Here is a 56421-nt window from a genome sequence, read left to right on the forward strand (position 1 = left end):
GATCGGTTCCCTCTCCCTTTGGGCGGTCCGACGTTTCGGGAGGGCTAGGGTGAGGGGCTTCTAGAAGGACACCTCCGCCGGCTGCGACAACCGCAGCACCGACAAGTCCCCCGTAATACGCTTGTAAGCCAGACGAATCGCTTCGATGCTGGCCCCATTCTTCGCACTGTTCTCATGCAGGATCACAATCACCTTGGTGCTCAAGCGCTCAGGTTCTTTCGCGCCCTTATCCCGCCACTGCCCATAAGCATCGAACACACTGAAACCATCAGGAAACCGCGACGTGACTTCCTGATCAAGAAACTCACGCCAGCGCGCCGTGCTCACCGCACCTTCCTTGCCATCAATTGAACCCACCGAAAAGTACAACTCGGTGCGAATCCACTGCGCCTGTGCCGGCCGCGAGGCATCGCCTTGCAGGGTCGAGCTGGCGGGATCATGGGTGTGAACGGACGCAGGAGGAGGGCTGGCACAACCGGCGACGGCCAGGAACAAGGCCGCCAGTAAGAGACGTTGAGGCATGGAACATCCTTATTGATCGTTAGGTGAACCGCTTGAGTATAAGGTTGCGGTTTACCGGCCAATAAAGACCTAAAAAGCAGGCTGATAGGCGCTTCGGGAATAACCCGCTTACGTCGTCGCCGGCGGTTTCGCCAAGGCAATTTCCGCCGCCCCCAAACGCTTGAGAATCTCGAACAGCAAATCACTTTTGGTGACCCCGACAATCCTCGGGCTGCCCACATACCCGGTCACCGTCAAGGTGATCCCGTCCGGCGACAATTTGCTGAAGCGCACAAACGGCGCCGGTTTATCGAGGATGGTTTCGTTCTCCCGATAGGTGTTGAGCAACAGGTCCTTGACCTCTTCGGGATCGATGTCCAGCGGGAACACCAATTCCAGTGACGCCACACCTTGCGCGCTGCCGCCCAGCGTGACGTTGCGCAGGTTCTGCGAGATCAGTTGCGAGTTGGGCACGATGACGATCGAGCGGTCGCTGAGCTGGATTTCCGTGGCGCGCACGTTGATGCGGCGGATGTCGCCTTCCACACCACTGATGCTGATCAAGTCGCCGACTTTCACCGGTCGTTCAGTCAACAGAATCAGGCCCGAGACGAAGTTCTTGACGATCTCCTGCAGACCAAAGCCGATACCCACCGACAGCGCACTGACGATCCACGCCAGATTGGTCCACTGCACGCCCAGTGACGACAGCGTCAGCAGAATCACGAACGCGTAACCGATGTTGGAAAACAGCGTGCTCAGCGAGGCGCACATGCCCGGGTCCATGTCGGTCTTGGGCAGAAACTCGTTGTCGAGCCAGCGGCGCAGGGCGCGGATCAGCCAGATGCCGATCATCAGCGCCAGGACGGCATTGAGCAGGTGGCCGGGAACGATGTTCAGCTTGCGCAGCCCGGCGCCGCCGAGGATCGCCATGATGTTGCTCGCCAGTTGCCCGAGCGTGGTGCCGATGCCGCCGACAAACAGGGCGATGACCGCCAGCAACAGCAGCGCTGCCCGACTGAAACCCGACAGCAGAATCTCGATCTGATCAAGTCGTCGATCGCCAATGCCGAGCAGCTGTTTGAGCGCCTTGCCGCTCGCATGTCGGGGTGAAAACACATGCTCACAGGCGTCCTTGACCAGTTGAATCAGCAGGTAGAAACCCGACAAGACAATGTACGCCCACACCAGCTCATAACTGATGAACCGCGCCAGCGATACGTAGCCTGCGAGCAGGGCAATCGCCGAGACAAACATCGAGACGCTGGCGAGGGTGTAAATCACCCCGGCAAACGTGCTGTTTGCCGCCGCCGCGTCATTGGCCGCGACCAGCGCCTTGCGCACTTTGCCGACGCGCAACAGCAGACTCGTCACGATTGCCAGCACAACGATGGAAATCACCCCGCGCCCGGCGATCACGATCTGGCTGCTCATGCCCGTGGCATTGCTGACCTGGACCAGCGTCACCAGCACCAGTAACGTGCAGGACAGAATGCGTGGGTAGGGTTTGAGCGCCAATGCCACTTGATCGGCAATCGCTGGCAGGCGCCACGAGGGATGCTCGGTCGACAGCAACGCACGGCTCAATCCGGTGAGCAGCACGCAGGCATAGACGACTTTTTCGAACTCTTCGGAGAAGGTTTCCAGCACCGGTGGCAAAGGTTGGTGGCGGGTGCAGGCATAGAACAGCAATTGCAAAGCAATCGCGGTGGTGGCGATGGTTGCCAGCGCCGAGGCGAACGCCAGCGCACTGCGACGCAGGCGTCCCTCGGGCATGCGGTAAATGCACACCCAGGTCAGACCCCGTTCGGCCAGTCTGCGGCCGAATGTCCAGATGATCAGCGCCAACGCCATCAACACACTGGTGTAGAAACGTTCCCCTGGTGCCCACACGGCGGCCCAGGTATCGCGCACCTGCGCGATGAAAAAACGTAAACGCTGACGGTCGTCGTCACTCGGGCTCACCAGCGGCGACCAGAAACTCGGGCTCAGCACGCTGTCAGTGCCCAGCGTCAGCTCACTTTCAAGCAGGGTGCGACGGATGCCGGCGATCTGCGTAATCAGATCTGCCGCGCTCTGCTTCAGCGCCGCCAGGCTCTTCAACGTGCCGTCGACCTTGCTCTTCTGCTCGGCCAGCGACGCCCGTTGCGCGACGATGTCTGCCTGCTCAGCTGCCAGATCGGCATCCGGCGCCGCCCCCAGCACCCCCAACTGCACCGCCAGTTGCGCCTGCTGCGGCAACAACGCCGCCGACAACCGATCGACATCCAAAATAAACGCCTGCACCCGATCCTGCGGGCCTTCGAGCTGGTTGTAGTTGTTCGCCGCAGAAATCTGTTGTTTGAGGCCATCGAGACGTTGTTGCAGCGCCTGCAGATCGCTTTGCGAAATCACCGGCAATGGCGCAGCCGCGGTGGTTACCGGCGCCGGCAAGTCGGCTGCCCATAGCGTCGGACTACCGCCAACCAGCAGCATGAATGCGAGAATAAACAACGACTTCAATGTGTTGCGCATGGGTGCGGCGGCTCGAATTGATCACACAGTCTATGAGGTTAGGTGATCAAGCCGATCGGGGAGGAAAAGTTTCGGGCAGAGCAGGGCAGGTGCGCAGCGCTTCCAGACGAAAAAAGCCCGACGGGTGAGGTCGGGCCTTTCTTCGGTGACTGCGCTGAAGCGCTGCATTCAGACGGCGCGGCGTTCGAGCAAACGGTCTGAACCGCCTTCGGCTACTGCGTCGCTGAACAGCGGGTCGGTTTCGGTGGCGGCGGCTACCGCGTCGCTGAACAGTGGGTCAGTCTGGGTCGCGGCGGCCACTGCATCGCTGAACAGCGGATCAGTCTGGGTCGCGGCGGCTACTGCGTCGCTGAACAGTGGATCAGTCTGGGTGGCAGGTTCAGCGGCAAAAGCATTCAGGGCAAAGAGCGAGAAAGCGATGCTGAGAACGGCTTGGCGTTTCATGAGTTTGTGCTCCGTGGGGTAGTGGTGAGGTCTGGAGCCGATCTTACGCCGCGAACCTGATAAGAGAACTTCATTGAATCAATGGTTGTTATTGATGCGATTAATGATAGGCGTTGACGTCGCATTCCAGAGAGGAATGCGGGGCATAAAATTAATGAATTTTTCTTATGTGACTTCTCGGCGTAGTTTCTTCTGAAACAGAAAGGAGTCTCGTCGTGCACCCAACATCAGTAGAAAAATTCGACACCTCCCGCGCCAGCGAATATGCCCGACAAAGCCGCATCGCCCTGGCCGGCTACGACGCCTGTCACGATCTGGCGGCCTGCATGTTGGCCGCCAGTCTCGGTTCGCGCCCGGCCAACATACTGGTGGTCGGCGCGGGCGGTACGGCACAGGAAATCATTGCGATGGCGGCGCTGGAACCGCAGTGGCGTTTCATCGCGGTCGATCCTTCCGCGCCGATGCTTGAAGCCGCCGTGCAGCATTTGGAGGCCAACGACTTGCTGCATCGGACGCAGGTTCATCTCGGGCATGTCGAGGACTTGCCGGCCGATGCGCAATTCGACGCGGCGACGCTGATCGGCGTGCTCCATCATCTGAACGGTGATGACCTCAAACGCCAGATCCTGCAATCGATTCAGGCGCGTCTCAAGCCGGGTGCGCCGCTGATTGTCGCGGGCAATCATTACGCCTATGCCAGTCAGCCGTTATTGCTGGAAGCGTGGGGGCAGCGCTGGCGCCAGCAGGGTGCGAGCGCGGAGGAGGTGAAGGCCAAGCTGGGCAAGATTTTGCAAGGCGCCGATCCGCCGCATTCCGAGGCGGCGGTTCAGGCGCTGTTGCATGAGGCGGGATTTGGCGAAGCGACGCGGTTCTTCAGCAGTTTGTTCTGGGGCGCGTGGCTGACGTGTAAACCTGTCTGAGCAGTCGCTGAACAAGGTCGCGCCTTATCAGGAAATGCTGGGACGAGGTGCCCCTTCTACATTCTCAGTCTTGCTTTCGAATGAACAGTGGCCGATCAGATCGCGAGATGGAGAGCGCGCTCAGCCATTCACTAGCTGACGACGATGACACTTGCGTGGTGGTAAATGATGACTCTCCTTCCTGCATACTGGGTACCGTAGAGGCTGACCATGTAGTCGGCGAAAAAGGTCGAGAGGGTCGCAAGATCCGGCGACTTCCACTCGCCGGTATTGGCGTCGATAAACAGGCACTCGCCGGCTTGTGCAACGTAGAAGGCAATAGCGTGTGTACCGCCGAGTCCAATGTAGTAGAAACCGTTCCCTGTGAGATGGGTGTGTAGCGCTTGCTCGAAGGCTGTGTAGTCGACATCACTCACCTTATTAACCTCCTGCAATCCGCCCGACATGTATCGATGGAGCATGCTGGCCGATTTGGTGAGGTTTGTGGCGGCTTTCACCGCTGCATCTGAAGCCTCGGCAACTTTTTCCGCAGTCGGCATCCTTTCAAACCAGCCCCTCTCGCTCTTTCCGTTGAAGACTGCGTCGAGCCGTTCGGCCTCGTCCATGAGGGTTCTGAACTGGGTTCTCGAGGTTTCGAATTCTTTGCCAACGGCGTTGAAGGCAGCCTGATATCTGACGAACTCCATATTCACTTTACCGTCAGTGTTGGTCGCGAGTTTGCGAAAGGCGACGATGTTCTGCTCGCCAAGTAATTGGGCGCCAATCCAGCGGCTGGCCATCCCGCGACAAACACCGCCGTCAATGGTCTCGTCGTCACTCTGATAGGTCGGCGTGATCATCTCGAGAGTCGGGTGTCTCGTCAGGAGGGCATCGGTGGTGGTTCGAGCATGATCGGGCATTGAGATCTCCTTGTCCTTCTAGCACGGTCTTCCTGACTCGGTAGAACTAAGATGGGGACCGCGCCGCCCGGACTTGAGGCCGATAGTTCCCAGCGGCAGTCCTGCTCTTTGCCAGGCGAGCCTTACATTCCCAGAGGCTTGGGTTGAACCGATGAGTTCGCTTGGCCGTGCGAGAGTGACCGTACTCCCAGCATAGCTGCCTTCTCACCTTTGAACATGCGCAGGAGCAGAAAGGCTGCCAGTATGGAGTGTCTTATCAATGACATTGTCGCAAATAGTGCTGGAAACCCTGGTCAGACTAAGGGTGCTTAAGCATCGGGGTCGGAGTGCCGATAGGTTAGAAGCAATACTGCGCTGACAATCTCAACCCGGAATCAAGGAACGACTGCATATGCAGGATATTTCCCACCTGAACAAAACAGCTACCCATAGCGAAGGAGAGAGCAAATCACTAACCCCGATAGCGACAGTCAGGGCACTTTGCCTGCTGGCAGTCATCGCTTTCCTCCTCATCGTCGTCGCCGGCTGCGCGGTTCAGTCAAGCACGCCTTATCCCACTCTGTTCGTCCTCGCTTTCGCGGTGTCGATGCTTCTCAGTTTCTACATTCTGATGAGTCTTATCGAGATTAAGCTGGCTCAAAAGCTGATGCACCTAAAGTCGAGCTTACTGATCTGGGCTGTCTTTTTAGGTGGACTAAGCGTTGTTGCCAAGATCGATGCTCAAGTCGAAATCAATCAAATGTTTCACGTTGACCCCTCTCTGCTACCGATGACATTGACCGCAGCGACATTCATGCATGCCGTGGCTAAACTCCAGTGGATTTTCTTTCTGATTTCCATTGTCTCCTTTGCAATGTTAGTGCGGTACTCCTATTTACGTCGAAAACGTATGCGAGCAGGCGGTTATATGCTCTGCCATCTATCAAACAGTCTGGTATTTTTTCTCGCTGGTATATTTGTAACCACTGTTCTGGCATCGGATGAGCGTCGTGGTGAAGTGTTATATCGCTTTGCACATGTTGCTGACTTCAGTAGCTACTCACCGTGCACTAATGTTCGTTCTGATGAATTTGACGTGCTTTATCTCGACAGCAGTAGAGCCAAAATACTCATAGCTCCCAAAATCATTGCCAGTGACGAAATAGAGCCTGCGATATACCCTTTACTTAAGTGGGTACAAATACCGCATACATTCAGAACGTTGATGTGTGAATACGGTGTTGGTGGAAGGAGTTGAATTGGGACTGTAATAGCAGCTTAGCGCGCCCACATGTTGGCTTGTCTCAGAGGAACCTTCTACTGCGGCATTCGGCTGAACTTGAAAACCATCTGAGATGGAACCTTCGTGCTTAATTGATCAGCGGCATCGGCCAGCGCTTCCGGAAAGGAATGGCTGGCTTTTCATGTTCCGTAACGGCGGAATTTTTGCCGTACGTTTCGCCTCGCTTTGGCTACGCGTCGTTGTTTTACTGTTTATACGTGAGTGTCTGTTTTTCCCCTGTGATGTTTCTAATACCGGACTTCGGTAACTCGAATGTTTGGAACTCGACACCCATTGAGTCGACGTGGTGCCGCTTTAAAAAGTAAAACATGTCGTTGGATTCTGCGATCTGGCAGCCTTCATATTTGTCAAGCTTTGCATAAATCACACGACGTAGGTCGCAGTTGGAAGCAAGACCCAGCGCCGCTGCCCGGCCAGTATTTGAGGGGACGCGTACCAAAAGATACCAAGTGGATATCAATAGAAACGTGAGCAAGCAGAGAATTCCAACAACGATGTACCCAATGCGATTTTCTGCGGCACGGTCACGAACGTTGGAAATCCATTTGGGGGCTACGAATTCACCAATGTCGCCTCGGGGTTGCTCAAAAAGCAGCATGAGCAGGGTGATGGTTCCAACCAGAGACATGGCAAACAATAGTGTGCCAAGAAAGGACCCGAATCCGGTTGCACCATAGGCCCAAAACTGCTGTGCACTGATGTTTACTCGCTCAATCGCTATGTCAAGGGTCAGATAAAATTTTTCCAAGTGTGCAAAACCGCTAAGAGTAAAAGCACCCACCATGCTGGCTATAAAGAGAACCGCGTCAATGCGGAGATATTTTCTGAGACGTCGAATATTTTCCTCTCGCTTCATAGGTGCGATCATTTTTTTCCTTCAAAAGTCGAGCTATCAGGCTCTGCGGGGATTAGTTAGGGTCAGTCAGTGAGAGATCTTTCAGGTCTTCGATTGAGGATTGAAAAAAGGCTCTAAAAGACAGTCTACTCACCCGAAGGACTGTTGCGACAATTCTCCAAGGCCTGTAGAACCTCTTCATTCGCACATTCGCGCGACATAACCAAGGACAGCTATGACTTTAAGTACGGAAATCGATAGGGCCATTTCACTTCAATATCAGGGGGCTTCGAGCTTCGGTGAGCTTGCTCAATTGAGGCGACTTTTCTCGCCCGCATTTGTGTCTGATTTGCAGCAAGCGCTCGCTGCAGACCAGGCCAAAGGTGCGGTAACGGTGACACTCGGCTGGATCGACAAAAGACCTTACGCAGATATGACCGTTTCAGGAACAAAAGACGCTCATCAAAAACCAATTACTCGACCTGTCGAGTTAGGCGACGCGGCGATTTTTGTGATGGAAGTTACCAGATTGAAGGATCAGAACATCAGGAGTCGTATCAGAGGTTTGATTGTTCAGGCCAAAGCTGCCCCGACGGCTTCTCTGCCAAAGGTCCCAGTAACAGCCCTCTCACCATCGCATCCCAATTGCTCTACCAATAAAGAACTCGCGTTGCTTTCCAACTGGCCGAAATTTGACTTGTATCTAGCAAACGGCCGACGTGGCCCAATATTGGACACTTTTACTCTGCCTAAATGTTCCAGTCCTCCCTCTTATGGTTGGTACGCCGCTGCTCCGGGAAGCCGAAGTTCGGGATGGGATACCAGTGGTTATTGGAGGTCGAGGTGGATGTGCGCACCCGCCGTTAAGGGTCACCTCTGCGATAGTACGCTGGGTGAGGTCATAGAGGCGTTATTCAAAAGGTCCAGTATTGATAAAGTTCCTGTCGGTGCGGATTGCACTATGACGTATAGTGTTTATCAAATCGGTGCACCTCCAATACTTCCGAATGTAACAGAATGGGATAGGCTCTGCGCCACCCTTGTACAACTAACTGCAAATAATCGACAAGCTACAGCTGGTCCGCCTGGCCTGTTTGTTTCTTTTCCCTATATGCCCGGGTTGACGGCAATGGTGGGTGCTGCGTTTCGCAAGTTGATTGGCTTTTTCAAAGAGACTCGTTTCCCGGTTATTATTATTGAGCGCGAGTGGTTGGGGTAATATTGAGTGGGTCTGGCTTTATCTGTTTTTATCGCTGTTTCTATGGAGAAAAATGTCATGAATGACAAGAAATTGGCTAGGATCTGCTGGAATAGCAACAACTGGCAAAAGCCCTCCGGGAAACTCGGGAAAGTAAAAAACAATAAATCGTACGAAACTGAAACAGGTTATGGTCACGAGGAGTGGCTACTGGATGTTGGGAAGTTGGTGGATGGTTACCACTATGCTTATATTCAGGCGGTCGGGCAGCACCATGCGAAATATCTGGGGTGTACCTACGATATCTCATTTTATACTATAGACGGGGTAACCAAGTTGCGCTGGTGGTTGGGCGAAATATTGAATGTCCAAGTGATCGAAAGCGAAGAGTCGCGAAAGGTCTACAACGTTTATAAAAGAAAGGGGTGGTTAAATGAAATGTACGCGCAGCTCGATGCGGTCGACGCTGACACAGCTCAATTCAAACGCATTTCCGCAGTAAATTTTTGCTGTATAAAATTTTTACCTGAAGATATCAAGCTTCTTGAGGAGCCTCTGCCTTTTTATTCTGGTAATCCGGCGGTGAAGTCTGATTATTACAATTTGAAGAACAGGATTTCGGTTCCAGAATTTGGCAGTTTCGGTGAGTTCATATTTGCCTCTGGTGGGATGGGTGTAAAGGACCGGACCTCTGCGGTTTATCGTGGAAAAATAACAGATATTGACCTAGTGCATAATCAAATTCAGAAGTGTCTGCATGAGCTGTTCGATGAACAGTATGGAAGTGTCAACGTTTCTGTCGAAAATCTGACAGGTTTTGGGACAAAGATTGACGTTGTTGTTCGGCTGGGCAAGTCGTTCGTGTTCTATGAAATAAAAACAGCCAATACTGCAAAGCAATGCATCAGAGAAGCGCTCTCACAACTCCTTGAGTATTCGTGCTACACAAACCGCAACCTTGCGAAGAGACTAGTAGTGGTGTCGCCGGCAAAACTGACCGATGAGGCGAATGCCTATCTGCAAAATATTCGCAAACTGTTCAACATTCCACTGTTCTATCAGAGCATTGATCTGGAAAATAAAACGTTAACCAAAGAAGCATGAATCGATCGATGAAGTGGCCGCGGACTAATGCTTCGACGAACTCGAATCGCTCATTGTTCTCGGCATTCTCAACCGGGTTCAACAACCGGGTTGGGCAGCTTGACCCTGCACGAAAATTTCTCGGCACTCAGTATTCCTGCACCCTCATTCTCGCCAAACTTGACCTGTTGAACGACGTTCCCCCCTGCACCAATCTGATCACCAAATCGTAGGTCGAGGAGGCCGCTGTCGCGGTGCTCGATCAACCGTTTGCGGCCAATGGCAATCTCGCCACTGCAGGTGACTGCGTGGCCTCGAAGTATCTGGCGGCCTGGTTTATCGCGGGCCTTGTCGATGGAGACGTCGCACGCAATGCGCTTTTTATTACGGCGCGCCGGTGGCGGTGAGAGATCTCTACATCGGGCGGGCGCTGGAGAACATTTCAACGTTCCTGTAAGACAGGGATCAGCTCTCGCTGGTATCGACAGATTCCGGAACCGCCTCTGCCTCCAATCTCGCCCGATCAGCCTTGCTGATGTATTTAGGCTTTTTCGGCGCCAGTTTGGCGCTGGCCTTTTTGGCCTTTTCCTTGAACAACTGCTTGAGTTTCTTTTGGCGATTCATGTGTTCTACCCGGTCTGCAAGTTTGAATATCGGTTAGCGAAGGGCGTAAACGTACGCATCAATGGACGAGCCACAAGATATGCACGTTGCCCTCGAAAAGGGGCGAATCCTGACGTAAGCCTCGGGCCAAGGCAATGCCAATTCCTCACATGGCGATAAAGTCACGTACAGCCTTGATGGTCGGCGCGGGGGCTTCTTCCATCAACCAATGTCCTGCCGCCGGAATCACCACCTCGGTGACGTTGTCCGCAGCATTGCGCATGACGATCGCTTCGTTGTTGCCGAAGGACTTTTAACCGCCCACGGCCGGCACCGGCATGCTCAAGTGTTTCTGCAGGACCGGAGCGTTGTCGAGGGCGTCCTGACGAATGCTGCGGAACTGCGCGAACGCCGCGTGCATGGCGCCGGGACGGGCGTAGAGCTTGGCGTAATGCTGGCGGGTGCCTTCATCGACTTTGGCCGGGTTGCCGGCGAACTCGTTCCACGCACGTGCATGGTGGCACCTTCGACCTTGATGTCCTGAATGTGGAAGGTCGGCGGGAAGGGACGACCTCGGCAAAAGCCTGGACACTCAGGGTCAAAAGGGCGAGGGCGGCCAGTAGCGGGCGGTTATGGCGAAGTCTCCAGGCGTGGGGGCGATGGAGAGAGCGTAGACGTATCGATCAGGGCCGGCGGAGTTTCATCCAGAAGCGAACGCCGCCTCGATAAACGCCCCCAGCGCCTGCTCTTCAAGAATCTCGATAGAGAAATGTCCGAAGCGTTTCGGCAGCCAGATGATGCGCGTTCCGGACGGCGATTGCAGGTTTTCGCGAGTCAGTGGTTGGCCGTTTTCGTCTTCCGGCTGAACACCGCTGGCGAGCAGTTCGTCGTAAGCCAACTCGATATCCGGGGTCGTGTAGCAATGGCGGTAAATCATGCCTTCGCCCACTGTATCCAACAGCTCCTTGAGATTCCCCGCCAGCGGCTGGACCAGCATGAAGCGTTCCTGACCGATCAATGCGACGGCATAGCGCACGTGCAGGCCCCCGCGATTCCAGATCTGCGTTGTGGAGATCCGCGCTTGCAGTATCTGCGCGTAGTAGGCGCAGGCTTGTTCAAGGTCTTTGACCAGTACGTCGATGTGGCTGAACTTCAAGTCCATGAAATAGCTCCTGTCGGGCGGTGTCGATGGGCTGGGTGTAATCGACGATCGGCCAGCCGGAATAAACTAAGCTGATGTGTAACGTCAAGATGACACAGGAGCATCCCCCCATGAAGGCGCGCCGCATGATCAAGTCACGTACATGGATTGCAACGATTTCTTCCTTGGCCCTGGTCTTCAGTTCGGCGATGGCATTGGCTGATCCCGGTAATGGAAAGGGCCAGGGCCAGGGCAATGGCAAGGGCAATTCGCAGAATGTGCAGGGCCACGGCAACCAGAAAGGTAACGGCAACAAGGGCAACAACGCTGGCGGTGACTGGAATGATGGACCAAGCATCAATCGCGGCAATGTGCTCGGGATTGTCGGAGGCTATCGCGACTACTGGAGCCCGGGCCCCTCGCTGCCACCGGGCATTCAAAAGAATCTTGCACGCGGCAAGCCATTGCCGCCCGGTATCGCGAAAAAGCTCGATGGACGTCTGCTCGGTCATTTGCCGCATTACGATGGCTACGAATGGCAGCAGGCGGGCACCGATCTGATCCTCGTCGCGCTGGCAACCGGCCTGATTTATGAGGTGCTGAACGGGGCATTTGATTAAGCGTTATCGCGCCGCTGATGTCGCCGCTGGCCAAGGTTGAAGTGTGGCTGCATTGCTGCAAGGCACGCAGCAATGATCTGCAAATGGAGGGTCTTGTTAGTCCGCTCATCGGTTATCAGACTGGAACCACTGACGTTGAAGCAGCTTCCAGATAAGGAGAGATAACGATGGTTTCTGTGATCCGGTTTGAGCAGTTTGGCAATCACGACGTACTGCAAATGCAGGCAACCGACAAGCAAGCGCCGGGGCACGGTGAGGTTTGGCTTGAGCAAGAAGCGGTAGGGGTCAACTTTCTTGATGTGACCCAACGCAAAGGCGCGGTCGCGGTTGCGTTGCCTTCCGGCTTGGGACTGGAAGGCGCGGGGCGGGTGGCCGCAGTGGGCACAGGTGTCAGTAACATCGTTGTAGGTGATCGAGTGGCTTACGCCACCGGGCCATTGGGGGCTTATGCCTCGGCGCGGCTTTTCCCGGCAGAGCGCCTGGTCAGAATTCCTGATGCCTTGTCTTGCGATGAGGCAGCGGCGGTGATGTTCAAGGGCATCACCGCGCAGTATTTATTGAAATCCACCTATCCCGTAGGGCCGGGCACCACCCTGTTGCTTTACGGGGTGGCGGGCGGTTTGGGGGCGATCATGGCGTCATGGGCAAGGCATTTGGGCGCGACGGTGATCGGTGTCGTGTCGAAGCAGGCCAGTGTCGAAAAGGCCCGGGCGTCGGGTTGTAACGAGGTGCTGGTGTTCGACGCCGAGACCCTGGCAGCGGACGTCGCACGACTCACCGATGGGCAGAAGGTCGATGTGGTGTATGACCCGATCGGGCGGGTGTCTTTTCAGGCGTCACTGGACAGCTTGCGCCCGCGTGGTTTGATGGTGTCGTTCGGCGCCTCATCCGGTGCGCCGGCAGCCGTGGAACTGGCGACACTCAACAGCAAGGGTTCGCTGTTTTTGACCCGTCCCTCACTGGCTGCGCACACTGCGACGGCTGCTGAGTATCAGGCGCGTGCGCAGGATGTTCTGGCCGCTGTCGCAGCCGGTATCATCCAGCCACATATCTGGGCGAGCTATCCATTGGCCGATGCCGCACTGGCGCATGCCGACCTGGAAACGGGCCGATCTTCTGGGGCGATCATTCTGAAACCATGAATCTTGATGTCTTGAGCAATCAACACGGCGATGAGATCGCTGCATTCCTGGCCGTCGCCTCGCAAGGTTCCTTTGTCGCGGCGGGTCGGCTGCTGCAACGCCATCCGACGATTATCTCCAAGCGCCTTGCCGCCATGGAGAAGCGTCTGGGCGTTCGCCTTGTCGAGCGCTCGACCCGTCAGGTCCGCATTACCGAGGCCGGCGCCCAATTGGAGCAGCGTCTGCGTTCGGCCGTCGAACTGATGAACGATGCGCAGCAGCAAGCGGCGCAGGGGGCCGGCGAACTTCGCGGCACGTTGCGCCTCGCGTTGCCGGCCGCCATGGGCCGACTCTGGCTGGGGCCGATGTTGCCGGAGTTTCTCAAAGCTCATCCGCAAGTTTCGATTATTGCCGACTACAGCGAGGGGTTGGTCGACATCATCGAGCAGGGGTTTGACGCCGCCATTCGTATCGGCGAGCTGGAGGATAATCGGCTGATCGCGACGAAGCTCAGCAACCACCGGCGGATTCTGTGCGCCTCGCCAGCCTATCTCCAGATGCATGGCGTGCCTGCAACACCTGAGGATTTGCTTCAACACAACTGTCTGCGCTTCAGCGGACTGGCGTCTTTTCCGCTGTGGCGCCTTCATCGTGGCCATGAGCTGCAAACCGTTAGCGTCAAAGGCAACCTGACGGCCAGCGACAGCGAGTCGCTGCTGGCCGCTGCACGGGCGGATGCCGGCATCTTGGGCGCGGGCGATTGGTTGATGAGTCGCGATATCGCCGCCGGAAAGCTGATTCATGTCCTGCCTGACTGGCAACTGGATAGCGCGGGAGGTGTGTATCTGGTCAGACCCTCGGCGCGGTTTCCGACGGCGGTGGTCGTCGCGTTCAAGCAATGGCTCGAAGCGATGTTCGCGCCCGCGCCACCGTGGGCTTTTTGATGGCTGGCAGTGGTCTGCAGATGGCGCGAGTGACAGCAGATTTGCCTGCAACACTGCGCGCCATCCACCTCGATCAAACGATTTTCAAAGCACTCAGCACGATCAGTGATTGCTCGGCAAAAGCCTGGGCCTGTTCGGTCAGTGCGGCGATGTTGGCTTCGGCGGTGGTCAGCGTTTTGCCGTCCTTGACCAGCACTTCGTTTTGTTCGGCAATGACGCTCCACGCCAGTTGTGCCCACTCTGCCGGGTGCTGTTTGCCCTGGCGGATTGCAATCAGGAACAGTTGCTGGAAGCGGCTGACCGTGACGCCACCCCCGGTGACCGGGCTGCTCAGCACTTGAATGTCGGCGTTGAACAGCGCGCGCTTGCACAGTTGCAGGTTGAACGCAGCGCAGCGTTCGTACACCCGCGCCTCGGCGGCTTCGCTCTGGCACGGGGCTACCGCGCCCATGCTGACCAGGATGGCGATGGCCTGTTCCAGATCGTCGTAGGCCATTGGCGACACCGCATCGAGCAACTGCTGCATCGTTTTGGCTTCATACATCTGGTCCGCGAGGGCATTGAGGAGCGGGCGGTAAATTTCCGCTTGCAGCGTCGCTGCGCCAGCGGGGCCGGTGACGCTGGAGGCTACGTTTTCTGTCGGCTGCATCAGCACAAATCGCGTATTGAGCATGCGCGAGCGGCGCTCGGTCGCGCTGAGTCGGTTGGCACCGCGCACGTACAGGTCGCGACGGAAAGCCTGGTTGACGAAGTAGTCACGCGCCTGCTCGCGCATCACCGGGTGTTCGATACCGTCGAGAAAGGCCAGGCCTTCGGCGCTCAGGTTGAGTGCGTCAACCGAATCCATCGGCACCGCCGTCGTGACGTAATCGAGCTTGGCCGGGGCCAGTGCATCAACCATGTCGGCGAAATACATGCAGTTCCAGTCGCGATTGAAATATTCATGGGCGACGTACTGACGGTCCTGGCCTTTGATGGTTTGCAGCCTGGCCCCCAAGTGCGGCGCGGCAATGGCGTATTTGGGGTTGGCCGCCAGCAGCGCTTCGGAAAACTGCAACGCGGCATCGATGCGCTGATCCGCTCGCGTCGAGTGACTGGCAAAGCGGTCGTGCAGGCTGAACAATTGGCGCAACGGCGCAGCAGGCGACCAGCCCGGGAATGCGTTGTAGCTGACGTAGAGATGACCACCCGGTTTGAGGTGGCGTCGGGCGAATTCGACAATCAGCTTCTGGTTGTCACGGCTGACCCAGGTCCAGATGCCATGCAGGCTGATGCTGTCGAATTGCGGCAAATCATGGCGCGCCAGCAGTTGCTCGAAGCTGTCGTCGTACAGCCGCGCACCGTTATTGCCAAGCGCCGCGAGTTCAATCGCATGGGCCGCCTGACCGGGGTGGAAGTCCGTACCGACGAAGCCGGCCGGGTTGGCCGTGGCGTGAATATTGATTGACACACCCTGACCAAAACCGAGTTCGCAGTGATAACCGTCGGGGTTGTCCAGACCGGCAAAGCCGCGCAACAACAGGCAGTAACGCTGGAATACCGGATTGATTTCCCGGCTATAGCTGTAGGTGTAGCCTTCGTCCGTGAAATAACCTTCGTTCCAGGCGTTGCTCATGGGTGCAGCCTCTTGAATCGTCATTGAAAGTGGCTTTATACGTGATGGACTCGCGCCATTAAAACCTCTCGGTGTCCACCAGGATGTTGTCGGCAGGATCGAACCATTCGATAGGGTCCATGTGGATATTTCGCAGGGCTACGGTTTGCCGGTGAGATACGTACAGCGGCTCGGCCCAATAATTGATCAGCATCGAGCGTCGGCGCGCGCCCGAAAGATTCCGGCTGCCGGCATGCAGCAGGTCGACATCGAACACCAGAATGTCGCCCGCACGGCCCGTGAGCTGGACGGATCGCGTCTCATCATGGACGTCAGCGGGCGGTGCTCCGGACACGGCAGCGAATGGCGCCAGTCCTGACCCCGGGGCACGGGCCAGCGATCCGACGGCAGTACACCCGCATCAAACGCCTGGCGCAGGTCGTCCAGCCACTCGGCGGGTATGGCGCGACGGAGCAGGGCAAAACCCTGCTGATGAAGCTGTTCACGGTTATTCATGATCGGACGTGTTCGCTCCTCACAAACGCAGGCCCATCTCCAGGGCGCGGGTCTCGAAGCCAAACTCGGCATACATGCGCACCGCGCGCTCGTTGAACGGCCAGACCGTCAGGCGCAAGTCTTGAGCATTTTGCTCGATAGCCCAGCCTTTCACCCGTTGAATCAGCGTGCGGCCAATGCCTTTGCCCCAAAACGGCTCGGCCACACAGACTGACCCGATGCGAACCACGTTCTGCGGCTGCATCAGCGGGCCGGAACTGGCGGACACGGTGGCCGTAATGAACGCCACGGGGCGCTCAGCGGCGCTGGCGATATAGACGATCTGGCCAGGCTTTTCGAATACCCCGGCCCAGTGCGGCAAGTCGCGGGCAAAATCTTCGGTCGCGGCGGCGTAGATATCGGGGTGGGCGGCGTGGTGTACCGAGTTGAGCAATTGGCCCAGCTCGCTCATTGCCAGCGCATCGGCGGCAGTGGCTGTGCGGTAGGTGATGATTTCTTCCATGATAAAAATTGCTCCTTGGGGGTGTTTATAAGTTCGCATCCTGCGGTAAACGGCGAAATAAAGCATCCGGGATCCTGCTGCATTTCAACGAAGCAGGGTGCACCTGGGTCGCTTTTTCAGGCCAATCTGTGCATTGAATGTTTCGGCGTTAAACGAATAATCGAGTGCTCGAATCTTTTGGAGTTGGGCACTGTATGGAAGCGTTACGCATTCAATCTGGCGACATTTATCGTTCATGGACGGCAGCCTCGGAGCGTCGCCCATGAGCCTGCATACCCGCACCAAACGCCTGACTGTACCGCAATTGGTGGCGATGAAAGGCCAACAGAAAATCGTCTCGCTCACGGCCTATTCCAGCGCGATTGCCAAACTGATCGACCCCATCGTCGACTTCATTCTGGTCGGTGATTCCACGGCCATGGTCGGTTACGGCCGCCCCTCGACACTGAGCATGCAGCTCGAAGAAATCATCGGTCACACGCGGGCGGTGGTCGATAGCACGCGCCTGGCCTGTGTGGTGGCCGACATGCCGTTCGGCAGTTATCAGGAATCCCATGAACAGGCCTTTCGCAATTGCGCTCAGGTGTTGGCGCGTACCGGTTGTCATGCGGTGAAGCTGGAAGCCAACAAAGCCTTGGCGCCGACGGTCGAGTTTCTGGTGGCGCGCGGGATTCCGGTCATGGCCCATGTCGGGTTGATGCCGCAGTTCGTCAATGTCATGGGCGGTTTCAAGGCCCAGGGCCTGACGGCTGAAACCGCTGCGGTGATTGCCGAAGACGCCCGCGCCAATCTCGACGCGGGCGCCTTCAGCCTGTTGCTCGAAGGTGTGGCGGAGGGTGTGGCGCGGCAGATTACGCTGGAGTCGAAAATGCCCACTATCGGCATCGGCGCTTCACCTGCCTGCGACGGGCAGGTGCTGGTCACCGAAGATGTACTCGGCCTGGGCGGTGAACATCTGCCGCGCTTCGTCAAACGCTACGCCGATGTCGGTGCGGTGATCAGCGAGGCTTGTGCGCAGTTTGCTGACGATGTGCGCCACGGCCGGTTTCCTGAAGCGCAGCATTGCTATGGACTGTAGACGCGGTTTTCTTCAGTGATCGCCAGCGCCAGTCGTTGCACCGCGTGGGCAATGTTCTTGTCCCAATCGAGGCTGTAGCTCAGGCGCAGGTGCTGGTTCCAGGCGCCTTGCTGGCTGAAGATTTCGCCGGGGGCGATGACGATCCGCTCGGCCAGCAGGCGCTCGAACACCCGTTGCATGTTGATCGGCCGCACAGCCTTGAGCCAGAAGCTCGCACCACCTTGCGGGGCGAGCACCTGCCAGTGGCCGCTACCGTACTCTTCCAGCAAGGTCTGCAGCTGCTGCATGCGCTTGACCAACAGAGCGCGCAACATAGTCAGGTGCTGGTCAATGCGCCTGGAGTTGTAGAGTCTGGCAATCGCTTTCTGCCGCATCGGCGAGAGGCGAAATCCGCGCTGCATAAACAATCGATGAAACTGCGCTGCATGCTGGCGACACAGCACGTAGCCGTACGGCGCTTCGCCGCCAATAATCTTGTCGAATGTCGAGAACACCAGCAGCTTGTGCGGATCGGCAAAGTCCCGATAACGCGTAGCTGACTTGGAGAAACTCAACTCGCCCCACGTGTCGTTTTCGAACAGCCAGATTGCCCGCTCGGCCAGCCAGCGACAGATCTGCTGTTTATCCTGCGCGGGCATCAACTGGCCTTGAGGAATATTCACCGTGGAGGAGAGCACCGCCAAGCGTATCGGTTCGCGCGTGAGTAACGCCTTCAATGCAGGCAGGTTGAAGCGGCCGTCATCGCCGAAGGGCATTTCGACAACGCGGATATTGGCCGCCTGCAACTGGCGCAGAATCGCCCACGAGCAGGGCGATTCCACCAGCGCCACGCTGCCGCCGAGGTTCAAGGCACTGAGCGACAACTCGAGCACACTGCGCAGGTCCGCGCCGATATACACCTGCTCGGCCTGCCAGTGGTTGTGAGTGGAACGAGTGTAGCGTTCAGCCAGGGCCGCGCGCAATTCCGGCTCGCCGAGGGGCTGATAGAGCGGCGCGTGCGAGCGCGGGTATTGGCGGGTCAGTTCGCGCTCCATCGTCAACAATGGGCCTTGCAGCGACAGCAGCATCGCCGGCGCATCGCTGCTCAGGGCCAGCATGCCGGGCTGACGGGCGCTGGCGAAGACGTGGTCCAGAAGATTGCCGGAGTTGGCCGTCACAGGTGCCGCCGATATTGACCGGGTGAAATAGCCGAACCTGGCTTTGGCGTGGATTCTGCCTTCGTCCTCGAGCAGTGCGTAGGCGTATTTGGTCGTCGATACTGAAACGCCGAGGCGCAACGCCAGTTGTCGCAGTGACGGCAATTTTTGCTCACCCATGCCACTGGCGGCCTCGATCAATCCGACGAGGTAGTGGTAGACCTCCTGATAGGCGAACGCGGTGTCCTTGGGGGGCGTCAATGCTGTTCTCCTTGATTGTCAGCTTAGGGAGCAAACGGAAGACTGCGCTAAAGCAGTCAACTGTCCGTCTGCGCCGCCGCCCAGTGCTTCATCTCTTCAGCAATGAAGTGATTGACCAGGTCGCTGTACATTTTCTCAATGGCATCTGCATTCAAACCTTCGTTTTCGGCCCAGTCGCGACGGGTTGCCAACATCGCCTGAAAACGCTCCTGTGCCCGCACTGAGGCCGCCGAGGTCTTGAACTTCGAGGCAGCGAGTACGTACTGAAAGCGCTTGCCCAGCAGTTTGATCACCGCTTGATCGAGTCGGTCGATTTCACTTCGAATATCTTGCATGTCCGCACAGTCGGCGGGTTGTAACGTGTTGATGACGTCCATGTGCGTCTGTGCCTCTCGAATTGTTGTTGATCGTGCGGCGGGTTTTCAGCGGGTAAGCGCAGCGTTTTTTGTCACTTTGCCGGAGTTCTGAAAAAAACGCTCTGGGCGGCACGGTGCAAGGGCCGCAGATGACTGGCGATCCAGCAGCTCTTCACTGGCGAGGCGCCCGACGATTGCCGCCAGCGTCACTCCGGGATGCATCGCGCAAACGTAAACTCCGCCAACACCGGGCAGGTAACCGACAACGGGGATGCCGTCAGCGGGCATGGGCCGGAACCCGACGACGGCGGTTTGCGGCGCAATGGACACCACCCCGTTAACTTCTTTGCGTATGGCTTCGGCGGTTCGCCAGGCGAGGTATGTCGGCGAGTTGTCCGGCGCCTCGCTCAGATAATCTTCAGCGGCCAGCAACGTGCCGTCGGCACTTTGCCGAATTTCCATTTCGGGGCTGGAGATGATGCCTTTGACGAGGCCCGGTTGGGTCTTGTAGCGGATGAAAATGGCGGGGGAGGCGTCGATGGGCAGGGAGACGTTGAGCATCTGCGTTAACTGTTGGGTGCCGGTCCCCGCAGCAAGCACGACAAGGTCGGCATCGATCGCGCCCGTTGTGGTTTCAACGCCGGTGACATCGGCGTTGCAGGTTGTGAAACCGGTCACGCGGGTTTGCGTGAGCAATTGCGCGCCCAGCGCCCGGGCGCCGGCAATCAGGGCGTGGGTGGTTTGCACGGCGTCGAGTGCGCCTTCTTCCGCGCGATACAACGCGCAGGGTGGGGGATTTTTCAGGTTGGGCTCGCGGGCAAGCACCTCGGCAGACGATAACAATGTCGCCGACGCCGGATACTCTGCTGATTCGTTGTACGACAAAGCCCCGGTCCAGCGAATCTGCAAATCCGGCAGCTCGGTTTCGAGTCGTCGGTATGCTTCTATGGCCATACCGCGCAACTGCGCAATCGGATCAGCGCCGGCGTGCGAGGCATTGATCCAGGCGAAAGAGTTTGCCGTGACGCCGCTCGCGATCTCGTCAGCCTCGATCAGCGTGACGTGCGCTCCTTTGCCAGACAGGTGATACGCGAGGGAGGCGCCGACGATGCCCGCACCGACCACCACAATTCGCCCACGTGCTTTATGATCCATTTCAACATTCCCTGTTGTCGATCGGCTGATCCTGCAGCAGGGAGACGCGGCGAGCAACCAGAAAAAAGCCCGGCCAAAGCCGGGCTCGTCCGCTGGCAACGGCTTAAGCAGGCATATCTCCGGCGGGCATTTGGAATGTCAGTCCGTGACGGATGCTCAGTCGCTATGGATCAAGGGTCAGATTACGACGCCGAATGCTGACTGACGTGTTTTGGCCCCGCTAACGCCCAGGCAATCAACCCGAACAACGGCACAAACACGATCAGCACGATCCACACACCTTTATTGCTCGCTTTCCCCTCGCTCTTGCGCACCCGATTGATGGCCCAGAGTTCAATCAGCAGAAGAACTGCCGCCAGTACGATCCACACGGTTTCGATTTGCATTGGCTACCTCCTGATGGTCTGTTCGTTAGGTGGCGTGGGGGGCGGCGGGTTCATTTATTTTTCTTCAGTGCGTTGAGCTGCCGCGCCAGTTGCAAGGCTACGCGGCCGCTGTTGAAAGTCGGAAGCAGGTGGGTGAAAGGGATTTCGATGATCCGGTTTTCGCGCACCGCGCGCAGTTGCGACAACACCGGGTCGTGGGTCAACAGATAGCGTTTGCGACGGGCGGGTGACCATTCGGCGTCGGCCAGCAGAATCACGTCCGGGTCGCTGGCCAGCAGGGTTTCGCTGTTGACGGTGACTCGATAGAGGTTGATGTCGGCAAAGACATTGCGTGCCCCGGCAGCGGCCAATAACGGGGTGACAAACCCCCGCCGACCTTCGCTGTCGAGGCCTTTGACTTCGTTGTCGAGATAGAACACCGACAGCGATTTACCCGCACCGGCCAGGGCTCGGGCACTGGCGAGGTCGGCGTCCATGGCCTCACTCAATTGCCGCGCCTGTGGCTGTTTGTGCAGCAGCCTGCCCAAGGTCAGCAAGTCATTGCGCACATGCGCGAAGTAATCCAGCGAATGCCCGTGGCAGGCCGACTCCAATAGATAAGAGCCGACGCCATTGCGCGCCAGACCCGAGCGTGAAGTCACACCGTCGCCGAATGCCGTGGCGAACCCGCCAATCACCAGATCAGGTTTCTGTGCGTAAAGCACTTCGCTGGCCGGGTATTGCCGCGCGATCACCGGCACACCGAAATACGCGGATGGCCGCTGACCGGCATCGGTGTCATCCAGATACGCCACGCCAACCAGCACTGGCCCGGCACCCAGCGCCAGGACGAGATCCGCCGCATGCTGATTGAGCGCGACGACGCGCGAAGGCGCAGCGGCGTTCCAGTCCTCGCCGCAATTACTGAAGCTGTCGGCGAGTGTCGGCATTGAACAGAGCAGGGCGCCAAGCGCTAACAGGATCGATTTCATCCCTGCGCCTTGACCAGCAAATCCGCGACCACTTCACCGCCCACCAGATGCCCCTCGACCAGCCGCTGCACCTCTTCATGGCTGTGCACGCCATACCAGCAACGTTCCGGGTACACCGTCACAATCGGCCCCAGATTGCACGGAAACTGGCAGTGCGTGCGCGTCAGGAGGACGCCGCCCGGCGTCTCGATGCGATCGTGCGCCAGCAAATGCCGGCGCAGGGTTTTCCATAACTGCAAGGCGCCGCGCTGGGTGCAGCGCGGGCCGGTGCAGAGGAACACATGGCGCGCATGCTCGGGCACATGCGACCAGTCCGGGTGCGTATCGACGCCGTCGACGGTTTTGATTTCACTCATCAGAAGCGGTACGTGTAGCGTACTTCGGAGGTGAACGGCCGGCCGAGGTTGTCGACGTTGCTCGAACGGCTGGTGACGTAGTCGCGGTCGAAGAGGTTTTCCACCAGCAGACTCACCCGGTGTTGGTGGGCGTTGTCGAGGTAGCGATAAGCGTCGGCGTCGACCACCGAATAATTGCCGTATTCGACTTGCTTCGAGCTTTTGATATCGCGGATGTAACGGATCGCACCGCCAACGCCCCACAGGCGATTTTCCGATTCATAACCCACCCGCGAACGGGCGAAGAAGCTCGGGATGTCGTTGATGGTTACACCGGTGCGCGACTCGGTGAGGTTGCGGGTCATGTCCGCTTGCAAACTCCACTGATCGTTGAGCGCCAGTTTCGCGTCCGCCTCGAAACCGCGCATCTGGATCGTGCCTTCACCGTTGACCCACTGAATGTCATCGAGGGTGATCAGGTCGTCGATCTTGCGTTTGAACAGGGTCACGCTGGCGCTGAATTCGCGATCCAGCAGCAGGCCCTTGTAGTCGACACCCAGCTCCGTATTGCGGCTTTTTTCCGGTTTCAGGTTGCGGTTGCCGATCTCGTCGCCCGGCTCGTTGACGAACAGTTGCTCGGCGTTCGGCAGTTTGTAGGCGCTGCCGTATTGACCGCGCACCGACCAGTTGTCGTTGAGGTCATACAGCGAAGTGAGCATACCAACTGTGGCACTGTCGCCGCCGTTCATGGCCTCGTGACGCACGCCAATACTCGGGTGCCAGTCGGGCAGGGCGTCGATCTGCGGGCGCAGTTGCGTGTAGAACGCATGGGCTTCGGCCTTATCGTTGTCGATGATCAGCACGTCGTCCTGGCCCTTGAACCACTGGTTTTCGCTGCCGAACACCAGCACATGGCCGCCGGGCAATTCAGCCTTGCCTTCGGCCTGCACACCCCAGTCGGTGAAGCCCCAATAGTCGTTGTGATTAATGACCTTGGTGCCGCCGCCATTGACGTTGTTGACCCGGGTGTAGCGCGTGTCCCAATCGTTGATATGGCCTTTGACGAAGTAGCTCAGGCGCTCGTTGAGGGTTTGCTCGAAGGTCGCCGTAGCGATTTGCTGCACGCGGTCGTTGGTGGTTTTGTGGTTGTCCACCGGGCGGGCGAAGTCGAGATTGGCGTCGGCGTATTGGTAGAACAGTTCCAGCCGCGCATCATCGCCAAATGACTGAATCGCCTTGCCGCCGAAGGTGGTGACTTCGTAGGCACGGTTCTTCCCAGAATCGTTTTTCATGTCGCGGTTGCGATACGGCTGATAGCCGTCGGAGACGTTGTGACTGACGTACGCCAGCAAACCCAGGTCGCCGAATCCGTTAGTGAAGATATTCTCGACCCGCGCATCCTCGGTGGTACCGCCAAAGCTGTCCACGCCCAGATTCACTTCGCCGACGGCTTTGCGCGATTGCGGGCTGCGGGTGACGATGTTGATCACGCCAGACACAGCCTGAGTACCGAACAACAGGCTTTGCCCGCCCTTGAGCACTTCGATGCGCTCGATCGCGTTGGCCGGCAGGGTATCGAGATAGAGGCCGCCGTACAGGCGATTGTTCAGGCGCACGCCGTCGAGCAGGATCAGCGTATCGTCGTTGCGCCCACCGAGCAGCGAATAAGTGCCGTAGTCGAAGGGACCGTTTTTCGGCGCCACGTACAGGCCGGGAATGAACATCTGCATGACGCGGCTGACATCGGCACTGGGGCCGGCGCGCTCGATCTGTTCGCGGCTGACGATCTCGACCTTGCTGCCGAACTTCGCCATGTCGGCGACCGTGGTCGACTCCACCGACGGTGCGGAAACGATTTGCTGATTGAGTTGCAGTGGCGCGTCATCCGCCAGCAACAGAGGACTGCAAAGGCAGCCGAACAAGAGGCTTGGAGCCGAGGTGTAGAAAGGTCGAATCATTGTCTTCTCGAAAAGGATCTTCGCAGAAGAGCATGCAAGAGAAGGCATCGCGCACAGCCAATACCGGCCCATGCCCGCCCACCGCAGGATTTTGCCAAACAGCAATTCAGGCCGGTCTCCGGGCTCGCGCGTATCGAGGCTTTCACCTTCCCATGGCCGTCTAACCACAGTGGTGTATCGAAAGCATCACGCGCATACCGTTGCGGGGGCAGCACCGGACTTGTTCGAAAAGAACGTACCGGTTTCCCGTTTCACCCCATGCACGGCGGCATGGGACACCTGAAACTGGGCGGCATCTGAACATTCGAATGACCGTTCGTCAACTTGCCGATACAGGTACTCGACTCGCGAATTACCAACTTTGGAAATAACTACTAAGGTCTATAGCGGTAATCACAACGCAATATCGCGCGGCGTCGACAGGCGTGAGGGATTCGCCACGTACGCTGAACAGGGAGGTTCTCATGCACGGTGCCAGCGGCCATCCTCACGGTGGGCACGCCCCGCATTTCATTCGCAGCGCTTTACTGGTCGCCATGGCCAACACCCTGATGCTCGCAGACGCTCAAGCTGCGTGCGGGCCTTTGGCGGCGGGTGCCTACAACGTCTCGCAAACCTGTTTGCCGGCGGCCGGCGTCGATGCGTCGATCAGCACGCAGTCGGGCACTACCATTACCACTACGGCGGGTTCCTCGTTGAACAGTCGTGGCAACAATGCCAACACCACGCTGACACTCACTGGCACTACGGTAAACAGCACACCCCCAACGGCCGCCAACGCAGTGTTTGCCAATGTCATCGGCGCGACCGGCAACGCCAGCCTCAGCGTCAATGGCGGGACCAACACGGTGAATGTCGGCGGCAGTGGCCTGGACGCGCTGGCGATCACCAATGCCAGCGCTGGCTCGTCGACGTTTTCGGTGAGTGCCGGCACCACGCTGAACATCCTCAATACCGTGGTCGGCAATGAACACGATGGCATCGACATCAACGCCAGCGGCGGCGGGGCGATCAACCTGAATCATCAGGGCAATGGCCAGATCACGTTGCTCGGCGGCAACGGCGTCTGGACCAAAGCCACGGGCAGTGGCGAGACCAACGTCAACGTCGGCAGTGGCGTGAGTATTCTGGTCAACAACGATGATGCACTCTCGGCCGGTCTTCCGATCATTGACGACACTTTGCCGACTGCCGGCATTGGTAACCACGCCGGCGTGCATACCCGTGCAGTCAATGGCAACACCACACTGATCAACGCGGCGAATGTGCAAAGCATCGGCATGAACGCCTTTGGCTTGTTCACCGAGGGCGGCACAGGCAATACCCGCCTGACCAACAGCGGCAACCTGAGTACCAGCGGCCTCAACGGTTTCGGCATTCGTTCGTTTTCCAGCGTTGGCAGCATCGCCATCGTCAACGACGGCGCCATCACCACCACGGGTGGCGGCGCCCACGGTATCTATGCCAATGACAATGTCGGCGGCAGCGGTTCGATCAGCATCGAGAACAATGCTGCCATCAACGTCGGCAGCACGGCCAATACCGCCGGTTCGCGGGCGATCTACGTGATCAAGCGCGGTACCGGTGATGTCGCGATCACGGGTAGCGGCAATATCAAAGTCCTCGGCGACATCAACACCACCCGGGCCTACGCGATCATTGTCAGCGCCGAAAACAACAATGTGCTGATTGATTACTCGGGCGATCTGTTCGCCAGCGGGTTTGGCGCGGGCGGTATACGGGTCGATTCGACCGGCGGCAATGTTCAGGTCAACTACCGTGGCGATCGCATCGAAACCCTGCACAGCAACGCCAACGGCATCTATGCCTCGACGCAGTCGCCGACGGGCACGGTCAACGTCAATTCCGGCGGCACGATCATCACCCACTCGAACGCTGGCTCGGGCGACGGCACGGGCATTGGTGCTTTTGGTATCCAGGCGCTGACGCTGGGCGGCGACGTGGGTGTCGTGTTCAACGGCCCGCTGATCGACGTCAACGGTCAGGGCGCGGCGATTCTGGCCGGCAATGCCTTCAACTCAGGCAGTGGGCTGGGCACATTGAGTGTCAGTAACAGCGGGGAGTTGATCGCGCGGGGCAATCAACAACGCGGTATCCGAACGTTGTCGGTCACTGGCGCGCAAAGTGTGGTCAACAGCGGCGCGATCCAGACCTTCGGTGCCAGCGACAGTCAGGGCATTCTCGCCCAGGCCTCGGGCGCCGCGAATTTGACCGTCAGCAACAGCGGCGCGATCACTACTCGAGGCGTTGGCTCGTCGGCCATAGACGCCTTGACCGAGGGCGGCAGCGTCAATGTCAGTAACAGCGCCACGCTTCAGGGTGGGTGGGCCGATAGCAGCGGCATCGCCCTTGGCGGTGCGAGCCAGACGTTGACCAACTCGGGTGCGATCACTGCGCTTAGCGATGTCGCCGTACGCGCCGATGCGACCACACCGGGCACGACGTTTGCGCTCAACAATACCGGGCAGATAACCGGCGTTATGAATGCCGTCAGCGCGGCCAGCACGGTGGCCAACAGCGGCACCTGGACACTGCGCAATTTCACCGCCAGTAGTGCCAGCGGCAGTCGCGATACCTGGGGCGTTGCCGTCAGTGATCTCGGCTCATCGGGCGCCAACAGCATCGACAACAGCGGTGTGATTCGTCTGGCGGCGCAACCGGCGACGGGCATCGTCAGCTTCAACGCCAGCGGCGCCTATCTGCCCTTGGGGCAAACGGCCAATACGCCGACGCTGGGTGGTGCTGTACAGGGCCAGTTGCTCGGTGTAAACCGATTCACCCATAGCGGCACGCTCGACCTTGCCGCCGGCAGCAACACGGTCGGCAATGTGTTGCTGGTCAGCGGGGCCAACACCGTCGGCACCGATGGCGGCGGGGTGTTCGTGTCCAATGGCGGCCGGCTGCTGCTTAACACCACGTTGAATGGTGGTGGCGCGAACAGCCTCTCGGACATGCTGGTTGTGGATTCGACAACCACCGCCAGCGGCGGCGCCACCGGCGTGATCGTGAGCAATGTCGGCGGCCAGGGCGATCTGACTCAGGGCAATGGTATTGCGGTGGTCGAACTGCTCAACAAGACCGAAGCCGCGAGCGACGCCAATGCCTTTCAACTGGCCCGGCGTGTTGTCGCCGGTCCGTACGAATATCGCCTGCAGCAAGGTGCCCAGGACGGTAGCGGCAAGGACACCTGGTATCTGCGCTCGGACGCGGTACCGCCGGACGGTCCTCCAGGCCCCGATCCTGATCCCGATCCCGATCCCGATCCGACGCCCGATCCTTCCCCGGTACCCAATTACCGTCCGGAAGTGTCGCTGTACGGTGCCGTGCCCGCGCTGGCCCTGGTTTACGGCCGGACAATGGTCGACACCCTTCACGAGCGGGTCGGCGAGGAACGCCTGAATCGCGGTGATCCATTGCCCAAGGAAGACGAATCGACGTTGGCGCCATCGATGGGCTGGGGCCGGGTGATCTACCGCAGCGGCAAACAGGATGGCGACCGCAAAAACGCCTTGGGCAACACACCCGAGTACAACTATGACCTGACGGCATTTCAGGTTGGCACCGACCTTTACCGCAAGGACCGGCCCGACGGCAGTCACGAGCAGGCCGGGCTGTCATTGTCCGCCGGCACCATCGACGCCGGCGTCAGCCACTACACCCGGCGCGCCGCCGGCGAAGACACCTTGCGTGCGTACGGCGTCGGCGCGTACTGGACGCACTTCGGCCCCTCCGGCTGGTATCTGGACGGGGTGTTGCAGGTCAACCGCTTTGACATCGAAGCCAAACCCAACGACATGGCCAAACTGAAAACCCGCGGTTGGGGCTACACCGCCTCGCTGGAAAACGGCTACCCGTTCGAGGTCGACAAAGACTGGTACATCGAGCCGCAATTGCAAGCGATCTACAGTTACGTCGATCTGGACAGCAGCGATGACGCCGGCGCGAAGATTCGCTTCAAGGACGTCGACTCACTGATTGGCCGCGCCGGCGTGCGTATCGCCAAGGACTGGGACACCGAGGGCGTCGACAACAGCGCACGGCGCACCAATGGCTGGATCCGTCCGAGCATCTGGCATGAGTTCAAAGGGCAACCGAAAACCGAGTTTTCCTCCGAGTCGGGGTACATTCCGTTCGAATCCGACATTCAGGGCACGTGGGGTGAAGTGAATGTCGGGGTGGATTACCAGGCCAATCAACGCACCACGTTTACCGCATCGGCCGGCTATCGTCAGGGGTTCGACGGTGACAGCCATGGGTATGACGCGATGCTGGGGTTCAAGATCAATTTCTAGGGCTTTTGTACACGCCGCAAACCCTACATTGGATGGCTTGCTGACGCTCGGCCCTATATCCTTCACGCCTGTTTGATGGAATGACTTAGGGAAGAATTGCATGCCGTTCAGGGTGATGGTGGTCGGTGGTTACGGAAATTTCGGCAGTATCGTCTGCCGGCACCTGGCGCTGATGCCGGAGATCGGCTTGGTACTCTCCGGCCGTGATCCGCGCAAATTGCAGCGCAAACTCGATGAGCTGGACAGTCAATCGGGCAACGTCTGCGAAGGCTGGTGCGGCGATGCCATGGGTGCGGAGTTCGAAGCCGCTTTGCGTGCGCTGAACATTCAGTTGGTCGTACACACCGGCGGGCCGTTTCAAGGGCAATCCTATGCCGTTGCGCAGAGTTGCATCGATGCCGGCGTGAACTATTGCGACCTGGCGGACTGCCGCACGTTCGTCAACGGCATCGACGTGCTTGATGCGCGGGCGAAGCAGGCGGGTGTGGCGATCCTCAGTGGTTGCAGCTCGGTGCCGACGTTGTCGTCAGCCATCATCGATGAGCAGCGCCTGCGATTTTCGCGCATTGACTCGATCGAGCATGGCATTTCCTCGTCGGCGAAAATGCCGGGGCTGTCGACCATCGAAGGCGTACTCGCTTACGCCGGCAAACCGATCAAACAACTGAAAAACGGCAAGGTCCACGAAGTCTCCGGCTGGCTGGACCTGACCTTGCGCAAAATGCCGCAGATGGGTACCCGATTGCTGGCCAACGTTGATGTCCCCGACATGGATATTTTTGCCAATCGTTATGGTGCGCAGACCTTGAGCTTCAAGGCGGGCGCCGGTCTCAAACTCGGCGGCATCGCCAACGGTCTGCTGGCTCAGGCGCTGAAAATCGGGCTGGTGCGCGACCATGCTTTGTGGGCTGCAAGATTGCATCGCCTGGGCACGCGGTTCGAGCGTTTCGGCGATGGCAAAAGTGCAATGTACATCGACGTGCAGGGCCTTGGCGTCGACGGCAAACCGTTGTCGATGACCGCGCAACTCACCGCCCTGAATGACAAAGGCCCCGAGATTCCCAGCTGCGCTGCCGTGGCACTGGCCACGAAAATGGCGCAAGGCTACGTGCCGTCCTCCGGTGCCCGGCCTTGCGTGGGCGAAATCAGCGTCGCCGAATACATGGCCGCGATCAACGACCCGGCCAACCTGAGCCTGGCCGTGCACTTCTCGGACGGGCAGCGCTGACATGCTCTATCTGTGCCTGAAGTACTTGCACATCATCGCCGCGATTTTCCTGTTCGGCTTCGGCATGGGTTCCTACCTCTACCTGATCGCCGCCAGCCGTACCGCCAACCCGCAGGTCATAGCGCACGTCGCGCGCATGGTTGTGCGTTTCGACACGTGGATCACCACACCGGCCGGTTTCGTGCAGATCATCACGGGGTATCTGTTGATGCGACTTTCGGGTTTGTCGATGAGTACCGACTGGGTGCTGACCTCGCTGATTATCTTCTTCTGCGTCGGCTCGCTGTGGCTGCCGGTGTTGCTTCTGCAGAAGCGCTTGTACGTAATGGCGTCGAGTGCGAGCGAGACGGGGGCCGACCTGGATGAGCAATACCAAGGCGTGTACCGCCAATGGTTATGGATGGGCGTGCTCGGTTTTGCCGGGATGTTTGTCATCGTGCTGATGATGGTGACGAAGATGACACCGCTGCAGTTGTTCAGTTTTCTGGCGTAGGTACAGTTGCTTTGAGAAAGCGCTGTTCATGATCTGGAGTTGGCAACAGGCAGGTATCGTACTTGCCGAACAGGCGATAGCGGTTCAGCGCAATGCGGTCGTAGGCCCAGTCGCGCAAGCCTCGCGGGCAGACGCGCAGCAGTCGCAATGGCTGCCAGCGGGCGGGTAATTGACTGATGACTTCGAGAAAAGCGTCGGAGCGTTCCCAGTAGTGGCGGTCGCGGATTACGGCCATGGTGTCGAACTGATCTATGGGCAGGCCGGCCCACGCCAGCAACGCTTGGCCCTCCGGCGATTGAACCGCTGCCAAACGTACGCGACGCTGATGATCGTGACGAATCAAGAAGCGCGCCCAGCCGTTGCAGAGTTTGCAGACGCCGTCGAACAGGACCACGGATTCGCCGGGGTTGAGGAGCGGGGCGGGGGTAGGGCGGGTTTTCGGAGTGGGCATGGGCTGGGTTCGGGAGAGGCTGGAGTGCTGCGATCATAGCCTCAGAAAGTACGATCTGCGAATGGCCAGTATTCGGCGAGAGCCGGGCGAGCGCCTGTGGACAAAGGACAGACCACGTTTAGAGGCGTGATCTGTCTCCTGTTGCCGTCACACCGCTCTTTCACCACCGCGCACTTCACCGACGCGATGCTTCACTCCCGCCCGCAGCGCATGCCGAAGCTTCAACGCCGGCCGTTCGACGCAGTAATACGAAACACCACTCAGCAAGAACGACAGCACCAACACCGTTGCAATCTTGTGCCAGTCGAATGAAGTAATCGGCGAGAGACCGTGCAGGAAGTAGAACACCACGAAGTGATTGAGGAATACGCCGTAGCTGATGTTGCCCAGGAATTCGTCAATCCGGTGAAACTTGAGCTTCGTCAGCAAGAACACTACGGGGATGCCCACGGCAATGCCTGCGGCCACTTCGGCGTTGAACGGTCGGCGTTCGATCCATCCCGCCATGATCGCTACAAAGATTAACGCCGCCGCCACAGCGGTACCACCAGCAATCGCTAAACCCTTCGCCTGTGGTTTGTAGAGATAGCTGCCGCACAGGAAGATGAACAGGACACCCGGCAACAAACGGTAGCCGTAAAAGTCGGTGTTGATGAGTCCAAGACACGCGGGGATGAAGACCGCGACGGACAAGGCGAAAGCCACACCGCGTGCTCGGTAGATGAGCAGGAACGGGATCACCAGGTAGAAGCACATCTCAAGGCCGAGCGACCACGCCGGTGGCAAAATCCAGATTCCGGATGCACCAAACATATAGAACCCGAGGGGCACGATGGCCAGGCTCGCGGCGATGTTTTTGACGGTTAATTCGGCCGCTTGCGGCGTACCGGGCAGCAGGAAGTAGATCACCGCACAAGAAACGACGAAGTAGAACAGGAACTGCGGATAAAGGCGCAAGGCCCGGTCCAGGTAGAACAGACCGACCTTTTCGGGCGCCTTGTAGTTGCGCTCGATCAGAGAAGTCATGACGAAACCGCTGATGAGCAGGAAGGAAATCACAGCAACCACACCCGGGTTGAACCCCATGAACATCTTGCCCAGATGCGAAACGGCGACCATAACGGCCAATAGCAGACGGTAGGCTCCCACGTGTATCCCCAAACGACCTTGTAGTTATGGCGGGTAAATTACGATGGTTTGTGGGTGGATTACAGGTTTTTCTCTGCGCTCGGGGCTAGGGAATTGCGGGAATTTCAGGATTTCGGAGAATGCGGGATTTATGCGAGTCATTCGCAGTGGGCGAGAGCGCTCGGCACGGAACCAAGCGCTCAGGGTAGGGCGGGGCACTTACTGCTCCACCCTGACGTTTCAGCCTTTGTTTGCGTTCAGCTTGCGCAGTTCTTCGTAGGTCGCCGACTGGACGAACCAGAAGCCGGAAATGATGCACCAGCACAGGGTGCCGGCCACGAAGATACCCAGCGCCGGGAGGAACCCGCTGGTGAAAATCGCGACGATAGCGACCAGCCAGATGAACGCCAGGGACAGATAGAGGACGGTGTTGTTGACGCTGATGACGAAGTCTTTCACAGGGGCATATTCCTTGCGGGATGTAGAAAAATTCCCCCTCTCCGGGGGGCGAACCCATGCTATCACATTGCCTTCATGGTTCAAGGAAGCGGAACTCATTGCCGTGTGGAATGGGGACAGATTTATTTATCAGGCAGACCGGGCGCTTCTGGCCGAAAGCAGACACCCGATGCAATCTTGATCCCTTTGTGACAGCAGCCACACCACAGCCACAAAGGGATTACCTATCAATCCACCGGCACAACATTATCCAGCGCTCGATTCACCGCCAATTCCCCCAGCATCACCACTTGCGCAATCCCCAGCGCAGTTTTGCGGTGGCCTGGGTCAAGGAGGGCGGCGAAGTTGCAGAGCATTTCGGTGGCTGAGCCGAGGGATTCGCTGGCGTTAACCAGCAAGGACTCGCTGTCGTAGTCGGAATTGGCCAGAAACATGGGCGCGTGTTTTTTGTCGCTGCCCATGATGCGTTGAGTCGGGGTGAGGTAGTAATCGAGTGCTCGTTCTGCTGCGTCGTTGAGTGTTCGGGAATCCGGGAATTTGTAGGGTGAGACTGGATCGGTTTCTGGTGGATTCGGCGTTGGTTTGAACATAGATGAAGCTCCATATGGGACTTAAGGAGCCATCACCCTCGCTACCAAACGAAAGGTGGTGGCCATACGAAGGTTGGTAGACCGGCCCATATGGAAAATCCGGCGCGCCCGAAGACGCCCTGCGCATGGCCACCATAAAACAAATGCTGAAAAAGCATCTGCGCACGGTGACGTTATGCGTCATATGGAAGCGGGCTACCAAACCCCATCACTGTTTTTCAGTGACCCAGGAACGATAAAACCCGCGCCCCAGACGCACAAGCCGGCGGATTCTGGCGTAGTCGTAGGCAACGGCGCAAGACGTTGTAGCCTTAAGCAGGTAACGCGACGTGTCTTTTAAACAGCCACGAAAAACTCCTAAACACGCATCATCAACACGCCGTTCAAAATGACATTCGTCGGTCCACCCTGCAGTTCACGCAAAGGCTTGGAACCCTCACGTCGGGGAGCGCATCAACACTAGGTTGCAACCCAAAAAGACGAGGAAGGATACCCATGTCAGTTCATCCGATTTTGTTTCTGGGCGGTTCCGGCGCCATCGGCCACCATTCTGCCAAAGCCATACGCGCCGCTCACCCCGAGGTCCCTTTACTGATCGGCGGCCGTGACCTGGCCAAGGCTCAACAAGCGGCAGAGGAAATGGGCGGGGCGCAGGGCGTGGTCATTGATCCTGCTGCCGAAGACTTGGGGTTGGGCGATCGCCCGGTCAGCGCCGTGGCGGTTTTCTACATGGATCATTCTCTTGCCGGGCTACGTTTTGCGCAGCAGCGCAAGATTCCGCACCTGAGCATTTCTTCTGGCGTGTTCGAAATTGCGCCGCAAATCGCCAGTTTCATCCATCGCCCTGACGCGGCGCCTATCGTGCTGGGTTACGAATGGATGGTGGGCGCGACGACCGTGGCGACATTGCACCTTGCCGAAGCGTTTGCCCGAGTGCGCGATATCCGTATTGATGCGCTGGTCGACGAAGAGGACGGTGGCGGGCCGACCGTGGCCAAGGATTTCGAACACCTGAACAAGATGCTGCCGGCCGCCCTGACCCGGCGCGACGGGGAGTACATCTGGCGCGAAGGGGAGGACAAGAACGTCAGCTTCCGCGCGCTGGACGGTACGCCGATGCAAGCCAGCGGTTTCTCGTCCATCGACGTCACTGGGCTGGCGGCCGCCACCGATGCGCCGAATGTGCAGTTCAATCTCGCCAGCGGGGTCAGTTCTTCGCGACGCGCGGGGCGGCCGATGTCGACTGAGATCCTTATCGAAATGGTTGGCGAGGATCGCCAGGGGCGACCGTTGCACACTCGGCATGCCCTCGTGCATCCGGCGGGCGCCGCCGCGCTCACGGGGTTGAGTATCGCGATGCTGCTGGAGCGACTGCTCGGCCTCGATGGTCGAGCGCCCACTACGGCAGGTCTTTACTTCCCTTATCAGTTGCTCGAGGCCGGTGCGTATCTGGAGCGTCTGAGCAAGGAGGGCGGTGAGTTGCTTGATCTGAAAGTGCCGTAAGGCAGGTTTCTTTCGGAAAAGCTGATCTTGCTCATTGAGCCGCTGGCGAGCCTTGATGCGCTCGCCAGTGCTCATTCGCCCTCACGGCGACTGCCAAGCCCCGCCATCCGCCACCGGCACTTCACCCAGATCATAAGGATTGATCCCCTCAAGGCAGCCGACATTGAAGCCGAATTCATGCGGATTGGTACTGCGTCGATGATGGGTGTAGATGCCGCAGTTACCGCAGAAAAAGTGCTCGGCCACTTGCTGGCCAAAGCTGTACTTCAACAGCGCAGACTGGCCACGGATCACTTTCAGGTCCGCCGCCGGCACTGCCGCAACGACTGCGCCACGGCGTTTGCAGAAGGAGCAGTCGCAGCGATGCGGCGCCGGCAGGCCGTCGGGCAGGTGGATTTCGAGAATGACGGCGCCGCAATGGCAGCTGGCTCGATGGTCACGGCGGATCAACGTATTGCCGATCTGTTTGAGCATGACTAAGCCTCCATCCAGTCCACCGTTGCCGTTTCGCGCCATTTGACCTCGGTGATGCCATACCGCTCGGCCTGGGGTTTAGAGATGACTTTCAACGGTGGCTTGCCGGGTTTGGGAATCGGCGCGATGCCGGCATCGCAACTCGCCCAATGCCATGCGTCAACATTGCGCATGGTTTTTGCGCGGATGACGAATGATTTTGGCTGGCCGTGAAGTTTGTATTCGATGACGAAGATGTCGACGTTGCTCATGCGTTCCTCCTTACGCTCATACGCAAATGAGTTTTGCCGTCGAAAAAAATTCAAAGGATTTTCGGGGTTTGTTTCAGGCTGCTGACAATTGTTTTGCTTTGAACGGTTGGAACCGGCGGAGGCCTAAAGATCAAGCCTTTGCCAAGCAGACAGAACAGGAAAAATCCCCTCGATTTCAACCCCGGAGGTACCCGGTGAACAAGACGATCAGTGCCGAGGATTTGAACATTCAGCTCAAACACAACGATGACGCTGCACTGTTCAAATGGCTGCTCGCCAGTTTCCTGATGGGCAAGCGGATACAGGCCGAAATCGCCGCCGAAGCCTATCGGGTGATCGCTGATAAACACGGGCGCGATACACCGCGCAAACTGGCCGCGTGTAGCCATCTTGAACTGGTCGCGATGCTCGGTGAGGCGCACTACGTGCGTTACGACGAGACCACCGCCGTACGGCTGCACGCCTTGGCACGCCGGTTGAACGACGAATACGCGGGCAAGGTCAGCCATATGGTCGAGGCCAGCGCTGATCGCCAGGCGTTTGAGAAACGGCTGGCAGAGTTCGACGGCATCGGTCCGAAAACCGTGGAAATCTTCATGCGCGAGGCAAGCGCTGTGATCAGCCTTTGATCGTGGGCCGTGACGAAAAGCGGTCACCGCCCAGATCGTGCAGAGCCTATTTGACTCGACGGCCAGAACGATTGATCGCCAACAGGCACAGCCCGACCAGCAGTGCGGCGCCTGCAACCAGCAGTGCCGAAGGTTGCATCGGCTGGCGCAAGCCTGATGCTGTATGCCGCTGCGATATCGCCAGTGGTCGGGTTTCAACGGTCGCTTCGTCAAACGTACGCAATGGTGAAACGGCTTCTGCCTGAAACGGCATTTCCTCGATGCTCAGACGCAGGCCATCTGACAGTTCCAGTGTCCGCGCGGTGATCGTGCCGACGATTCTGTCTGGATAAACCGGTTCGCCATTGGGGTCGAGTTGGTCATAGAAGAAGTTCTGCCCTTCGAGCCAGCCCACGGCCGTCTGCAACTCGGGGCCCAGGTAATACTTGCCGTCGAGGAAAAAGCCAGAAAACTGCGGCGCGCGCTCGACGCTTTCAATGCTGTAACGCTCACCCGCTTTCATACCGGTTTCAGGGGCAATCATGGTCAATCCCTCCGCTGTAGGTTCAGCGGTAGAGAACACGGAGCGACCGTCGTTCCATGTAAAGGAGGAAAGGTAGCCGTTGTCCCGAAATGAACCGGTAAACGGTGAAAACAACTTAGCCCGATGAAAACCGGACGAAGTTGCAGCGCTACAGGTTCATCGGGTGCCAGGGCTTTTCTAGGTCTGTCAGGCCCGAGGTGGCGTTTGAGGAGCGGCACCAAACGCTATCACCGGTGTGTGGCTCAGACAGTAGCGAGCAGCGGAAGACGCGCCAACATGTTTTTCAACGCCAGTGCATCCCACGGCAGGTGTTCGGCGATGCCGATGCCTACAACGTCAGCAATGCTGGCAATGTCTGCCAGCAGCCGCACCACATGGGCGATGGACATCTTGCCTTGGGCGACGCCGTCAAACGTTCCCGGTGGCGCTTCTGGATTGGCGAACAGCAGCGAGCGGAAACCGTTCGGATCCAGTACATCCAGATCCAAGTGAATGGCCAAGTGTTTCGCACCGGTAGAACGGAACCATTTCAGCACCGGTTCGCTGCTGTGGGCCAATTGCGCGGGGCTGGCATGTTGCAGTCCCGGGCGTTCAATCAGAGCGGTTTCCACAGGCATTGTTTCCATCATACCGGCATACATCACGTTTGCCGGTTTCAGCGGACATTTGACTGCAGCAGCAAAGTCCGCATCACCTTCGCCCAGCAGATTGCCCAGCACCATGGCGTGGGCATTGGCGAAGTCCGCAGGCGTTAACACGTCGGGGTGTGCATCGACCCAGAGCACGGCAAGGTCGCCGGCATAGCGCTCGTTGAGGTAGGCGAACGGTGCGAGATCCACCAGACAATCACCGCCGAGAATGACCATCCGATCCGGTGCATGCTCATCGATAATCGCCCGCGCACTGTGCAGTTGTTGCAACAACGCGCTACGCCCGCGGATCCCGCTCTCCATCGGTAATGGCTCGTCACTTGGCATTGCGACCGGCACCTCAGCCACCGGCCCGTGCGGATCGGGTGCCAGCCAGGCCAACAGTTGCGCGCCGAAATGATAAGGCGGGTTGTTGCCACCCTGCCATTGGGGGAAAAGCAGGCGCAGGGTTTTATCGTTCGAAGGGGTCATGCCGAGATTCCTGATGGGGGCGAGCAGACGGCTCAGAGGCGAAAAAGTACGGTGCCGGTGGCCTGGCGCGATTCGAGACGCGCTTAAGCCGTGTCATGGTGACGATGACCGCTATCGTGCGCTTTGCTGAACTGGCCAGACACTTCGCCTGACTGGCCAAGCGGTCATTGCTGTTTCGAAAAGACGCTGGGTGAAACGCCAAAAGCGCTTTTGAAGGCGCGGCTGAAGTGCGCCATGTTGGTGAAACCAAAGCAGAGTGCGACTTCGCTGACGCTGCGAGACGGGCCTTTCATCAGCGCCGTCCGGCAAGCCTGAAGACGTTGCTGCCACAGCCAGCGAGTGGCCGTTGTGCCCTCCATGGCGAACAGGCGGCTGAGTGCGCGCGGGGAGACATGAATGGCTTGTGCGATGGCCGCGAGGTCCAGCCCGGTGTCCTTAAGGTTGGCCAGCAAGAAGTCTTTGGCTTTCATCAGTTGCGCGTCATGACGGCTGGAATGGCCAAGATCCGCGAGGTCGAACGCGCCTTCGAAAGCTGTGGCCAGCACTTCCAGCAACGCGCCACTCAAGCGTTCGCCGGCACGGGTTTGCTGAGGGCCGGTATCGAGCACTTCAACCATCATGTTGCCGGCCAGTCTTGCCAGTGCCGAATGGCTGTCGAGCGTGCGACTGACCAGGGCTTCGGGTCTGGGCAAGTGCTGGATCAATCGTTCGCGGGGGATCGCAATGACGATCTGATCGTCTCCCTTGGGGAAACGGCACCGGTAGGGTTCGGCACTGTTGAACAGCACGATATCGCCGCGAGCCTGTACCGATCGTCGCCCGCGTTGCTCCAGTTCGGCTTCTGTGCTGAGGGTGAGGCAAAGAAAAAACTGCTCAACGCCTGAATCTGTCTGTCTGCTTTCGTATTCGATGGGCGCCGATGAGATGTGCGTCAGCAGAATATCGCCTAGCGTGTTAGCGCTGAGGCGACCATCGAATTGCGTGTCGGACAGCGTGCGCTGGGTGGTCAGGCCGTAGGTGGCGCACACTACCTCGCTCCAATAGTCGAGCCGCTCTTTGGCAAGCAAGGATCGAGGAGGGTAGAGAATGGCCATTGTCGTAGTAACTGACTCGCAGAGTGGGTTCGGCTAGCAAGGATGCTATCAGACCAGCAGGCTCAACGAACCCGAAAGCTATTCAGAGACTGCTCGCTGACTGATGGATATCTATATCGACCATCCGGTCTCCGCATGTCGATATCAGACACAACCATGGCGCACTCAGGCTACTGGATTGTCGGACAATCCCGGTAAGGTGACGCGTCTTCACGTCAAAATAACCCCATCCAGATCATGGGGTTAATAAGAACTGCGGCGGTTGAACGGGCTTCTTTCGGGAAGTTCAGCAGGCAACGATCGTGCTCGTTTGCCGGAGTCAACTCGCTTAAATGTCGATCAGCAGAGAACAAAAAAACCAATGATCAGCCCGAACTCAACGGATTCGAGTAGCCAATTGGCGCAGGGCTTCAAGCCTCGTCACGTCACCATGCTGTCCATCGCCGGGATTATCGGCGCCGGATTGTTCGTAGGCTCAGGACATGCCATTGCGGCGGCGGGGCCGGCGGTTCTGTTGGCTTATCTGTTCTCCGGTTTGCTCGTCGTGCTGGTCATGCGCATGCTCGGCGAGATGGCGGTGGCCAATCCCGACACCGGGTCGTTCTCGACCTATGCCGACCAGGCCATCGGGCGCTGGGCGGGCTTCACCATTGGCTGGCTGTACTGGTGGTTCTGGGTTCTGGTCATTCCTATCGAAGCGCTGGCGGCCGGGCATGTGCTTAACCAATGGTTTCCGCAGGTTGATGCCTGGCTGTTCGCGTTGGGCTCGATCATTGCGCTGGTGGTGACCAACCTGTTCAGCGTGTCCAAGTACGGTGAATTCGAATTCTGGTTCGCCATGGCCAAGGTCGTGGCGATCATCGGTTTCATCGGTGTCGGTTTTGCTGTGCTGATGGGCTGGATTCCCGACAGGGAAGTCAGCGGCTTGAGCGGGCTGATGGCCGAGCACGGCGGATTTGCGCCCAACGGCTTGTCAGCGGTGGTCGGCGCGTTCATCACCATCATGTTCAGCTTCATCGGAACCGAAGCGGTGACCATCGCCGCCGCCGAATCGAATGATCCGTCGCGCAACATTGCCAAGGCCACGCGCTCGGTGATCTGGCGTATTGGCGTGTTTTACCTGCTGTCGATCTTCGTGGTGATCTCCGTGGTGCCGTGGAATGATCCGTTGCTCGCTTCGGTCGGCTCTTATCAGCGCGCCCTGGAAATCATGAACATTCCTCACGCCAAGTTCATGGTCGACGTCGTCGTGCTGATTGCCGTGGCCAGTTGCATGAACTCCTCGATCTACATTGCCTCACGGATGTTGTACTCGCTGGGCCGGCGTGGCGATGCGCCGAAGATGCTCAAGGCGACATCCTCGGAAGGTGTACCGCGCGCAGCGGTCATCGCCAGCACCGTGATCGGTGCGTCAATTACCGTGTGGAGCTATTTCATGCCTGCCGGGCTGTTTCAATTCCTGCTGGCCAGCTCCGGGGCGATTGCCTTGCTGGTATACCTCGCGATCGCGGTGTCGCAGTTGCGCATGCGGCGGATACTGCGCCAGCGCAACGTCGAGCTGACTTTTCGCATGTGGCTGTTTCCGTGGCTGACGTGGCTGGTGATTGTGTTCATCTGCGCAGCGCTGGCGGTGATGATGATCACTCCTGAACATCGCACCGAAGTCACCACAACTATTGGCCTGGCGCTGGCGATTTCCTTTATTGGCCTGTTGACGTCGCGGCATCCTGCGCCGGCGGCGAGGGTTACGTCGGTGGGGTAGGCGGTTGCGCCGAACCTGATACTCCCTTCGCGAAAGCCGAAGGGAATGACAGACGCCTGCGTCTCAGACCGATTCTTATGAGGACATGATGTCATCGATCTCCGCCGTGGCCGACGGTGCGACGCAATCCGTCGGGTTTCTGCTGTTAGACAAATTCACCCTCATGTCGCTGGCGTCCGCCGTCGAGCCATTGCGCATGGCCAATCAACTGACCGGGCGAACGCTGTATCGCTGGCACACCTTCAGCGCCAATGGCGCGGCGGTCTGGGCCAGTGATGGCGTGCCAATCACCCCGGATGGCTCGTGGAGTAATCCCTCCGTGGCGGACACGGTCATCGTCTGCGGTGGTGTCGGCATCCAGAGCGCAATTACCCGCGAGCACACGACCTGGCTGCAAGCCTTGGCGCGGCAATCGAAACGCTTGGGCGGGGTCTGCACCGGCAGTTGGGCGCTGGCCAAGGCCGGGTTGCTCGACGGTTACGAGTGCAGCGTGCACTGGGAATTTCTGGCGGCCATGCAGGAAGCTTTCCCGCGCGTGAGCGTCAGCACCAGCCTCTTTACCCTCGATCGCAACCGTTTCACCAGCTCCGGCGGCACCGCGCCGCTGGACATGATGCTGCACCTGATTGCGCGCGATCATGGTCGTGAACTGGCCACCGCCATCTCCGAGATGTTTGTCTACGAGCGCATCCGCAACGAGCAGGATCATCAGCGCGTGCCGCTCAAGCATGTGGTCGGCACGCACCAGCCCAAGCTGCAAGAAGTCGTTGCGTTGATGGAAGCCAATCTTGAAGAGCCGATCGACCTGAACAACCTGGCCGAATACGTGGATCTGTCACGGCGGCAGTTGGAGCGGTTGTTTCAGAAGTACCTGCAATGCACGCCGTCGCGCTACTACTTGAGGTTGCGGCTTATTCGCGCGCGACAACTGCTCAAGCAAACCTCCTTGTCGATCGTTGAGCTGGCGTATGTCTGCGGTTTCGTCTCCACGCCGCATTTCTCCAAATGCTATCGCGAGCACTTTGGCGTACCTCCGAGCGACGAGCGATCAGGTTCTGAAATGAGCCGTAAATCGGCATCGCCACGGTCAGTGACCAAACCGCTGACGACGCTCGACCAAGCGCGCAATGAATCGACGTTTGCCAGTGTCCGAATGATGGAGCGTGCAGATCTGGCATCCACGGGATGATCGGTCGGTCTGCTTCGACAGTTGATCACTGCAGATTCCGCATACGTATAGTTCTTGCTCCATTGCGCGGTTGCCAATAAACCCTCCTGTCAAGGTCAATGAAGCCGGTGAGTCACCGGCACCAGGAGGGATCATGAACGCCACGCCAATTCCTGAAGGTTTCAACCCGTTTACCCGCAGCAGTCCGTTGCTTGATTTGCTGGGCCCGATCTACGCGCGAGGCAGTGGGCTGCAATTGGAACTGGGATTGTTGACTGACTCACGCCATGCCAATGGCCGTGGCACCTTGCATGGTGGTGTATTGGCGACATTGGCCGATGTCGGGATGGGTTATGCCATGGCGTTTTCCAGCGACCCTCCGCAGCCATTGATCACCGCGAGCATGACTCTGGATTATCTCGGCGCGGTAAAAATGAATGAGTGGCTGGAAGTGCGTTTGGAGCATTCGAAAAAGGGACGTCAACTGGCGTTTGCTGCCGTTAGTTTGCATGTTGGGGAGCGAACGGTTGCGCGGGCCAGTGCGGTGTTTGCGGTGCCGGTGAGTTGAAAGTGAGTATTCGTCAAAGCGTTGGTTACTGTGCCATTAACCCTTGCGCCACTGCATCTTTTGGCGCACCCGTTGAAACTCGTACGGTAAGCCAATCAGGGCCGTTTCTGATTGGGTTTCGGCCGCGTCGATAGAACTTTGGTCGGTGTCTGGCGTGATGGCATTTCGATGTCTTCCTGTGCATAATCGGACGCCGCTGCCAAAGCAGACTGAAGTGGAATCATGGGAAAGGGAGCACCTTCGTGCGCCTTTTCGACATCATATTGGCGATCTTGGAGATGGATCGGCCAGCCAGTTTCAGTCAGTCGCGAGCAGCTTTGAGATCGAAAGGAATCAGCATGACGCAGAGGGTGGTGCAAACGATTTCTCGTGCCTGGTCGCGCATGGGAGAGCTGAGTCGACTTCGGACTCCGTCCCAACGCAGTGAATACATCGTTGAAGGTTTCGCCGATGACCGGGTGATCGTATTGGTCGCCTCCAAGCGCCACGTCCTGCTCAGATCGGCGTTCGAAGCGGCGCTGAATTACCTTCACCAACACAGCCATGGGATTGAAAGTCCGTGCCTGATCAAGTCAAACAATGACCCGGCGCTATCCGGCCCGCTCTGTCGTGCCAGTAGAGTCACGTTGAGCGGGGCGTACGGCCCGCGAAACATCAATTACGTACTGCCAATTCTGCAAGCACTCGGCGTGGTCGATATTCGCACATCGACGCCTAATGCTGTCTGGCTCGTGACGCCTCTCGCAGCCAATGATCTTTCATTTTCGAACCCGGTACGACGAGTCGGGAAGGGTTTGCTCACTGCCAGGCAATTTGATTTTGCTCAGTATCTGAGCGGTTTATGGACAGGTGCAGCAGGTTCGTTTTCGCATCGCTACAAGGTCAGTAGGCACCATTCCTGGAAAGACTGGAGAGCTCGGCATGGCGCCAGCGATTGGTGGTGCCAGAGCTTAAGCCAAGCGAACCAGCACTATTGCTGGCGTGAAAAGGCTGCCCCGCATGATTTTGCGAGTATTGCAGCTGAGCTGCGCAAGAGTCTGGAGAACAATGATGAAGCCGCGGCGTTGGTCGCGTGCAAGGCGATCTTTGCCTGGGGTGGCGTTGCTCGAAAGGCGGACGATGCTTCTTTGCAGTGGGTCGAGTTGCAGGCGGCAGCCAAGACCTTGTGCCGTTCAATCCGCAGGGCCGTTAAGTTGCTTGACCGCGCATGTGCAGACCCGCTGGACGATTTCAACGGAAAAACACTGTTGATGAATTCAGCGATGACCAAGATCTATGCCGCAGCGGCGCCGGACAGCTTGATTATTTATGACGGTCGTGTGGGTGCGGCATTGGGGTTGTTGGCGCGCACTTGGCTTTTGGCAAATGCTGAGCGCACGGTTCCTACGGATTTGGCATTTCGCTGGGGCCCGAATACCAAGACCGCGAACCAGAAGGATGAAACGAGAAATCCTTCGCAAGACCTCTTCATTTTCACAAACCTCTATACCACCTCCAGCGACATTCCTGCACGCAACAGGGAGTGGGCTGAGCTTGTGCGGATGAGTAGCCGCTTGCTGTGGACTACGGGCAAAGTTCTCGACGCGCAGAGTTACACGGTGACATTAAGCATGTTGGAGCGTTCGTTGTTTATGTTGGGGTATGACGTTCGCTGATAGCACGCCGTGAGTTTTCAAGTTTCTGAGGCGTTGGTCATGATCCCTTCGTTATTTGATGCAGTGACAGCTGTTGTGAGTAAAGCATTGGCAGATTCAAGGACCGCAATCCGGGCCGCTAATTTTCAAGGAGATCAGATGTACGAGCAAAATATCGAACTGCTGCGCGAAGAATCCCTGCGTTTGCTTGAAGTGGAAATCGATCTGTTGCAACGAATGAAGGATGCAGACGGCGTAGTAGTCGATGAGCACAGTCATGAGCACCAGACGTTTACCCAGGCCAGCATCCAGAAAGATCTGCAAATGCTCCGGGGCGAAGCAGACAAGCTTCAGCGCCTGGAAATGGTGCTGGCCGTTGTCGGCACGATGAAGGCAGGTAAATCGACGACGATTAACGCCATTGTCGGCACTGAGGTGCTGCCAAATCGAAATCGTCCGATGACCGCTCTACCGACGCTCATTCGTCATACCCCCGGCCAGATCGAACCTGTTTTGCGTCTGGAAAACATCGGCCCGATCAACAGTGTCGTAGCTGAGTTGCATGAGTTGCTGCGTGACCCCGCCGGGCAGCAATTGCCCTACGAACTGATTGACGACAAGGATATGCAGTCCCTGCTGCGGCTAATTGACGAGAATCAGCGGTTTGACAACTGCTATCAGGGTCCTGAGGCCATTTTTTGGTTTCTCAGAAGCTTGAATGATCTAGTGCGCGTAGCGCTCGAGTTGGGCGTGGACTTCCCATTTGATAGCTATGACGAAATTCACGAAATCCCCGCTATTGAAGTCGAGTTTTCCCATTTGGCCGCAATGCCAGAAGGTTTGGGCCGTTTGACCTTGCTCGACACGCCCGGCCCGAATGAAGCCGGCCAGCAGCATCTTCGCAAAATGCTGGGCGAGCAACTGAAAAACGCCTCGGCTGTTTTAGCCGTTCTGGACTTCACTCAACTCAAGTCAGATGCTGACCAGCATGTGCGCCAGGAACTGGAGCGAATCGCAGATGTAGCTCAAGGGCGGATGTTTGCGCTCGTCAACAAGTTCGATGAGAAAGATCGCAACAGTGATGATGAGGCGCAGACCAAACGCCTTGTTGCTGATTCATTGATGGAGGGTCGACTACAGCATTCTCAGGTATTCCCCGTATCGTCAAAATTCGGCGATCTTGCCAACCGTGCACGACGCGAGTTGGCACTCAATGGCTGCTTGCCGACGATTGTCGGCGAGCAGAACGCCTGGGTGGAGGACTTCGGTAAAGCAGCGTTCGGCATGCTTTGGACGAGCATGGTGACAAATCCGGAGGCCGTGAAAACAGCGGCCAACGCACTCTGGAATGCCTCGTTGTTCGCGGCTCCTCTGGATCAGATCATTCGTAAAGCCCACGCCGGCGCTGCGACACTTGCCGTGGCTTCTGCTGCCGCCAAGCTCGCTGACATCGCGGCCAGATTGAACAACTTTCTCTCTGTTCGAGATGCTGCGCTGGGAAAGGGCGTAGAAGAATTGAGCGAGCAGATCAATTCTTTGCGCAATGACATCGACCGTATCACCGGTCTGGAAGCCAAGACGCGAAAGGATGCCGAACGCGCCTTGCAAGCTATTGATGGAAAAATGAATAAGGTCTTTTCTGAAATTCGTGCCGCCATCAGCGCTCAGATTCAAGAGGGATTCAAAGCGGGCAAGGAAACCGAAGAGCAACAACCTCAGGAGCGCAAAAGAGAGTCTCTGACCGGACTGCTCTCGATGCTGACGGGTGCGGGTAGCCAACGGAGGCTGGAGAGACGACGTACGACTTACGGCTATGAGTTTAATGAAGACACGCCTGTCATCAAACTCAGCAATCGGGAAAAAGCTCAAGAGATTACGCAGGGTATCGAGAATGGAGTCCGGGAGATAATCACGCTCAATGAAAGGCGTTTAGTCGCAGAGACTGAGCTCATTTTGCGAGATTTTCATGTTTTGTTCGAGCAAGGCATTTCAACTCAGGCCAGTGAGATTATCAGCCAACTCAACCAGCGTTTGAACCGCAGCGGCTTTTTCATTGCAATCAAACTACCACCCATGCCAGCGCTTTCAATGCGACCTTCCAGTGGTGAAGTGTTGGGTGAGGTCATCGAAAACAAGCAGCGCAGTGTTCGTCGGCGGCGTCGAGCCGGTGGGTTGTGGGGGGGCATTTGCAGTTTCTTCGAGACAGATGACTGGGGGTGGGAAACCTATTCGTCGAGAGAGGAATATTTTGAAATCGACGTGAATAAGGTGAAGGCCTCTATCGAAAAGTCTGTCGCCGATGTGTTCGCTGGTTTGGCGAGTGCCACGGTCGAGACCATCGCCAAGCCACTGGAGGCCAGTGTTGACAACTTCTTTGATGAACTCAGGCTCACCGTCGAGTCCATCCGCAGCGACCTGAATCAAAGTATTCGCGACAAACAGTCCGATCAAGGGCAGCAGCAAAGACTGGGTGAACTGCTGGCAGGCTTCAAACGCCATGTGCCTGGTATTCAAAAGGACAGTGATGCGCTCAAACGTGACATCCCTTCCGCGGGCGTTGAGGTGGCGGCATGAGTGAGCAGACCCCGATTTCACCCGGCTCGGATATCTGCCAGACACTGACGTGTCTGCCCGAAAAATTCGTGGTGGATTTTGCCAACGGCATTGATGTCGCGCGGGAACGCCAACGTTACATGGCCAAGCGGGATGGGTTTTTCACTCGCCTTTTCGACGGCTTTACCGGTCAGGGTGATCGCAATCAGGCTGAGATCAACGCAAGCCTTACTGATGGCGTGGAAGGTGCGTTGAACTGGTTGAAGGATTTGAGCGAGTCGTTGGCCAAAAGCAATCATGCGATTGTTCAAGTCAACACCCGGGTCAACGCCCTCAAACATGATGTCGCCACCCTCGTCGATTTTTCGATAGAGAGCCGCCAGGCTATTAATTCGCTTTCGCAACGTCTGGACGAGCGTTGTGATGAGCTGGATCGCAATGTCGCAAGGATTGACCGGTTACAGCAGGCACACCTGCATCTGGACGATGTCTTCGGCAAGTGGGGAGCAGGGCGGTTCAATATGTTCACGCTGTCCGGGCGCTGCTATGCAGCACTTGAAGAACTGCGGTGGGGGGCGTTTGGCGACTATTGCCAGACAGTGTCCGGGCCCGAACGACAGAAACAGCTTGAGCGTCTGGCCAATCAGGCAATCATTCAGATGAACAAGGATGCAGGAATTAGTCAGGGCGAGCGTATAGCGACTCGCGCCCGGTGGCTGGCTCGTCCTGTTGGAAGTGTTGTTTCTGCTGACGGCGAAGATGCTATTCGCTATCTGGGGGACTGGACGGACCCATATTTCACACCTTTCGCATTTGCGGCCTCGCAGACCCCGGAAGAGTTGCCTGTGCATTTGCCAAGGATCATTGCAGCGCCAAGGGTGACAGAAGCCATGATCAGTGAGCTGTTTCTGGAGGCTTCATGATGACTGCTCCCTTGAAAGTCGGGTTGGTACTTTCCGGTGGTGGGGCCAAAGGGGCCTATCAGGTCGGTGTGCTCAGAGCCTTGCGCGAACTCGGCACCCGCATTGATGCAGTTTCAGGCGCCAGCATTGGCGCTCTCAACGGCGGCGTTCTGGCTTCTTCTCCATCGCTGGATGTTGCTATCGAGCGCCTTGAGGCTGTCTGGGAAAGATTGGCCAATGACTCCCCGTTGAGCATGAAGGCGCCTGGATATCTGGCGCTGTTGGCTGCGGCGGGCCTGCGGATTCAGGGGGCAGGGGCTGTGCTCGGGCTTGTTCACGCCGTGAAGAAAATAGCGGGCGCCTTTGAGTTCGAGTTGCCGAGCTGGCTTGATGGGCTCGACGAAGGCTTGCTGGACGACCAACCGTTGAAGCAACTGATGGATGAGTTTCTCGACAGCAAGCAGCTAGCGACAGGGATCCCACTCTATGTCTCGTTGTATCGCAGCAACGGCGGTCTGCAGGACTTGGCGTCAGCATTCATGGCTGAGCTGGGGCTGAGCAATACACCGGATTCGGAATTCGTGCATATACAGTCGCTCGAGGAAGACCGGCGCAAACAGGTGTTGCTGGCTTCTGCTGCGATCCCGCTATTGTTCGCCTCCCGCAAACACGGTGAAAAACGTTACTCGGACGGCGGCCAAGGTGGCTGGCAGACGATGCAGGGTAATACGCCAATCACCCCATTGCTGGAGGCTGGATGCAATCTGGTAATCGTCACTCACTTGAGTGATGGATCGCCATGGAGCCGTCAACGATTTCCGGATGCAACCATTTTGGAAATTCGTCCCCAACAAAGCCTTAACCGAGCTACGGGCCTTATGAGCGGCGCTCAGGACTTGCTCGGTTTTGATGTCGACAAGATCCCCACCTGGATCGAGCAGGGTTATCAGGACACGCTGCATTGTGTTGGACGGGTCATGAAGGCTCAGCAAAGCCGCGACGAATTGCGTGTCGCGCAAGCCGCTCTTGCAGGCATCGCAAGTGAGTCCGCAAGTGCCGACGCAACACTGGCCGATGCGATGGCACGATTATCCAGGCAGCCCTGACAAGGAGTCAGAAGTGGCAAATGTAAAAATTGAATGGGATTGGCTGCATTGGAATTGTGGTCAGACGTGGGGAACTGATGTCTGGCCGGAATTGCAACGCAGAGGGGTTAAACAGCAAGACCTTGAACGATGCGTCTATGTGATCAGGCTCAACGGTCTGTTCGCCATCCAGTACCCGCTAGGCGTTTCTCCCACGGTCTATATCGGCGAAGGAAACTTTGAACAACGTATCACTCAGCACAAAAACTGGCTGATGGAACTCGCGGATTTGCAAGGCGAGTATGAGTTTCTCATCGGCTATTGTTTCCCTCGCGCGCGGAACGCCTCGAAAGTTTATTCCGATTTCGAGGCGATGCTGATCCACGAATTTCGAGACATTTACGGCGCGGCTCCGCTGCGCAACAGGCAAATGGAATTTCAGAAATCAAACCACGTGTTTGAGCCAATGAATGAAATCCGCAGCGCGATCATGATTGGTCAAGGCATGCGTTTTCATTGGGCGGTGCAGCCGATGAAAAGCTCGCCTATGTATGATGTTTACCAGCGGACTATTCTGGAAGAGTTGAGGGTTTGACCCTGTCTTTAGCGGGGTAAAGCGAGAAGTCGTTGGTTAAATAAAATTTCAAGTCATTTGTTGTTGGCTAATTTGTTAGGGGTTTCCATGGATTTAGCTCCAGCTACAACCAAAACATCTATCGTGCTGCTGGGTGTTGCAATAATTGCGTTCGGCATAATTGTTTTAATGCAGGTGCTCACCGGATATCCGCCGTTCAAGGATCAATATTTTTTTCAGCTATTTGGAATCGAGGGACGAAACTGGTTTGTGGGCGGGAGAGAGGCTGTCCACTTTTTTGGATTTATTGGTTGTGTCTTATTCGGATGGTCCTATGTTTACTCGATGACATTCAAGGGGATGCTGAAGGTTCATTTTTTTATTCTCCCCGTTTTGCTGATGTTTTTGCTCGCATTAACAAAGTTTGTTGAACTGAATATTCCCTACTATTTTTTTGCAATCTTTGCTCTGATAGGTGCAGTCATATCTGTTTTAATGACAGTCTGGATGAACAGTTCCAAGCGCAGCGTTAAATACCCAAAGATGATCATTGTTCCGACGCTAGTTGGTCTCTCAATCTCTTGGATATGTGAGTTTTTTTGGGAGCCAACCATTCGCGCTTGTGGATGGCAACAAAGTGAGGGCATCACCTGGGCGCTACTGGTAGGGGAGAATAGCCCTTGTGTCTGGACACACCTTCGATTCCAGTGGGCTCAGATCATCATCGATTTTGCTGCGATCGTTATAGGCTTGGTGATTGCGCTTATTATTTATAAGTGTCTGGCGCATCAAAAGCGATGACGCCATCTGATTGGAGTTCGCGATATATGTGCTGTGCAGAGGGCAGAGGGCGCGGCTACGATGATGAAGAGTATAAACCGTGGTGTCGCCTGCGTTTCTAAAACCTCTTGCCAGTCATGTAGACGAGCCGATTCAAGCCACTACCGGCATAAGGATCTCAGCGACTGCGGATCGAATGACACATTGGCCATACTTCGAGTGTCAGCGACTAATTGCCATTGCCCAGCAGTGCCGTCGATTTCGCGCAGGGCCCATTGCCCGGGGCCGGACCAGGACAGTTCTATGTACGGCCCTTCAAGCACTTCGTTTGCGATTAACATGTCTACTTCGTCGGCAGGTCCCGGGAGCATGCCACCGACAGCAATGGGCACGCGCTGACGCAAAAGGCTGTTGAGCATGCTCAGCAACTCGACACGTGATGTGTAATGCACTCTGTGCTCCCCGACTTCGGTGTGGGCAAACACCAGGCTTCCGGTATCGGCGTCCACGGAACTGATCAGCGTGAGATGCGTCGGTGGCCGGCCTGAGCCTTTTGAATACCTCAAGCCTGATCCATCGCCGCCGCGACGCCCTGATCCTCCCCCAGAAACCCACCACTCTGATGCTGCCAGAGCCGCGCATAAATGCCGTTCCTGCTCAGCAATTCAGCGTGCGTCCCTTGCTCGATAATCCGCCCCTCATCCATGACAATCAGTCGATCCATCGCCGCAATCGTCGACAACCGATGCGCAATAGCGATGACGGTCTTACCCTGCATCATTTCATCAAGACTTTCCTGAATGGCCACTTCGACTTCCGAGTCCAGCGCACTGGTGGCTTCGTCGAGCAGCAGGATCGGCGCGTTCTTCAGCATCACTCGCGCAATGGCGATGCGTTGACGCTGACCGCCGGAGAGTTTGATGCCGCGTTCGCCGACCAGAGTGTCGTAACCGCTGTGGCCTTGCTTGTCGCTGAGTTGGCTGATGAAACCGTCGGCCTGCGCGTTGGCGGCGGCGCGGCGGATATCTTCGTCGCTGGCGTCGGGGCGGCCGTAGGCGATGTTGTCGCGAATCGAGCGGTGCAGCAGCGACGTGTCCTGGGTGACCATGCCGATCGCGCTACGCAGACTGTCTTGGCTCACCTTCGCGATGTTTTGCCCGTCGATGCGAATCTCGCCGCTGTCGACATCATAGAAACGCAGCAGCAGATTGATCAGCGTCGATTTGCCCGCACCGGAGCGGCCGACCAAGCCAATTTTTTCGCCGGGCCGGATGTTCAGGCTCAAGTTGTCGAGGACCTGACGTTCGCCGTTGTAGTTGAAATTGACCTTGTCGAACGTCACTGTACCGCCCGCCGGCACCAGCACGCTGGCGTTCGGCGCGTCCTGCACTTTGGGGCCGCGGGTGAGGGTGGCCATGCCGTCCTGGACGGTGCCGATGTTTTCGAACAGCGATGTCATCTGCCACATGATCCAGTGCGACATGCCGTTGATGCGCAGCGCCATGGCGGTAATCGCCGCCACCGCACCGGTGCCGACCTGACCCAGATGCCAGAGCCACAGCGCGTAGCCGCCGGCACCCAGAATCAGCCCGACCACCAGCGCCTGATTGACGATTTCGAACTGGCTGACCAGACGCATCTGGCGGAAACCGGTGAGCTTGAAATCCTCCATGGCGGCGCGTGCAAAGTGCGCTTCACGCTTGGAGTGCGAGAACAGTTTCACCGTGGTGATGTTGGTGTAGGCGTCGGCAATCCGCCCGGTCATCGATGATCGCGCATCGGCCTGTTCCTGGCCGACTTTCCCCAAGCGCGGCACAAAATAAACCATGGCCAGCCCGAATAACGCGAGCCAGGCAATGAACGGCAGCATCAGTTTCAAGGCAAAACCGCCAGCGAGGGCGATGATCGCAATGAAGTAAACGCCGATGCCCGGTGCGATTTCGATCAGGGTGAACAAGACTTCGCGCACCGCCAATGCGGTCTGCATGACCTTGGTCGTGACCCGCCCGGAAAATTCATCGGAGAAGAACGAAAGGCTTTGCCGCAGCATCAGCCGATGAAAGTCCCAGCGCAGCCGCAACGGCAGATTGATCGCCAGAATCTGGTGCTGGACCATGGTGCGCAACGCCACCAGGCCGATGCTGATGAACAACACAATGCCGATGCCCCAGAGCACGCGACTTTCTTGCGCGTTGACGCCGCCACCGGCCTGCCACGTCGAGAGCAAATCGACGACTTGCCCGAGAAAGGAAAACAGCCAGGCTTCGTAGATCGACACACCGGCACTGAGCAGCGCCAGCGCAAGGATATAACCGCGTGCGCCGCGCGTGCAGGCCCACAGGAACCGCATCAGGCCGACGGGCGGAGGCGGTGCTTCGTCGGGAGGAAATGGGTCGAGCCGTTGTTCAAACACGCGCAGCATTGTGGTCTCCGAAATGATCAGGGTCTGGGGATTCTGCCATTGAATGGCGGCTTTGAGGGTTTGCACGTCAATGGCTTGTCCCCATTGGGCGCTGGATTCCCGAGTATCGCCCGGGATTCCGGGTGCATGCCGGTCAGCTAAGCTGACAGCTCAGACGCCTTGAGCAATGCAAGATGCAGCGAATACACCGGGTTTCCTGTTGGGAGTCGATGGGCAAAGGAAATGTTTAATTTCTTTTTGACGTTTCTGTTCGTGCTCATTCCCACGGCGTCGCTGTCACTCGACAGTTACCTTCGTTACCGGGTGGCCAAGAGCAAACCGGTGAGCAAGGCGTGGAGGGCTTGCAATCATGTTCTTTCAATCATGCTGATCATGCAGTTGCTTGGTTTGGCGCTGTACTTCTTTTACATCGCTTGAATCTGGCGGGTTTCGATAGAGGGATCGATGTGGTGAGTTTCGCTTGCGCACTGTTGGTGATAGGCCTGGGGCTGATTTTGTATGTGTCAGATATATTCGGCTATTCAAAGTCCGTTAAGGCAGAGCGGTCTCGGCTGATGTCCGCTCAGATGCTTACAAGGGAGCAGAGAGACAAGCGCCGGTATTATCAGTGGGCAGGCGCCGCGAGAGTTGTGGGTTGGATTGCGATAGCCGTGGGGCTTTTGCTTTTGATCTTCCGGTAACGCGGAACAGTGTGGGACAGCGTTTCAGCATCTGGCCGGGCTGCCAGTTTTCAACCTCGCAGCGCGCCAGCCTCAACGCGCGCCAAAATCCACTTTCGACTGTACGCCAGCACGCCCTCGGCGATGGCTGTGGGAAAGTGGATAAACCCGTGAGGCGAGGAGGGCAGCGTGTACATTTCGACCGGGGCCGCTTGCGCCCAGCGCTTGGCGATCTCGAGAGTGTCATCGCGCAGCGGATCGAGTTCACCGGCAAACAGCAACGCGGGCGGGAAGCCGCTGAAATCGCCGTACAGCGGAGACAGCGGTGGCTGGCGGCGCTGCTCGTCAGTCAACTCGGGCGTAAGCAGACGTAGCGCCTCGACCATGCCCGGGCCGTCCAGCACCAACGTGTCTGCGGGGGCGGTGCGTACGCTGGGCGTGCCGGTCAGGTCGTAGACGCCGTAATACAGCAGTGCGCCGCTGATTCTCTGCAGCAGATCGGGCCATTGTTTCAGCGCCAACAGTGTCGCCGCCGCCAGATGGCCGCCCGCCGATTCACCGACTACCACGACGGGCAGGCCGGCGAACTCAGCCTCTTGTAACAACCAACGAGTGGCGTTGAGGCAATCCTCCAGCAAGCCTTCGATGGGCGTGGACACGGCCAGTCGATAATCCACCGAGACCACGGTTACTTGGCAGCTGTCGACGATGGCCGCGTTGAAGTTGTCGTCCATCTGCGCATTGCCGATCACCCAGCCGCCACCGTGAAAGTCCAACACCACGCCTTTCGCCGGGCCTTTGGGGCGAATGATCCGCACCGGCACGTTATCAATCAGCTTGCGCTCAGCCGACAGACCAAACTTGCGCAACACGCCGGAACCGCCGATCTGGCTGACGCGCAACAGCGCCTGAATCAAACGCGGCGTCAGGCGATTGCGGATCTTGAAACGTGGCAGCCAGGCCAGCTTCCTGTTGAAGGCGCGCACCTCATCCAACTCGCGTTCGCCCTGCGGCCACGGTGTTGCAGTACCCCAATTGGCATTGTTCATCAGCGGTTCTTGATCAGGATGGAAAAATTCAACGCCGCCGCCACACACAGCCACGCCAGATACGGAAACAGGATCAAGCCAGTGATCAGGTCCAGTTGTATTGCCAGCACCACCATCGCCGCGACCACCAGCCACAACACGGTGAGAATCACCATCGCCGCCAGCACCTGATGCGCACCGAAGAACACCGGCGTCCACAGCGTGTTCAGCGCAATCTGCGCCGCCCATAGCGCCAGCACGGTCTGGCTACCGGGAATCAGGCTCAAGCGGTAACCGGCCCAGGCCAGCAGCAGATAGATAATCGTCCAGGCCACGGGGAACGCCCAATTGGGCGGGGTGAAACCGGGTTTGTTCAGTCCTTCGTACCACGGCCCCGGTTTGAACATCACGCCGGTGGTTGCCGCTGCTGCGCAGGCCAGAAGAAAAATGAAGAAGGTCATCGCCTGTCCTTGGCTGAAATCAGCCGGTTGGGGGTTTAAGAAAGGGACGCCTCGGCAAGGAAAAAGTTTGCCATGAAATCCGGATTGGCCAGAGAGGCGATTCAATTTGAACTAAAAACTGACCACTGCGTCAGGATAATCAGTGCCTTTTCCAACTGACGTGGATGACATCATGTACACCTATCACATCGAATATCTGTTCAACGGCGAGCCGCGGACTTTTCTGCTTGAACTCAAGGAACAGCAGTTGTCCGAGCACGAAGCCGCGATGCATCTGCTGGAACTGCACTTGGGCGACGCTGAAAACGGCCTGATGATGCCCACTGCAGACTCTACACCCGAGCAGATCCTCGAACAGGCCGAGCGGGTAGGGATTACGGACATCAAGGTCGTCAGCCAGACCAACTGAAGGGTGAGGCAAACGTTGGCAACGGTGGGGATCCATTGCATGCTGCGCGCACACTTCACTGTACGCCCGGAGGACACGCCGTGCCGACCTTGAGCCGCGCTGATCTTGCTTACGTTCTACAAATCCTCGAGCAAGACACGATTCACGACTTGAGCCTTATTTCTCAGGCCGTGCAGATGAATCCTCGCGACCTGTTGAATCAAGTCGCGATTGCCATGGCCGATCAGTTCCTTAGCGGTGCACGCGACTTTCACGCATGCGACGAGGTGATGAATCTGTTGTTCGGCGATATCGTGAACCTCGGCATGGATGCCGAAATGCCCGAGCCGGCTTTTTCCATCTACCTCGCGTTTGATTCTGGAGAGCATTGGCACACCGGTGATAACAAGGAGGTCGTACCGTGGGAAAAATGGACGCGACCTGAGCTCGTGCAGATTCTTGATCAGCTGACTGGTGGCTTGTCCGGAGGTCGTCGATAGTTACACGCTTTCTAACGCTGGATGGTCGACAAGCACGTTTCCCCGGTTTTGATAGAACCGCAAAAACTCATCCGCCGGCATCGCTTTGCCAAACAGCCAGCCCTGACCAAAATGCACGCCGTGATCGCGCAGGTAATCGCGCTGGGCTTCGGTCTCGATGCCTTCGGCGACTATCTGCAGGCGCAGGCTCTTGGCCATTTCGATGATGTGGCCGGTCACGGTGCCGGTCGCGGCATCCTGATCGATATTGTCGACAAACGACTTGTCGATCTTCAGCACGTCCAGCGGCAGTTGCTGCAAATGCTGCAGGCTGGAAAACCCGGTGCCGAAATCATCGATGGCCGCCAGATAACCCAGCTCACGGGCATGGTTGACCGTGGCCCGCGCGGCGTCGATCTCGACGAATCCGCGCTCGGTGGCCTCCAGCCAGATTTGATGCTGCTGCACGTTGGCCCGGTCCAGCGCGGCCTCCAGTTTCGCCAGAAAGCGCCCGCTGCTGACGTCCTTCGCCGCCAGATTGATCGCCACGTGCAAGCTGCGCTCCTTGACCAGCAACGGGCCGAGGTCACGCATCACATTGTCGATGACCTGATCGGTGATCGGCAGAATCAAACCGCTGTGCTCGGCCAGCGGAATAAACGCATCGGGGCACACCCGCGAGCCATCCGGATGCTGCCAGCGCACCAGTGCCTCGGCGCCAACGCAGGCGCCGTCGTCCAAGCGAATAATCGGTTGATAGTGAACAACGAACTCGCGATTGCGCACCGCCAGTTGCAGTTCCGCCAGCGGTGACAGACGTTGCCGGGTGCGGCGCACGATCAGCAACACCAGCACCCCGGCGAGCAAACCACCGATGGGCAATAGCAGTAACTCCCGGCGGATCAAGCCTTGCATCAGCTCATGGCGCGACAGCGCGGCGATGACGACCCAGTCGCCGCTGTGCACGAGGGTGTAGAGATAGCCGTCGGCAAGGCCCGAATGCGGGCCGGAATGCACGCGAGCAAGAAAGTGTTCCGCGCCCGGTCGCGAGGCACTGACCAATTGTCCGGCAGCAGTGCCGACCGTCAGGTGCAAATCCTCATCAAGCATCACCTGCAAAAACTGCTCGGGATCGACCAGCACGTTGAACGCCGCATACTGCAGCGCCATCATCGGCTTGGCCGCAACGATGCGCGACTGCACACCGAGCGACACACGCACGCCATCCGCGGTGGTGAAGTCTTCACGCCACGGCGCCGCATGCTGCCCGACCAGGCCCCATGACCCGCAGGCGTAAATCTCTTCTTCGACATAGCCGATAGACTTCACCGAGAGGGTGTTGATGGTC

55 protein-coding genes, 2 pseudogenes and 1 riboswitch (1 of these 58 only partly in view) are annotated in these 56421 nt (G+C 57.7%); of the genes and pseudogenes, 26 read left to right on the plus strand and 31 right to left on the minus strand.

Annotated elements, in window-relative coordinates:
- Nucleotides 1-60: 60 nt before the first annotated feature.
- From PMI23_RS23475 to PMI23_RS23485, 3 genes are all read right to left on the minus strand, one after another.
- Nucleotides 61-522, minus strand: coding sequence for a DUF3574 domain-containing protein (locus PMI23_RS23475; RefSeq protein ID WP_007916094.1), 462 nt, complete (start codon nucleotides 520-522; stop codon nucleotides 61-63).
- 108 nt (nucleotides 523-630) lie between these two features.
- Nucleotides 631-3015 (minus strand): DUF3772 domain-containing protein, encoded by a 2385-nt coding sequence (locus PMI23_RS23480; protein ID WP_007916096.1) that lies wholly within the window; start codon nucleotides 3013-3015, stop codon nucleotides 631-633.
- Nucleotides 3016-3183: 168 nt separating this feature from the next.
- Nucleotides 3184-3459, minus strand: a complete 276-nt coding sequence (locus PMI23_RS23485) for a hypothetical protein (protein ID WP_007916098.1) — start codon at nucleotides 3457-3459, stop codon at nucleotides 3184-3186.
- 215 nt (nucleotides 3460-3674) lie between these two features.
- Here PMI23_RS23485 and PMI23_RS23490 point away from each other — a divergent pair, with 215 nt between their 5' ends.
- Nucleotides 3675-4379, plus strand: coding sequence for a class I SAM-dependent methyltransferase (locus tag PMI23_RS23490; protein ID WP_007916100.1), 705 nt, complete (start codon nucleotides 3675-3677; stop codon nucleotides 4377-4379).
- 131 nt (nucleotides 4380-4510) lie between these two features.
- On the opposite strand, the gene PMI23_RS23495 is transcribed toward PMI23_RS23490, so the two are convergent.
- Nucleotides 4511-5278, minus strand: a complete 768-nt coding sequence (locus PMI23_RS23495; RefSeq protein ID WP_007916102.1) for a YopT-type cysteine protease domain-containing protein — start codon at nucleotides 5276-5278, stop codon at nucleotides 4511-4513.
- 391 nt (nucleotides 5279-5669) lie between these two features.
- Between PMI23_RS23495 and PMI23_RS23500 the strand changes: the two genes are divergently transcribed.
- Nucleotides 5670-6515, plus strand: a complete 846-nt coding sequence (locus PMI23_RS23500; RefSeq protein ID WP_007916103.1) for a hypothetical protein — start codon at nucleotides 5670-5672, stop codon at nucleotides 6513-6515.
- Between the two features lie 229 nt (nucleotides 6516-6744).
- On the opposite strand, the gene PMI23_RS23505 is transcribed toward PMI23_RS23500, so the two are convergent.
- A complete protein-coding gene (locus PMI23_RS23505) occupies nucleotides 6745-7428 on the minus strand; it encodes a hypothetical protein (protein ID WP_007916104.1) in 684 nt (227 codons plus the stop codon).
- A 202-nt stretch (nucleotides 7429-7630) separates the two neighbouring features.
- Between PMI23_RS23505 and PMI23_RS23510 the strand changes: the two genes are divergently transcribed.
- The 3 genes from PMI23_RS23510 to PMI23_RS30080 all read left to right on the plus strand — a co-directional run bounded on the left by PMI23_RS23510 (nucleotide 7631) and on the right by PMI23_RS30080 (nucleotide 10083).
- A complete protein-coding gene (locus tag PMI23_RS23510; RefSeq protein WP_007916105.1) occupies nucleotides 7631-8614 on the plus strand; it encodes a hypothetical protein in 984 nt (327 codons plus the stop codon).
- Nucleotides 8615-8671: 57 nt separating this feature from the next.
- On the plus strand, nucleotides 8672-9697 hold the full coding sequence (locus PMI23_RS23515; RefSeq protein ID WP_007916106.1) for a hypothetical protein: 1026 nt from the start codon (nucleotides 8672-8674) through the stop codon (nucleotides 9695-9697).
- 233 nt (nucleotides 9698-9930) lie between these two features.
- The gene (locus PMI23_RS30080; protein WP_238539560.1) at nucleotides 9931-10083 is read left to right on the plus strand and encodes a hypothetical protein; all 153 of its coding nucleotides are present in this window, start codon (nucleotides 9931-9933) and stop codon (nucleotides 10081-10083) included.
- Between the two features lie 58 nt (nucleotides 10084-10141).
- Here PMI23_RS30080 and PMI23_RS29515 read toward each other — a convergent pair whose 3' ends face one another.
- From PMI23_RS29515 to PMI23_RS23525, 3 genes and pseudogenes are all read right to left on the minus strand, one after another.
- Complete coding sequence (locus PMI23_RS29515) at nucleotides 10142-10300, minus strand: DUF2986 domain-containing protein (protein WP_007916107.1); 159 nt, start codon at nucleotides 10298-10300, stop codon at nucleotides 10142-10144.
- Nucleotides 10301-10445: 145 nt separating this feature from the next.
- Nucleotides 10446-10790: pseudogene (locus PMI23_RS30210) on the minus strand (alpha/beta fold hydrolase); the annotation flags it as partial.
- A gap of 189 nt (nucleotides 10791-10979) precedes the next feature.
- Nucleotides 10980-11441, minus strand: a complete 462-nt coding sequence (locus PMI23_RS23525) for a VOC family protein (protein ID WP_007916108.1) — start codon at nucleotides 11439-11441, stop codon at nucleotides 10980-10982.
- Between the two features lie 125 nt (nucleotides 11442-11566).
- Here PMI23_RS23525 and PMI23_RS23530 point away from each other — a divergent pair, with 125 nt between their 5' ends.
- The 3 genes from PMI23_RS23530 (at nucleotide 11567) to PMI23_RS23540 (ending at nucleotide 14105) form a co-directional block, all read left to right on the plus strand.
- Nucleotides 11567-12040 carry an anti-virulence regulator CigR family protein gene (locus tag PMI23_RS23530; RefSeq protein ID WP_042705023.1) on the plus strand — a complete coding sequence of 158 codons (474 nt, stop codon included), beginning with the start codon at nucleotides 11567-11569 and terminating at the stop codon, nucleotides 12038-12040.
- Nucleotides 12041-12207: 167 nt separating this feature from the next.
- Nucleotides 12208-13182, plus strand: coding sequence for a quinone oxidoreductase family protein (locus tag PMI23_RS23535; protein WP_007916110.1), 975 nt, complete (start codon nucleotides 12208-12210; stop codon nucleotides 13180-13182).
- Nucleotides 13179-14105 carry a LysR family transcriptional regulator gene (locus PMI23_RS23540; RefSeq protein WP_007916112.1) on the plus strand — a complete coding sequence of 309 codons (927 nt, stop codon included), beginning with the start codon at nucleotides 13179-13181 and terminating at the stop codon, nucleotides 14103-14105. The genes PMI23_RS23535 and PMI23_RS23540 overlap by 4 nt, the downstream gene beginning before the upstream one ends.
- A 73-nt stretch (nucleotides 14106-14178) precedes the next feature.
- Here PMI23_RS23540 and PMI23_RS23545 read toward each other — a convergent pair whose 3' ends face one another.
- The 3 genes and pseudogenes from PMI23_RS23545 to PMI23_RS23555 form a co-directional block, all read right to left on the minus strand.
- Nucleotides 14179-15720, minus strand: a complete 1542-nt coding sequence (locus PMI23_RS23545) for a class I SAM-dependent methyltransferase (RefSeq protein WP_007916114.1) — start codon at nucleotides 15718-15720, stop codon at nucleotides 14179-14181.
- Nucleotides 15721-15778: 58 nt separating this feature from the next.
- Nucleotides 15779-16215 (minus strand): annotated as a pseudogene (locus PMI23_RS29520) (phytanoyl-CoA dioxygenase family protein).
- A gap of 19 nt (nucleotides 16216-16234) precedes the next feature.
- Entirely contained in the window at nucleotides 16235-16717 is a 483-nt protein-coding gene (locus tag PMI23_RS23555; RefSeq protein ID WP_042705020.1) for a GNAT family N-acetyltransferase, read from the minus strand.
- 262 nt (nucleotides 16718-16979) lie between these two features.
- Here PMI23_RS23555 and panB point away from each other — a divergent pair, with 262 nt between their 5' ends.
- Nucleotides 16980-17795 carry a 3-methyl-2-oxobutanoate hydroxymethyltransferase gene (gene panB / locus PMI23_RS23560; protein WP_007916118.1) on the plus strand — a complete coding sequence of 272 codons (816 nt, stop codon included), beginning with the start codon at nucleotides 16980-16982 and terminating at the stop codon, nucleotides 17793-17795.
- Here panB and PMI23_RS23565 read toward each other — a convergent pair.
- From PMI23_RS23565 to PMI23_RS23595, 7 genes are all read right to left on the minus strand, one after another.
- Nucleotides 17783-19192, minus strand: coding sequence for an aminotransferase-like domain-containing protein (locus PMI23_RS23565; protein ID WP_007916120.1), 1410 nt, complete (start codon nucleotides 19190-19192; stop codon nucleotides 17783-17785). The genes panB and PMI23_RS23565 overlap by 13 nt on opposite strands.
- A gap of 56 nt (nucleotides 19193-19248) precedes the next feature.
- Complete coding sequence (locus PMI23_RS23570) at nucleotides 19249-19569, minus strand: isochorismate lyase (protein ID WP_007916125.1); 321 nt, start codon at nucleotides 19567-19569, stop codon at nucleotides 19249-19251.
- Nucleotides 19570-19614: 45 nt separating this feature from the next.
- Nucleotides 19615-20703: an NAD(P)/FAD-dependent oxidoreductase gene (locus PMI23_RS23575; RefSeq protein WP_007916126.1), complete on the minus strand. Its 1089-nt coding sequence runs from the start codon at nucleotides 20701-20703 to the stop codon at nucleotides 19615-19617.
- Between the two features lie 182 nt (nucleotides 20704-20885).
- Nucleotides 20886-21089 (minus strand): PLD nuclease N-terminal domain-containing protein, encoded by a 204-nt coding sequence (locus PMI23_RS23580; protein WP_007916127.1) that lies wholly within the window; start codon nucleotides 21087-21089, stop codon nucleotides 20886-20888.
- Nucleotides 21090-21139: 50 nt separating this feature from the next.
- Nucleotides 21140-22060 (minus strand): ABC transporter substrate-binding protein, encoded by a 921-nt coding sequence (locus tag PMI23_RS23585; RefSeq protein ID WP_007916128.1) that lies wholly within the window; start codon nucleotides 22058-22060, stop codon nucleotides 21140-21142.
- Entirely contained in the window at nucleotides 22057-22416 is a 360-nt protein-coding gene (locus tag PMI23_RS23590; RefSeq protein WP_007916129.1) for a (2Fe-2S) ferredoxin domain-containing protein, read from the minus strand. The genes PMI23_RS23585 and PMI23_RS23590 overlap by 4 nt, the downstream gene beginning before the upstream one ends.
- A complete protein-coding gene (locus PMI23_RS23595; protein ID WP_007916130.1) occupies nucleotides 22416-24353 on the minus strand; it encodes a TonB-dependent receptor plug domain-containing protein in 1938 nt (645 codons plus the stop codon). The genes PMI23_RS23590 and PMI23_RS23595 overlap by 1 nt, the downstream gene beginning before the upstream one ends.
- Before the next feature lie 92 nt (nucleotides 24354-24445).
- Nucleotides 24446-24651, minus strand: a riboswitch (cobalamin riboswitch).
- A 166-nt stretch (nucleotides 24652-24817) separates the two neighbouring features.
- Here PMI23_RS23595 and PMI23_RS23600 point away from each other — a divergent pair.
- The 3 genes from PMI23_RS23600 (at nucleotide 24818) to PMI23_RS23610 (ending at nucleotide 30387) form a co-directional block, all read left to right on the plus strand.
- On the plus strand, nucleotides 24818-28666 hold the full coding sequence (locus tag PMI23_RS23600; RefSeq protein WP_007916134.1) for an autotransporter outer membrane beta-barrel domain-containing protein: 3849 nt from the start codon (nucleotides 24818-24820) through the stop codon (nucleotides 28664-28666).
- A 100-nt stretch (nucleotides 28667-28766) separates the two neighbouring features.
- Complete coding sequence (locus PMI23_RS23605) at nucleotides 28767-29894, plus strand: saccharopine dehydrogenase family protein (RefSeq protein ID WP_007916135.1); 1128 nt, start codon at nucleotides 28767-28769, stop codon at nucleotides 29892-29894.
- Between the two features lies 1 nt (nucleotide 29895).
- On the plus strand, nucleotides 29896-30387 hold the full coding sequence (locus PMI23_RS23610) for a DUF2269 family protein (RefSeq protein WP_007916136.1): 492 nt from the start codon (nucleotides 29896-29898) through the stop codon (nucleotides 30385-30387).
- Here the strand turns inward: PMI23_RS23610 and PMI23_RS23615 are convergent.
- From PMI23_RS23615 to PMI23_RS23630, 4 genes are all read right to left on the minus strand, one after another.
- A complete protein-coding gene (locus PMI23_RS23615) occupies nucleotides 30371-30838 on the minus strand; it encodes a thiol-disulfide oxidoreductase DCC family protein (protein ID WP_007916137.1) in 468 nt (155 codons plus the stop codon). The two genes, PMI23_RS23610 and PMI23_RS23615, sit on opposite strands and share 17 nt — an antisense overlap.
- Before the next feature lie 147 nt (nucleotides 30839-30985).
- Nucleotides 30986-31987: an acyltransferase family protein gene (locus PMI23_RS23620; protein ID WP_007916143.1), complete on the minus strand. Its 1002-nt coding sequence runs from the start codon at nucleotides 31985-31987 to the stop codon at nucleotides 30986-30988.
- Between the two features lie 219 nt (nucleotides 31988-32206).
- Nucleotides 32207-32425 (minus strand): hypothetical protein, encoded by a 219-nt coding sequence (locus PMI23_RS23625; RefSeq protein WP_007916145.1) that lies wholly within the window; start codon nucleotides 32423-32425, stop codon nucleotides 32207-32209.
- A 227-nt stretch (nucleotides 32426-32652) separates the two neighbouring features.
- The gene (locus tag PMI23_RS23630; RefSeq protein ID WP_007916147.1) at nucleotides 32653-33015 is read right to left on the minus strand and encodes a DUF6124 family protein; all 363 of its coding nucleotides are present in this window, start codon (nucleotides 33013-33015) and stop codon (nucleotides 32653-32655) included.
- Between the two features lie 495 nt (nucleotides 33016-33510).
- Between PMI23_RS23630 and PMI23_RS23635 the strand changes: the two genes are divergently transcribed.
- Nucleotides 33511-34518, plus strand: a complete 1008-nt coding sequence (locus PMI23_RS23635) for a hypothetical protein (RefSeq protein ID WP_007916149.1) — start codon at nucleotides 33511-33513, stop codon at nucleotides 34516-34518.
- An 81-nt stretch (nucleotides 34519-34599) separates the two neighbouring features.
- Here the strand turns inward: PMI23_RS23635 and PMI23_RS23640 are convergent, their stop codons facing one another.
- Complete coding sequence (locus PMI23_RS23640; RefSeq protein ID WP_007916151.1) at nucleotides 34600-34992, minus strand: GFA family protein; 393 nt, start codon at nucleotides 34990-34992, stop codon at nucleotides 34600-34602.
- A 2-nt stretch (nucleotides 34993-34994) separates the two neighbouring features.
- Nucleotides 34995-35243 (minus strand): DUF6555 family protein, encoded by a 249-nt coding sequence (locus tag PMI23_RS23645; RefSeq protein WP_007916153.1) that lies wholly within the window; start codon nucleotides 35241-35243, stop codon nucleotides 34995-34997.
- 194 nt (nucleotides 35244-35437) lie between these two features.
- Between PMI23_RS23645 and PMI23_RS23650 the strand changes: the two genes are divergently transcribed.
- Complete coding sequence (locus tag PMI23_RS23650; protein WP_007916158.1) at nucleotides 35438-35872, plus strand: hypothetical protein; 435 nt, start codon at nucleotides 35438-35440, stop codon at nucleotides 35870-35872.
- A 46-nt stretch (nucleotides 35873-35918) separates the two neighbouring features.
- On the opposite strand, the gene PMI23_RS23655 is transcribed toward PMI23_RS23650, so the two are convergent.
- The 3 genes from PMI23_RS23655 to PMI23_RS23665 all read right to left on the minus strand — a co-directional run bounded on the left by PMI23_RS23655 (nucleotide 35919) and on the right by PMI23_RS23665 (nucleotide 38544).
- Entirely contained in the window at nucleotides 35919-36395 is a 477-nt protein-coding gene (locus PMI23_RS23655; RefSeq protein WP_007916159.1) for a hypothetical protein, read from the minus strand.
- 242 nt (nucleotides 36396-36637) lie between these two features.
- Nucleotides 36638-37516 (minus strand): arginase family protein, encoded by an 879-nt coding sequence (locus tag PMI23_RS23660; protein WP_007916160.1) that lies wholly within the window; start codon nucleotides 37514-37516, stop codon nucleotides 36638-36640.
- Nucleotides 37517-37680: 164 nt separating this feature from the next.
- Nucleotides 37681-38544, minus strand: a complete 864-nt coding sequence (locus PMI23_RS23665) for a helix-turn-helix domain-containing protein (RefSeq protein WP_238539562.1) — start codon at nucleotides 38542-38544, stop codon at nucleotides 37681-37683.
- A gap of 427 nt (nucleotides 38545-38971) precedes the next feature.
- Here PMI23_RS23665 and gabP point away from each other — a divergent pair, with 427 nt between their 5' ends.
- The 9 genes from gabP to PMI23_RS23710 all read left to right on the plus strand — a co-directional run bounded on the left by gabP (nucleotide 38972) and on the right by PMI23_RS23710 (nucleotide 49657).
- Entirely contained in the window at nucleotides 38972-40372 is a 1401-nt protein-coding gene (gene gabP, locus PMI23_RS23670; RefSeq protein ID WP_007916180.1) for a GABA permease, read from the plus strand.
- 88 nt (nucleotides 40373-40460) lie between these two features.
- Nucleotides 40461-41561 carry a GlxA family transcriptional regulator gene (locus PMI23_RS23675; RefSeq protein ID WP_007916182.1) on the plus strand — a complete coding sequence of 367 codons (1101 nt, stop codon included), beginning with the start codon at nucleotides 40461-40463 and terminating at the stop codon, nucleotides 41559-41561.
- A 133-nt stretch (nucleotides 41562-41694) separates the two neighbouring features.
- On the plus strand, nucleotides 41695-42108 hold the full coding sequence (locus tag PMI23_RS23680; RefSeq protein ID WP_007916183.1) for a PaaI family thioesterase: 414 nt from the start codon (nucleotides 41695-41697) through the stop codon (nucleotides 42106-42108).
- 242 nt (nucleotides 42109-42350) lie between these two features.
- A complete protein-coding gene (locus PMI23_RS23685) occupies nucleotides 42351-43763 on the plus strand; it encodes a hypothetical protein (RefSeq protein WP_176472281.1) in 1413 nt (470 codons plus the stop codon).
- Between the two features lie 138 nt (nucleotides 43764-43901).
- Nucleotides 43902-46316, plus strand: coding sequence for a dynamin family protein (locus PMI23_RS23690; RefSeq protein ID WP_007916185.1), 2415 nt, complete (start codon nucleotides 43902-43904; stop codon nucleotides 46314-46316).
- On the plus strand, nucleotides 46313-47218 hold the full coding sequence (locus tag PMI23_RS23695; protein ID WP_007916187.1) for a diguanylate cyclase regulator RdcB family protein: 906 nt from the start codon (nucleotides 46313-46315) through the stop codon (nucleotides 47216-47218). Before PMI23_RS23690 ends, PMI23_RS23695 begins: the two co-directional genes overlap by 4 nt.
- Entirely contained in the window at nucleotides 47218-48303 is a 1086-nt protein-coding gene (locus tag PMI23_RS23700; RefSeq protein ID WP_238539563.1) for a patatin-like phospholipase family protein, read from the plus strand. Before PMI23_RS23695 ends, PMI23_RS23700 begins: the two co-directional genes overlap by 1 nt.
- 13 nt (nucleotides 48304-48316) lie before the next feature.
- Nucleotides 48317-48877, plus strand: coding sequence for a hypothetical protein (locus PMI23_RS23705; protein ID WP_007916191.1), 561 nt, complete (start codon nucleotides 48317-48319; stop codon nucleotides 48875-48877).
- Between the two features lie 87 nt (nucleotides 48878-48964).
- Nucleotides 48965-49657, plus strand: a complete 693-nt coding sequence (locus PMI23_RS23710) for a hypothetical protein (RefSeq protein ID WP_007916194.1) — start codon at nucleotides 48965-48967, stop codon at nucleotides 49655-49657.
- A gap of 541 nt (nucleotides 49658-50198) precedes the next feature.
- Here PMI23_RS23710 and PMI23_RS23720 read toward each other — a convergent pair.
- On the minus strand, nucleotides 50199-52058 hold the full coding sequence (locus PMI23_RS23720; RefSeq protein WP_007916202.1) for an ABC transporter ATP-binding protein: 1860 nt from the start codon (nucleotides 52056-52058) through the stop codon (nucleotides 50199-50201).
- Between the two features lie 222 nt (nucleotides 52059-52280).
- On the opposite strand from PMI23_RS23720, the gene PMI23_RS23725 reads away from it, so the two are divergent.
- Nucleotides 52281-52475 carry a hypothetical protein gene (locus PMI23_RS23725; protein ID WP_007916204.1) on the plus strand — a complete coding sequence of 65 codons (195 nt, stop codon included), beginning with the start codon at nucleotides 52281-52283 and terminating at the stop codon, nucleotides 52473-52475.
- Between the two features lie 313 nt (nucleotides 52476-52788).
- Here the strand turns inward: PMI23_RS23725 and PMI23_RS23735 are convergent, their stop codons facing one another.
- On the minus strand, nucleotides 52789-53766 hold the full coding sequence (locus PMI23_RS23735; protein WP_007916208.1) for an alpha/beta hydrolase: 978 nt from the start codon (nucleotides 53764-53766) through the stop codon (nucleotides 52789-52791).
- The gene (tspO, locus tag PMI23_RS23740; RefSeq protein ID WP_007916213.1) at nucleotides 53766-54206 is read right to left on the minus strand and encodes a tryptophan-rich sensory protein TspO; all 441 of its coding nucleotides are present in this window, start codon (nucleotides 54204-54206) and stop codon (nucleotides 53766-53768) included. Before tspO ends, PMI23_RS23735 begins: the two co-directional genes overlap by 1 nt.
- A gap of 142 nt (nucleotides 54207-54348) precedes the next feature.
- On the opposite strand from tspO, the gene PMI23_RS23745 reads away from it, so the two are divergent.
- Together PMI23_RS23745 and PMI23_RS23750 are read left to right on the plus strand one after the other, a co-directional pair.
- A complete protein-coding gene (locus tag PMI23_RS23745) occupies nucleotides 54349-54615 on the plus strand; it encodes a hypothetical protein (protein ID WP_007916215.1) in 267 nt (88 codons plus the stop codon).
- 80 nt (nucleotides 54616-54695) lie between these two features.
- Nucleotides 54696-55094: a hypothetical protein gene (locus PMI23_RS23750; RefSeq protein WP_007916218.1), complete on the plus strand. Its 399-nt coding sequence runs from the start codon at nucleotides 54696-54698 to the stop codon at nucleotides 55092-55094.
- Here PMI23_RS23750 and PMI23_RS23755 read toward each other — a convergent pair whose 3' ends face one another.
- A protein-coding gene (locus tag PMI23_RS23755) for an EAL domain-containing protein (protein WP_007916220.1) crosses the window boundary here: on the minus strand, nucleotides 55095-56421 show its 3' portion. It continues 254 nt past the right edge of the window; the window shows 1327 of its 1581 coding nt (coding positions 255-1581); its start codon lies off the right edge, out of view; the stop codon is at nucleotides 55095-55097.

Origin of the sequence: Pseudomonas sp. GM24 (genome assembly GCF_000282235.1) — a bacterium.
Classification (GTDB): Bacteria; Pseudomonadota; Gammaproteobacteria; order Pseudomonadales; family Pseudomonadaceae; genus Aquipseudomonas.

What these genes read in the sequence shown, in the direction of transcription:
- PMI23_RS23475 (WP_007916094.1), bottom strand. Translation starts at nt 522, where the DNA reads ATGCCTCAACGTCTCTTACTGGCGGCCTTGTTCCTGGCCGTCGCCGGT.
- PMI23_RS23480 (WP_007916096.1), bottom strand. Translation starts at nt 3,015, where the DNA reads ATGCGCAACACATTGAAGTCGTTGTTTATTCTCGCATTCATGCTGCTG.
- PMI23_RS23485 (WP_007916098.1), bottom strand. Translation starts at nt 3,459, where the DNA reads ATGAAACGCCAAGCCGTTCTCAGCATCGCTTTCTCGCTCTTTGCCCTG.
- PMI23_RS23495 (WP_007916102.1), bottom strand. Translation starts at nt 5,278, where the DNA reads ATGCCCGATCATGCTCGAACCACCACCGATGCCCTCCTGACGAGACAC.
- PMI23_RS23500 (WP_007916103.1), top strand. Translation starts at nt 5,670, where the DNA reads ATGCAGGATATTTCCCACCTGAACAAAACAGCTACCCATAGCGAAGGA.
- PMI23_RS23505 (WP_007916104.1), bottom strand. Translation starts at nt 7,428, where the DNA reads ATGATCGCACCTATGAAGCGAGAGGAAAATATTCGACGTCTCAGAAAA.
- PMI23_RS23510 (WP_007916105.1), top strand. Translation starts at nt 7,631, where the DNA reads ATGACTTTAAGTACGGAAATCGATAGGGCCATTTCACTTCAATATCAG.
- PMI23_RS23515 (WP_007916106.1), top strand. Translation starts at nt 8,672, where the DNA reads ATGAATGACAAGAAATTGGCTAGGATCTGCTGGAATAGCAACAACTGG.
- PMI23_RS29515 (WP_007916107.1), bottom strand. Translation starts at nt 10,300, where the DNA reads ATGAATCGCCAAAAGAAACTCAAGCAGTTGTTCAAGGAAAAGGCCAAA.
- PMI23_RS23525 (WP_007916108.1), bottom strand. Translation starts at nt 11,441, where the DNA reads ATGGACTTGAAGTTCAGCCACATCGACGTACTGGTCAAAGACCTTGAA.
- PMI23_RS23530 (WP_042705023.1), top strand. Translation starts at nt 11,567, where the DNA reads ATGATCAAGTCACGTACATGGATTGCAACGATTTCTTCCTTGGCCCTG.
- PMI23_RS23535 (WP_007916110.1), top strand. Translation starts at nt 12,208, where the DNA reads ATGGTTTCTGTGATCCGGTTTGAGCAGTTTGGCAATCACGACGTACTG.
- PMI23_RS23540 (WP_007916112.1), top strand. Translation starts at nt 13,179, where the DNA reads ATGAATCTTGATGTCTTGAGCAATCAACACGGCGATGAGATCGCTGCA.
- PMI23_RS23545 (WP_007916114.1), bottom strand. Translation starts at nt 15,720, where the DNA reads ATGAGCAACGCCTGGAACGAAGGTTATTTCACGGACGAAGGCTACACC.
- PMI23_RS23555 (WP_042705020.1), bottom strand. Translation starts at nt 16,717, where the DNA reads ATGGAAGAAATCATCACCTACCGCACAGCCACTGCCGCCGATGCGCTG.
- panB (WP_007916118.1), top strand. Translation starts at nt 16,980, where the DNA reads ATGAGCCTGCATACCCGCACCAAACGCCTGACTGTACCGCAATTGGTG.
- PMI23_RS23570 (WP_007916125.1), bottom strand. Translation starts at nt 19,569, where the DNA reads ATGGACGTCATCAACACGTTACAACCCGCCGACTGTGCGGACATGCAA.
- PMI23_RS23575 (WP_007916126.1), bottom strand. Translation starts at nt 20,703, where the DNA reads ATGGATCATAAAGCACGTGGGCGAATTGTGGTGGTCGGTGCGGGCATC.
- PMI23_RS23580 (WP_007916127.1), bottom strand. Translation starts at nt 21,089, where the DNA reads ATGCAAATCGAAACCGTGTGGATCGTACTGGCGGCAGTTCTTCTGCTG.
- PMI23_RS23585 (WP_007916128.1), bottom strand. Translation starts at nt 22,060, where the DNA reads ATGAAATCGATCCTGTTAGCGCTTGGCGCCCTGCTCTGTTCAATGCCG.
- PMI23_RS23590 (WP_007916129.1), bottom strand. Translation starts at nt 22,416, where the DNA reads ATGAGTGAAATCAAAACCGTCGACGGCGTCGATACGCACCCGGACTGG.
- PMI23_RS23595 (WP_007916130.1), bottom strand. Translation starts at nt 24,353, where the DNA reads ATGATTCGACCTTTCTACACCTCGGCTCCAAGCCTCTTGTTCGGCTGC.
- PMI23_RS23600 (WP_007916134.1), top strand. Translation starts at nt 24,818, where the DNA reads ATGCACGGTGCCAGCGGCCATCCTCACGGTGGGCACGCCCCGCATTTC.
- PMI23_RS23605 (WP_007916135.1), top strand. Translation starts at nt 28,767, where the DNA reads ATGCCGTTCAGGGTGATGGTGGTCGGTGGTTACGGAAATTTCGGCAGT.
- PMI23_RS23610 (WP_007916136.1), top strand. Translation starts at nt 29,896, where the DNA reads ATGCTCTATCTGTGCCTGAAGTACTTGCACATCATCGCCGCGATTTTC.
- PMI23_RS23615 (WP_007916137.1), bottom strand. Translation starts at nt 30,838, where the DNA reads ATGCCCACTCCGAAAACCCGCCCTACCCCCGCCCCGCTCCTCAACCCC.
- PMI23_RS23630 (WP_007916147.1), bottom strand. Translation starts at nt 33,015, where the DNA reads ATGTTCAAACCAACGCCGAATCCACCAGAAACCGATCCAGTCTCACCC.
- PMI23_RS23635 (WP_007916149.1), top strand. Translation starts at nt 33,511, where the DNA reads ATGTCAGTTCATCCGATTTTGTTTCTGGGCGGTTCCGGCGCCATCGGC.
- PMI23_RS23640 (WP_007916151.1), bottom strand. Translation starts at nt 34,992, where the DNA reads ATGCTCAAACAGATCGGCAATACGTTGATCCGCCGTGACCATCGAGCC.
- PMI23_RS23645 (WP_007916153.1), bottom strand. Translation starts at nt 35,243, where the DNA reads ATGAGCAACGTCGACATCTTCGTCATCGAATACAAACTTCACGGCCAG.
- PMI23_RS23655 (WP_007916159.1), bottom strand. Translation starts at nt 36,395, where the DNA reads ATGATTGCCCCTGAAACCGGTATGAAAGCGGGTGAGCGTTACAGCATT.
- PMI23_RS23660 (WP_007916160.1), bottom strand. Translation starts at nt 37,516, where the DNA reads ATGACCCCTTCGAACGATAAAACCCTGCGCCTGCTTTTCCCCCAATGG.
- gabP (WP_007916180.1), top strand. Translation starts at nt 38,972, where the DNA reads ATGATCAGCCCGAACTCAACGGATTCGAGTAGCCAATTGGCGCAGGGC.
- PMI23_RS23675 (WP_007916182.1), top strand. Translation starts at nt 40,461, where the DNA reads ATGTCATCGATCTCCGCCGTGGCCGACGGTGCGACGCAATCCGTCGGG.
- PMI23_RS23680 (WP_007916183.1), top strand. Translation starts at nt 41,695, where the DNA reads ATGAACGCCACGCCAATTCCTGAAGGTTTCAACCCGTTTACCCGCAGC.
- PMI23_RS23690 (WP_007916185.1), top strand. Translation starts at nt 43,902, where the DNA reads ATGTACGAGCAAAATATCGAACTGCTGCGCGAAGAATCCCTGCGTTTG.
- PMI23_RS23695 (WP_007916187.1), top strand. Translation starts at nt 46,313, where the DNA reads ATGAGTGAGCAGACCCCGATTTCACCCGGCTCGGATATCTGCCAGACA.
- PMI23_RS23700 (WP_238539563.1), top strand. Translation starts at nt 47,218, where the DNA reads ATGACTGCTCCCTTGAAAGTCGGGTTGGTACTTTCCGGTGGTGGGGCC.
- PMI23_RS23710 (WP_007916194.1), top strand. Translation starts at nt 48,965, where the DNA reads ATGGATTTAGCTCCAGCTACAACCAAAACATCTATCGTGCTGCTGGGT.
- PMI23_RS23720 (WP_007916202.1), bottom strand. Translation starts at nt 52,058, where the DNA reads ATGCTGCGCGTGTTTGAACAACGGCTCGACCCATTTCCTCCCGACGAA.
- PMI23_RS23725 (WP_007916204.1), top strand. Translation starts at nt 52,281, where the DNA reads ATGTTTAATTTCTTTTTGACGTTTCTGTTCGTGCTCATTCCCACGGCG.
- PMI23_RS23735 (WP_007916208.1), bottom strand. Translation starts at nt 53,766, where the DNA reads ATGAACAATGCCAATTGGGGTACTGCAACACCGTGGCCGCAGGGCGAA.
- tspO (WP_007916213.1), bottom strand. Translation starts at nt 54,206, where the DNA reads ATGACCTTCTTCATTTTTCTTCTGGCCTGCGCAGCAGCGGCAACCACC.